Source organism: Flavobacterium rhizosphaerae, assembly GCF_046000445.1.
Taxonomy (GTDB): Bacteria; Bacteroidota; Bacteroidia; order Flavobacteriales; family Flavobacteriaceae; genus Flavobacterium; species Flavobacterium rhizosphaerae.
In genome coordinates this window covers 1-57,671 of the sequence record NZ_JBELPZ010000019.1, presented here as the reverse complement: position 1 = coordinate 57,671, position 57,671 = coordinate 1, and the positions used below count along the sequence as shown (strand labels likewise).

The window sequence follows — 57,671 nt, the reverse complement described above, 5'->3', positions numbered from 1 at the left end:
CCAGGCTTTTTATCGTTTAAAAGCGCTAGAGCTGCTCTATTTGCTTTTCAGTAATTTATTGCAACGAGAAAAAACAGCGCATCACGAACTGAGCAATACTGAAATTGAAACTGTGTACTTAGTTCGAAACGCAATAGCATCTTCGCTGGATAAGATGCTTTCTAAAGATGAGCTGGTAAAGCTTAGCGGCCTGAACGAAGTAAAGCTTCGAAGAATTTTTACACAGGTATTTGGTAAAGGTTTGTATACGTATTACAATCATTTGAGGGTCCAGGAAGCTGCAAGGCTTTTGAAGCATGATGAACTTTCTGTTTCAGAAGTAGGTTATCAACTGGGCTTTAGCAATTTGAGCTATTTCGGAAGGCTGTTTGAAAAGTATTTTGGCTTAAAACCAAAAAAATGGCAGAATGAAAATAGGACTAAAATTAGATAATGTTATGGTAATTGGTACGAATAATAGCTCAGGAAATACTGACAAGGACAGGAAAGCATTTTTTAACACCGGCAATAGCATATGAATTATTTATAAATCAGCTTACGGATAAATACTAACCCTTTGTCGTTCAAATCCCACTGCAACACTTCTGCGTCTACAATTTCTTTGTGCTTTTCGAGAATATCACGCAGTGAATTCCCTATTGACTTCCTAAGATAGACGCTTGTGGTATTTTTGTTGCTGCTAATCAGTGTGACCGCCACTGCAGGGTTTTCCCGAAAGTAATCTCTGCCGGTCCAAATGCGCAAGCCTTCAGTCACAGCTCTCTTCACGTTAGTATTTTCATGGTCTATCCAACACTTGATTTTAGGCAAGGCATTTTTATAGCCTACCGTCCTGCAATAATCGTCAAAGGCTTTTGCCAGCATTTCCTGCACACGCCAGTTTTCATCATTCGAAATGCCTTCTTCAAGAAGATAAAGTGCTTCAGGGTTATGTGCTGCTATTATCCCCAAAAGATACGTGCCCAACATGCGGATTTGATACGGCTGGTGAGGTATTATAAAAGACTTTGCCAGTTCCATCGGCTGTTGAGATGAATCACTAAGGATTGTATTTCCTGCATCTGTAATGTGCTTAAATCCGTGTTCTATACCCGTAATTCGTTCTAATAATTCTTTCATAGCTGGTTGCGCGGTACTTTAAAGTGTATCGCTGTAACAAAAATAGCATTTCGTTTAGATGTAGCGTGTACTTAAATTGACAAATCAGAAACATGGAAAAAGGAAGGGGGAAATAAGAAATAATAACGCCAAAAATTACCTGTCAGGTCCGCTGACTGCAACTGTAGCAATTCTTCCCTAGCACGCTAATAAATTGAAACCGCAATAATAAAACCAACATTATGCAGGGAGAAGATGATATCAGGGGGCTTGCCAAGATCATGGCATTTATGAGGGCGGTGAGTATACTTATACTACTGATGCACTTTTACTGGTTTTGCTACAGCTGGTTTTTGGATAAAGGATGGACACTGAACCTTGTCAATAAGGTACTGTCTAATTTCCAGCGTACGGCAGGGTTGTTCTCACGCGGGCTATATACCAAGATTTTTTCAGTAATGCTTCTGGTGTTAAGCTGCCTTGGCACCAAAGGGGTAAAAAATGAAAGGGTAACCTGGACCAAAATTAACAGATTACTGGTCATTGGCTTTCTGTTCTTCTTCTGTAGTGGGTGGCTGCTTTCTTTGGATGGCGGGTGGGCTGTAACGGCATACATGGCAACTGTCGCCACCGGTTACATTTGTCTGATGGTCGGAGGTGTCTGGTTGACAAGGTTATTACGGAGTAACCTTATGGATGATGTGTTCAATACCGAAAATGAAAGTTTCCAACAGGAAACTAAACTGATGGAAAACGAGTATTCCGTGAACCTGCCCACCAAGTTTTACTACAACAAAAAGTGGCACAAGGGCTGGATTAACATCGTAAACCCGTTCAGGGCAACTATTGTACTGGGTACACCCGGCTCGGGTAAATCCTTTGCCGTGATCAACAATTATATTCGCCAGCACATTGAAAAAGGGTTTTCCATGTATATCTACGACTTCAAGTTTGATGACCTTTCAACCATAGCCTACAACCACTTATTAAAACATACCGATAACTACGAGGTCAGGCCAAAATTCTATGTCATCAACTTTGACGACCCGCGCCGCAGCCACCGCTGTAACCCCATCAACCCGGATTTTATGACCGATATTTCCGATGCTTACGAGTCGGCCTATACCATCATGCTTAACCTGAACCGCAGTTGGATACAGAAACAGGGCGACTTCTTTGTGGAGTCGCCCATAATCCTTTTGGCCGCGATTATATGGTTCTTAAAAATTTATGATAACGGACGCTACTGCACCTTTCCACACGCCATCGAACTCCTGAATAAAAAGTATGCCGATGTGTTTACGATACTGACTTCCTACCCCGAACTGGAAAATTACCTGTCGCCCTTTATGGATGCCTGGCAGGGCGGTGCACAGGACCAGCTCCAGGGGCAGATAGCCTCGGCGAAAATTCCGTTGTCGCGGATGATATCCCCGCAGCTGTATTGGGTGATGACCGGGGATGATTTCACACTGGACATCAACAATCCTAATGAACCGAAAATACTTTGCGTGGGAAACAACCCCGACCGCCAGAACATTTATTCTGCTGCGCTGGGATTGTATAATTCCCGCATTGTAAAGCTGATCAATAAGAAAGGGCAATTAAAAAGTTCCGTCATCATCGACGAGTTGCCTACCATTTACTTTCGTGGCTTGGACAACCTTATCGCGACCGCCCGTAGTAACAAAGTTGCGGTCTGCCTTGGTTTTCAGGATTACTCGCAGCTTACCCGTGATTATGGAGATAAGGAAAGCAAAGTGATCCAGAATACGGTGGGTAATATCTTTAGCGGACAGGTGGTCGGTGAAACCGCCAAAAGCCTCTCAGAACGTTTCGGAAAAGTGCTGCAAAAACGCCAGAGCATGACCATCAACCGCAACGATAAATCAACATCCATATCCACCCAGCTCGACAGCCTGATACCGGCAAGTAAAATAGCGACGCTCACACAGGGGATGTTTGTAGGGGCCGTATCGGATAATTTTGATGAGCGCATAGAACAGAAGATATTCCATGCTGAAATTGTTGTAGATGCCTCGAAAATAGCCGATGAGGAAAAAAACTATCAGAAGATACCCAACATTCGCTTGTTCTGTGATAAGGATGGGAAAGACCGGATGGCCCGGGATATCGAGGATAACTACCGCCAGATTAAACTGGATATTGTAAATATCATCGATTTGGAATTAAACCGGATTAAGAATGATCCGGATTTACAGCATTTGACGCAATGCAAGAAAACATAATTTGACAAATATTGAGTAAATAATCGGAAATATTCCGATTAAAGGCTAAAAATTAAACATACTGGATGTTCTAATATAAAGCCTATGAAGCTAATTATGAGGGCAGGTATCCATAAAGTGTAAGTAGTTACTATAGGATAAAATAAAGCAGGGTTTTGATACGTAATATAATAATGCCTATTATAAATGACGGCCTGCCGATATCTAAAGTGAAAAATATTTTGTGGATATCATTCGGAAATTAAATTCCGGTAAAACAGGTGTCATAAAAATAGTATTTTTGCCCCTCACTAAAAATCCTAACATGAAAGAACTAATCGAAAAAATCGGTGCAGAGTTTGAAGCATTCAAAGCTGATGCCGAACTACAACTGGAGAAAAGCAACAAAGCGGCCGGTACAAGGGCACGTAAATCTTCACTTGACCTTGAGAAATTGCTAAAAGAATTTCGTAAAGTTTCACTGGAAGAATCTAAGAAGTAAAAAAATGGCTTGCCTTATCCCGGCAAGCCATTTTTTATACTAAGAGAAATCAAACACAACTTCTGCTTTTTCATTTACAACCAGGCGGGCAGCAAAGGTTTTCCCGGACTTACTCCGTAGCCCTTTTAAAAGCGAAGTTGATTTGTTTACAATAAGGTTCTCCACCTCCCGGGCAACAAGCTGTACTCCACATACCCTGCGCCATTGCATCCAGCCACAGCGGGCATCGGTGCACCTGAGAAGATTTTCATTTACCTCTAAAGTGTGGGCGGTGCATTTGGGACAGGTGAGCTCCGGAATTTCTTCTCTTATTCCCGTAACCGAAAGCAATTCCTCTGTAATAACAGCCGTATATTTTTCGATTTCTTTTTCAAAACGCTCAGCGGAATAGCTGCCTTCCTCAATACAGGACAGTCTGTGTTCCCATGCTGCGGTCATCGCAACAGAGGCAATCTTTTTATCACGGACTATCTCATACACGGTAAGCCCTTTATCCGTAGGCTGTAATGCTTTGCCTTTTCGCTCCATATAGCCTCTTTGAAATAAGGTCTCTATGATTCCTGCCCTTGTTGCAGGGGTTCCAAGCCCTTTGGCCTGTATTGCCTCTTTTAAATCAGCTTCTTCCAGGATATTTCCCGCGCTTTCCATCGCACCCAAAAGGCTGGCTTCTGTATACAGCTGTGGTGGCCTGGTTTCCTTTTCAACAAGCTGCACTTCCTTTATGGGGATTTCATCGCCTTCACGCATCTCAGGCAGCAGGTCCGTGGTGACACTATCGCTGAAATCAGACCTGGCCGCTCGCCAGCCCGGCTCCAGTACCTGCGATGATGTTGCGGTAAACGTATAATGCCGTACCTGGAGTAGAATGGTTGTTACTTCACGTACACAGGACGGGGCAACAGCTTCCACAAGGCGCAGGGCAATGAGCTGGTAAACCAAGTTTTCCTGTGCCGTCAGCGCAGTCGGCAGCCTGCCGGTTACCAGGAGCCCGTGGTGGTCGGTTACCCGGGCAGCATTTACAATATGACGGTTCAGTTCCGAAAACTTGAGCGTTTTAACCGGCTGTTGAAAATCCTGATGGGCAGTAAGCCCCCTGAGTAACCCCGGGATTTCCGGCCAAAGGTCTTCCGTAATGTATTTGCTGCCGGTCCTTGGATAAGTGATGAATTTCTGCTCGTACAGCCGTTGTGCAATTTCCAGCGTCTCTGCTGCTGACAGCCCATATCTGGCGTTGGCGGCTTTCTGAAGCCCCGTAAGGTCAAACAGCAGCGGAGCCGGCTCCGTTTCTTTCTTGGTGGTGACACTGGTCACGGTTGCGACTTTTCGCCTGGATACGGATTCAAATGCTTGCTCTGCGTCAGCGCTTACCTCCCATGTGTTTTCGCCATGGCTCACAAATTCCCTAAAGCCTTTGCTGTGGGTCAGCGCGATAGTCCAGTATTTACTTACACTAAAGTTACAATGCTCCAAAAAGCGTTGGCAGACCAATGCCAGTGTGGGTGTCTGTACCCTGCCCAGGGAATAAATCCCGTAACCTGCGGCCAGGGTGAGTGCCTGGGTGGCGTTGATGCCCACCAGCCAATCGGCATGGCTACGGGCACGGGCAGCGTAATAAAGAGTATCAAAGTGCCCCCCGTCAGATAAATTCTTAAAACCTTTTTGTAATGCGGATTCGGTTAGCGAGCTTATCCACAACCTCCTAAAGGGCTTGCGGCACTTCAGGTAATCATAGATGTAGCGGAAGATAAGCTCACCCTCGCGCCCGGCGTCGGTAGCGACAATGATACTGCTACATTTATCAAACAATTTTTTGATTACCGTTAACTGTCGTGAGCGAGCATCGTTGCTCTTTGAAGCAGTTCCGTTTTTTTCAGCCAATCGGAATGGTTTGGGCAGTATGGGCAGGGCATCTCTATGAAACCCGGAACATCCGTACGCCTCCGGCAATGCAAGGCTGACCAGGTGGCCCAGCGCCCACGTTATAGTATAACCGTTACCTTCAAGGTAGCCATTTTTTTTATCTGTTGCGCCCAGGAGCGCAGCCAGTTCACGGGCCACGCTCGGTTTTTCTGCTAGTACTGTAATCATGCTGCATCGTGTTTGGTTACATTTTCATGCCTCGTCTCTTGGCAGGTGCCTGTTGCTGCTCCTTGGCACCATCGGGTTGTTCCTGCCTTTCTTTTCTCGCCTTACCCTTCGTGGTCGCTTCTGCAGCGGGGGCTTCTTTAGTAGCGGTTTGGGTATTTTTAGTTTCCGGCATGGCCTCTTCTTTGGATTTAGAAGGGTTGTTAAACGAAAAGCCTACCTTACCGCTTTCTTTATTATAGGTAATGTAACCCTGGTATTCCTTATCGTTTTTATCGACAAGCCCGCTGATATAGACCGTTAGGCCGTCCTTTAACTTGTCATATTGTTCGTCAGTAAGGTCTTTACCCCTGAAGGTCCTCGGTGCTTCATCGTACAGTTTCTGTGCAGGTTTTTGGTCACGGTCGAACAGGAATTCGACATAACGTTTGTCGGCATTGAACTGTACCGTAGCATCAAAGGCATCGCCCTTTTTTGAAATCATACCTTCCAGGTGTAGCGGCCTGCCCTCCTGAAGTGTCTGTTTCTGCTGCTCATTCAGCTTAATGCCCTTGATTTCGTCAGGTATCTGCATCCATTCGGCCTTGTAGGCGACAAGCTCGTTCGTTTTTCGGTCAACACTGATAACCGACGGGATAAATTCACTGGTCTTTTGGTTGAACAGATCAACGACCCTTCCCATATTGCCGGTATTCAGGAGGTTTTCCTTATCCTCCTTTGTAAATTCATGCCCAAAGAAAGGATAGTTGAGGTTCGGTTCTTTACGGATGCCATGCATCGCAATCACTACCTGTCCCGCATCGTTCTGTTGGAGGGAAAGCCTCGCATCGAGCTTGGCTACCGCATCGCCCATGGTCAGGGTAAGCGGTATCAGGTTGTCGGTTTTATAACCTTTCAGAAGCGGTTCTATAGCGCCAATTTTTTCCAGGCGTTCTTTGCTAATTCCCAGGTTGGCCAACGATTCCCAATTGACCTGTTCGGGCTGAAAACGGTACTCGTCCGTTTTCCCGTTTGATTCTTGTGTGTCCATACGATTATGATTTATATGTTGATATTCTGAATTAAGCGCGTACTTCGACAGCAGCCGCTGCGCTGCTTTGCCCAAATGGTTGAGGTGCTGCTGGAGTTCCGTGGCGACCTGCCTGCCTTGGACGGAAGGGACACAGAAGAAGTCGAACCGTGTGGGGTCTTTCATCTGGCGCAGGAAATTGGAAAACAGGTTGGTGAAAAAGTCCCCGCTACGGTCGATACGCATAAACTGCGCTTCGCCTTTTTCATCAGGCGGTACTGTTTCAAGCCGTCCGTCTTTCCCCAGCTTTTTTACCACGCTGACCTTGTTGTTCTGCTTGTCCAGTACCAGCAGCATCTCATTCATTTCAGGCTGATGTTCCATGGCATACTGTTTTGGTAACCCTAAACTAAGCAAGTGTATTTCGCAATGCTTACGTTGTCAGTTCCAGGCTGCCTTTGTCACTTCGCGTCGCGCGGTAGCCGCACAGGACTGTGAAAACTCTCGCGGATAAACTGGTGGATGTCGGAGAGCTTGTAATAAAGCTTTCCGCTGATGGTGTAATAGGCGAGTTTGCCTGCTGAGCGGTAGCGCTGCAGCGAACGCGGGCTGATCTTCAGCATCTGTAATACATCCTGGTTGTCCAGCAACTCCTCGCCGTCAATGCTGCTGTGTCGCTGTTCGTTATCCCGGATCCTTTGTGTCAGTAAATCGAAACGTTGCATTACACGTTCCATCCAGGCATTAAATTCCATTCGGTCGATGTTCATAGCTTTACATTTTAAGATTAATACTGTTTCAAAGTTTAGCATTAGTGCGGACCTTCCGTGCCAAGTCCTGCCAATGGGTATATCCTTTTTAACTATTATTAAAAAAAAGCAGCGCCTGTGAGCGCTGCTTGGGTTACAATATCCAACCATTAAAGGTCTTTGTCCATGTAGTGTTCTAGGGAATCTTTAAGTTGCTCCAGGAAAAGTGTCCGGCTTCCGGCACGGTCCTTCATACGGTGGAATGCATGATGGATATCACCCAGCGAGGTTTTGAACAACCACTGGAACACCGTAGTAATCTTTCTGACCCCGATTTTACCGTTGGAAATAACTCCGGTGACGTACAGGGCATAAATAAGTTCAATAAGCGCATTTTTAGTCCCGGTCCATTGAAATTCATCCGGAAAGTCGTTACAACCTTCAGGCAATGTATATTGTGGCTCGATGCGGGTAAGCAGGTAGGCATACAGCAGATCATGCGCGATGATACGTGAGAGCAGGTTGTCGTAATATGTGGAGAACGCGGGGTCAGCTTCAAAATAAGAGCTGTCAATGCCGGTAAAATTTCTCAATTGGCCGCGGGTAAAGAATTCCATGTCGCGGTCGGTACGTCCCGACCGGTAATATCGGAAAAAATCAGGGTCGGAATAGGCCTTATGGTTTCGCTTTAAAAACTTGATTTGCGAGGACAAATATTTGCGGTACATTTTCCCCCCGGATACCGGGCAGGTAGTTTCAATACGGTACACTTCATTGTAAAAGATCAGTTTGCCCAGGACCTGTGGTTTCACAAACTTAAAGAACTCGATCTCTTCAGTAGTAGTAATCTGATCAGTGTTGAGCAGGTGTTCCCTGAGTTTCATTAATATCCCCTGCAAAAGCCCGATCATAACAGCAGCCTGCCCGATAAGGTCACCTGTTATCCTATCGGCTTCATTTTCCTTTGCAGCAATCTCCGCAAGCAGCTTTTTATAAATAGCAGTCTTTACCATGCCTAACAAGATTTACGTTTCTCCCTACTACTTATTGAACAAAAGTACCACGTATATCAGCCAAAGTTTTCCATGCGGTAGGCAGTCGGGCTTACCGATACCTGCTTCTTGAAAAAGCGGCTAAAGCTCCCTGCTGAAGAAAAACCCAGCTGCTCGCTGATTGCCTCTATAGAAAGATCTTCTTTAATCAGCATATATTTGGCTTCGCTAATCAAAATTTCCGATATGCATTGCCCTGCCGTTTTACCGGTAACTTCCTTTACCGATTTGTTCAGGTAACCCTCTGTGACACAAAGAATCCCTGCGTAGAAACCCACCCGGTGCTCTTTTTTATAGTGCTTTAGCAACAGTGTTACAAAACCTTTGGTCAGGGCTTCTTTTCGGGTATAGGCAATATTGGTGCTTTCTGAATTGCCGTACTGCCAACCAGCCTGAAATACAAGCAGGCTGGCTGCGGTAGTAAAAGATGCCAGGGAAAAGCGGACCGGGTTCGTCCTTGCCTGGTAGTAATAAACCAGTAACTTAATAATGTGTACCAGCACCTTGCGGTCGTACTCATCGGGAAACAGCCTTGAGGGGCTCCTGCTTACAAAGGCTTCCAGGAAATGATAGAACATCTTGGTTTCCACGATGAACTGCTGCTGTACTTTCACAAAATAGCAGGATACTTTTTTGGACTTCAAAACCTGGTAGTATTCCCTGCTTACCGCCACAAATAGTTCGCCTGATGTGGAGAGCACTTTCTGGCCATCAACCACGATGCGGAAAATGCCTGACCGCACTAAGAAAATAAGGAAAAAACCGGGGGAGCTGACCCTCGGGCCATTTTCAATAGTCCCTTTAAAAACATAAACCTCTGCCGGAAGCTGTTGTGAAGAAAATGCCATATGGATGATTTGTAGGGTTTATAAATAAGCCCGGCAATATGTACCGGGCTAGAAGGGATTTACAATTGGATTTTTTCAAGTCCTGCAATACTGGTTACTAAAGCACAGGTTACCCCGTCCGCATTGTTTTCAAGCGTTCCGGCCAGCGCGGCAACAATATTGCCGACCGATTTCTCCCAGTCGGTATCTTCACAACAGGAGTGGTACAATGCATAACGTGTTACCGACGTGAGCGACAATAGGACACGCCGGTCGTAAGCGGGCAGGGCCGGGTTGGAAAGCACTCCACTTTCTAGGACGGTGATTTCGTTAAAAGTAGTATCAAAAGGCTGGGCACTTAATCGGTCATAGTCTTCGATTAATCCGGATACTATATTCCTTGCGGCCGTGGACAGTTCTGAGCTGCTCATTATAGAATTGGCGGCAACTTCGGGGTTGTTTACGATAGTTGTAAGGGTGCCCTGCAACGTTGCGGATACAGGCCTACCGGTAAGTATTGTAACAATCTTTATCACAGCGCCATAATCCTTTGGGGCATAGTTGCCGGATTTATAGCTGATAAGAAGGTCTTTATAAGTCTGGCCTACGTCATCATAAGGATTTGCGGCATTGCCGACAGCAAAGCCAGACACTTTCGAATAAGTTGCATCTTGTGCAACAGCATTTAAATGATCGGGTTCATGAGTACATGATGATAAAACAACCGACAAGATACTCATCGGAATTAAGTTTACGCTTTTCATTGGTTTCGTGTTTAAATGTGACTGATTTCTTTTAATCAGTTCATTCATCCGGATGACAAACTGGTCGGGTTGCGGGCAACCCATTTGCTTGTGAATTCAAAAACAAAGCTATGGGCATCGCCAATCCGCAGCAAGCGTATCAGGTTGAGGATTCTGAATATTAACTGTGTAATTTCTGAAATTCCACAGTCTTAAAATGTGTTAAATCATAAACGCATACTGGTATATTGGCTACATTTGACTACCTCAAAACGCTATGTAATTTTACTGCTGCTATTTTCTAAAATGATTGCTGAAAATTAAATTACCGCTGCAAGAAATGGCATTTCATCGCATACCTATTCTATTACTATACTGTGCTATAATCCTTACCTGTCCGGAATCTTATGGGATGTCCGTGCAGGATTCGTTACACTATAAAGACTTCAGGTACCTGTTCTCCGGTATAAGGCGTTCCAAAGAAGAACCTGCCCTGCAGAAAATATACCTGGAGGCATTCCTTGCTAAGGCCAAAGCAGAAAAGGACTGGGAACTCATCGTCAATGGCTATAAGAACTTTGCGGATTATGCCGATGAAAAAATGGCTATCGCTTATGCCGATAGTATGGTGTATGCCGCTAAGCAATCTCAAGATGACAAATTAATAGGATCATCCTATCTTTCAAAAGGGATAGCCTACTATGCCCTTAAAAGGCATGAACTGGCTCTGGAAAATTACCTTTTAGCCAAACCTTATATTGAAAAGTCCGAAGATGAATATTTACAACACAAGCTTAAATACAATATCGCACACGAAAAATATTATCTGGGTAAAAATGAAGAGGCGATCCAGTTGTTTACTTCCTGCCTGCAATACTTTAAGGATACGAATCCCCGTGCATACCTGAATACCCTGCATTCACTGGGATTAGTTTATAATAAGGCTGGTGACTATGGAAAATCCATGGAAATGGTCAACCTGGGCAATAGAGCGGCGGAAACTTTTGGCAACCATAGTATGGACATTTATTTCCTTCACCTTAAAGGCTTAAATGAATATTTCAGGGGAAATTATGCTTCTGCCATAAAATACCTAAAAGAAGCGATTCCGGAAATCAGGGCTAATAATGACCATGGTAATGTTACAGTGGCTAATTTTTATATCGGTAAGAGCCTTTGGGATTTAAAGCGGTACAGGGAAAGCCTGCCGTATCTAAAACAAGTGGATCAGGCACTAATCGATAACAATTATATCCGGCCTGATCTCAGGGAAAGTTTCGAGTTATTAATCGGCTATTATAAAGATAAGAGGGAGCTGAAGAAAGTACTGTATTATGTAGACCAATTACTGGTCGCTGACAGTATCTTAACGATTACCCACGATAAACTGTATGACAATATCCATGTCAATTACGATACAGCGGAACTCCGGCAGGAGAAAGAAAATATTGAGAAGCAACTCAGCCAGGAACTGGCAGATAAGCGACTATTAATTTTAGGTTCTGTGTGCCTGGCTATTATTATTGTTGTACTTTCCGTAACATTGTACAGGCATCGTAGGCGTAACCGTATTTTCCGCGAATTGATGGAAAATAAAAAACCGATTGCTAAACCTGTAAACGACGCACATAAAGAACTACTCATTCCAAAAGAAACAGTAGATAAAATACTTTCCCGGCTGGAAAAATGGAAACAGGCACAGCGGTTTCTGGAACCCAACATTACGCGCGCTTCAATGGCGGTGCATCTGGAAACAAACGTACATTATGTATCCGATGTGATTTTACACTATTACGGTAAAAGCTTTACAGAATATATAAACGACCTGAAGATAGATTATATTATTGAGCAGCTAAAAACCGATAAGCATAAGCGTATGTTTACCCATGACGCATTGGCTAAAGAAGCAGGCTTTAGAACTACGCAAAGTTTTGTTACCGCTTTTAAGGCGAGGGCAGGCATTTCGCCGAATTTCTTTAGTGCGAAGATCAGGAAGGAGATGAATGAAAATGGAAATCTTTAAGCCATGGTACAGTACTATTAAGATAGTGTCCTCAAATTCAACCGTTTCATTTCTTTAAAAGATTCCTCTGAAGTATACTTTTCATTAACATAACAAGCTACATTCAAGGCAATTATAATCCAATCACTTTTTATTAATAGACGGCAACTTTACACCCAGCTTATATACTTTGTAATAGGCTGGTATTTCTTTCAGGTTGCCTGTAATGTTATCAAATGACAAATTATCAATTCCATATTCCATGTCAGGATAGATAATGAGACAATCAATATTTGTATCATTTTTCTTATTGAGATGTAATTGCTTTCTCACCTTATTCAAACGTGCATATCCTGCCACCTGTCGGATGTCGTTATGTATTTGCCCTGTTTTGTAATGGAGCTTGTACTTAGCGTCAACTACCATGTGAAAATTAGATTTTGACACCAAAATATCCAAAGCATTCCCGTAGGTTTTAAATTGGAAATGGATTTCATTTTTATCTGCTGGATTGGCTTCAATCATTTTGCTATAAACATACAATTCAAATAACCGTGGCATATCAATCCAGAATGGTGGTGTTGCAATTTGTTTATTGCTAGTCTCGGTAATATTGTAGGCAAAGCGTTTCAAAATATGACGGCCCGTTTGCAAGGCTTCAGTATAGTCTTTATAAAACGGGTTGTACTTTATCTGTTTCAAGTCATAATCGTTAACCTCATTTGAAATTAACTCAAAAGCGGGACGGCAATAGTCTATAGTATGTTGTATATCCGAATAAATGGTTCCAAAAATAGCTGTATTGTTTTCCACATAGGCCGTCACAAATTGCAGTATCTTTTTTAAAAAGCGGTTTTCTGCATGGTCATAACCAAATTCCTGGTATTCACAATAAGTAGCTGTGAATCGGTTTTTAAATACGTTTTGCTTAATATGCTGCCCAATCAATATTTTACCTTTAACCCTGTTGGTTAGGTTTTGCTGTACCTTATAGTAATTTTTCTTTAATCCTTTGCGGACAATATTTTTAAGTGTCTGTAAAAATCGTACAATCAGGAAAGGGGTAAGCCTGTCGTCCTTCTGTTCAATTTTAATGGTCTTGGCAAGCCAGTCAATCTTAACCAGATCCTTAATTTCTAAGTTACTCTCTTCAACTGACGTTACCTGCAATAACATGCTTAGGTAATCCAGTTCAAATATAGAACTACCAACTTCTTCAGACTTTTTTTGCTTTGCGCTATCATCGGGATCATGTTCGCTTTTTTTATCAAACAGTTTAGCGTACTTGCTGTTTATCTTGGGTTCTACATACATGTACCTGCCTGTTTTTCCAAGCCAGTCAAGCCCGATACAGTAGTCTGCTTTCAGCTCATAATCTGATCCTTTCTTCTTATAAAGAAAGCAATGACTGCTATCGTTGAAAGACTTGGAAACTACTGATTCAAACAGTTTAAGTTTAGAAGTATTAATTATTACTTCGCTTTCCTCTTTAGGTTGTGACTCTTCATCATCTGCAAAGCGAATGTATAGGCTTTTATGTTCGGATAAGCGGATACCCATTAAATTGATGAATTTAATTCTTCAATTGTTTGTTTAATATTTTCTCCAACTAAAACGCCATCTTTTACATATTCAAGTAAGATCGGCTTGATTTCGTATTCAAGGCGGAATTTAAAATCGATAGGTTTAGTTTTATCTTCATTGCCATTAGCATCTTTCTCATAATGCTGAATAAAATAAGAATGTCCTAAGGCGACATCTTTGGGCTCAAATTCTCTCGATAAATTATTTGAATGTGTTTTATAATCATCAGTTGTAAATAGGTCTTTTACCGCATGGAACAAATCACCATCAAATTTAATTGTACTATCATTAGTTAAGTCCTGTGGTAGGACATCTACAAATGCAAAGCGCCTGCGGATGGCATAATCAATATGTCCCACAGAACGGTCAGCTGTATTCATTGTACCAATAATATAAAGGTTAGGGGGCAAAATAAGTTTGTTTTTACTTTCGTTTTCAATAGCATACATACTCTCTACGGCCTCTCCTCGATATTCCAGCGCATAGATGAGCTCTCCTAAAACAGATGAAAGGTTAGCCCGGTTAATTTCGTCGACTATAATCACATAGGGCTTTTCTGATATCCTTATCATGTTAGAATTTTCATCGAAAGAGAAATTATTTACTTTCAGGAAGCTATCAAACTTTTCGATTAGGTTTTGATACAAATAATACATTCCGCTGCGAGCTGATTTCGAAAGAATGGTATTTTCTTTAATCTTAACTGCCGGATTTGAAAAATGCAAGCCTATATATCCGTTGATGATATCGGAATCTTTTATTAATACTGAATCGTTTTCATCGCTATACCGATTCACTCGTATAGCATCTATTTCTATTGCAATAATTTTGGGCGTATTGCCTTCCTTTATTAAAACTTCTTGATTCTCTAAATCAGTTTCAACTTTATCTTTAAAGATTTGATATTTTTCTCTTATCCAACTCTCCTTAGACACAACTTCAGGCGCTTTTTGAGCATCCAAAAAATTCTTTAAAGCTTTATCAGCGAAATCACCCAAAACTTTATTCTCAGCAATATATAGCATTCCTGCCCCTTCAGGATTAGGCCTAGCAACAATTCCTCGTACAAAATCTTCATAGGTATAACTAGGGTGAAACTGAACAAGTTTGAACTGTTCTATATCTTTTAAATCACCTACATCATTTAATCCTAAGATTTCTTTAGCAATTAATTTGGCTTCTCTAGTTTTTCCTGTTCCTGGTGGACCCTGTAGTATAATTTGCTTTTTATAATTTAAGAGTTTCATAAGAGGTAGCAATTTAGCTTGTAATTCTTTATTTGTAATATACTCAGAAAGAGCTTTAAAAGCATCTGGGATTTTTTGTTGGAGTGTAACTAAAGTGTTATGTAAGCCAAAACTATATTGATCAATATCTGCAAAAGTTGTTGGATTATTATGTGTCTCTAAATCGTGAGATGACGGATGCAATTGTTTAAATATATATTCTATCTCTATACAAGGCTTAATGCCACCATTACTGAAGGTAATTTTTGGACCATTTAAATCATACTTAGATTTTGCTATTGCAACACCATTAAAGTAATTTTTGCCCATTATAAAAATTAAATCGCCTACTTTTAAATTATTTACCCAAGCGTTTATTGACCTTTTACCATCTAACTTATTTATGTCCACTTTAGAATAATCAATTTTACTTTCCAAGTAGTTGATTGATAATAAGTTTGAATTATATAGTATTCCCCATTCATTTGAATCAGCACATCTCCAGATTTTTTTGAAATTTTTCTGAATTAAAAATTGTAATTCTTTAGCTGTCATACTAGATTACCATATAATTTAACTTCTCCTCGCCCTCACCCACAGTAACCTGCCCGTTCATTAACATAGGCAATAACCAATCGCGCAATTGAGCGAGTTCATGGTTTTGTTTAAGGTTTTGCTGCCTTTTTTTTTCAAACAACGAAAGCTTATTATTAAAGTCTTTAATCACTTTTGGAGTTGGTTTTACAATCATGTATGCATTGGTAAAATTTTCAAAAAGCAAGTTTTTAATACCACTTGTCTTACCTTCAAATCCAAATAGTACGTTGTTATCATATGCTTTATTCCAAGCAGATAAAAAGTACATTACCTCATCTTCATCCTTTAGGGAAACGGCTTTACAAAAGTTTGAACAAATAAGAGGGTTTTTAAATCTACTTAAAACTTCTTTGGTAATACATGTTATCCTTCCAGTTGATTGTACTGGACTTCCTCCAGAAATTTCAACAACAAAATCATTAGCAGATAATAATTTATGCTTGTTTTTTTCCAAGATATAGCGAACAGGTGCTTTAATATCGCCTTTGCCATTAATTCCATTAATATCAGCCCCTCTGATACATTCAACCTTAACTGTATAGTTACCTTGCTTTTCCTCTTTACCCCAATCTCCGCTTTTGTCTGAATTAATAAATGATGCTAATGTTTTAACCTCCCACCCCTCAGGAATACCCCTCTTCAACGCTTCATTCCAAACCATTTTACCGCCGGAAGATTTATAAGGCTTGCCGGTAGCATCAGGGAAATCAAACTGTACAAACCAGTAATCATACAGCGTTTTGGCCATCGCCTCAAGCTCTGCATTGATTTTATTGTTCAATTCTATTTTATCATCTAAAGCAGATAAGACTGAAGCTACTTTTTGTTGATTCTTGTCGATTCTTATTTCTAAATTCTCAACAGCTTCTTTAGTTAAAGCATTTCTTGTTCCTCCAACACGACTAATAGTTTCTAAATATTTTTTCTTATAAATCAGATAATATAAAAGAAAATCGGGATCCAAATTCTTTTTAGTCCTCAAGATTGAAACATGCTGGTTAACCCTTGCAGGAAGGATCTCACTTGGCACTTTACATACCCTGGCTATCGAATCTCCGGTAATATTTAATAAAATATCATTTTCAAAGACTTCAACATTTTTTAATTTATTTGCCTGTTCATCATCAATAAAAGCCAAACCATTCTTAGAAAAAGACATATCCAGGACATTTTGACTCCTTATTAATGCGGTTCCGAATTCTTTGTATGACGCCTGACCTCCAGTTGGGGTGGCTCCACTTCCAATTTTCGTAGTTAAATTCTTTAATAAGTCAAATTTTAGCTTACTCATACCTCAAACTCTTTAGCTGTTCCTGAATTTCCTCGTCTAAGGCATTACCTTCTGCAAAAAGTTTTTGGAGACGGCTTTCGAAACCGTTCATTATCTCGGCAAATTCTTCAGCAGTAATATCAACATACTCAATTTTAACCTCAAAATATTGCCCGGCACTAAAGCTGTAGTTTTTTTCTATTACTTGTTCTTTGGTAACCACTACAGCGAGGTCGGGTACAGCCTGTTTGGCATTAAAGGTTTCAATAATGCGGTTTTCCTCTGTAGGAGTTAAAACGGTACGCTGGTTTTTACCTTCCTTAACCGTTTCCCCGAGTTTAGATGCATCCATCAGTACAATATGTTCACTATCGGCTTTCTTGTCTAAAAACAACACCGAAACGTTGGTGCCTGTACTGGCAAAAATATTACTGGGCATACTTACTACACCACGCAACCAGCCGTTGGTTATAAGGCGCTCCCGGATTTTCTTTTCAATACCGCTTTGAGCCGTAATAAAACCGGTTGGCACTACAATAGCTGCCTTTCCGGTATCACTTAACGAGAACATAATGTGTTGGATAAAAAGCAAATAAATAGCCATCGACTCTTTCTTGCTCTTCGGGATGTTTGGGATGCCCGCAAAAAAGCGTTTTTTAAAAGCATCTTTATCTAAATCAGCATGAAAATCAGAGAAATCCAATTTAAATGGTGGATTGGAAACTATAAAATCAAACTTTGTATCTAGATAAGTGGGCTGTGCTATGGTATTGGTCTTGATAATATTTGGTATAGAATGAGTAAGGTTATTCAATACCAGATTCAAACGCAGCATATTGCTCGATTTCTGCGAAATATCTTCCGAATATATGGTACAGTTTTCCTCGCCGATCTCGTGGGCTATACTCATTAATAACGTTCCCGATCCCGCCGATGGATCATATACTTTTGCACTCTTTACTGGCTCAGGCACCATAATCTGCGCCATGATACGGGCAACCGCATGAGGCGTGTAATATTCGGCATACTTCCCGCCACTGTCAGTGTTGTAATCTTTGATCAGATATTCAAAAATGGTAGCAAAGAAATCATATTTCTGCTCAAACATTTCCTCAAAACTAAACTCAAACAGTTTGTTAATTAGTGCTTTGGCAAATGCATCGCGCTGGGAGGAATCTGAAATAAACTGCGTTAAATCGTCAAACAAACTGTCTTTAGCGCCTGAAAAGGATTTAACTGAAAATACTTCGGCGTTTTCAACCGAAACCTGTCTTAGCGTGTCGTCAAACGTTTTACCAAAATCAGAATCATTCTGAATGGTAAACAAATGTGAGATGAGGTGTTGTGGCCTTAACCGGGGAATATTAGGATCTAACGAAGCTACTAAAAATTGATATTCGTCTTCGCTAAGATTGTGTAAGGCCTCTGAGAAATTCTCAGCATCATTTAAAGCTGGCATTTCCTGCTTTACAGCATACCTGAATTTATCATTTAAAAATTTATACAGGAATACCTGGGTAATAATCTTAAATTCGTTTCCATCATTTCCTAAGCCATAGTTAGCACAGACACTTTTTAGGTTATCTATAAGTGCCTTGGTTTTGGTCATGAAGTTAATGTCCTGGGTCATGTGTACTATCTGTATTGATATTGTTGTAAATACTCGTTTACAATTAAGTTGTTAATCGATTCGGTAGTGGGGAAATCCAACGGTATATTTTCTTTCTTTTTAAATTCCTGCACCACCAGTTGCAACAGGTAACGCTTAAAAAAGGCTTCATTTTTCAGCACGTCTTCCTGGCCTTCAAGCTTGGTATCTACCAAGTGCTTCACCTGCATCAACGCTTTATGCAATTGCATTTCCTTAGCGTTTAGCGTTCCTTTTTCAGTAAGCCGTTTATGTATCCGTGCATATTTATCGTCATTTTCATATTTGGCTTTTAGTAAAGCATTTTTACGGTTAAGTTCCTTGGCTCGGTCATAAATCTTTTGCAGTAAATGCATGTTTTCAACCATATCGGCTTGGGAAACCTCGCTTAAATTTTTCTTCTTAAAAATACGCTCCAGTTCTTCGCGCAAACTTACGAATTGCGGATCAATCTGGTCAAAATTATGCTGCAAGGATTCTCTTGTTTTGCGTAAAATATTTTTAAACTCATCAGCTAGCACAAGTTCGCTCTCATCTACTTTGATAAACTGAAAAACGATATCCTCCAAAGCTGTATTGAGCAAATTTGCAGAGGCTTCCTCATTTCCAATACTCTCTAAGAAATTAAGGTTATCCAAACGGTTTTGCGCTTCGGACAACAGCCGGTTCCATATTTCAAAATCAGACACGCCATCCAGCGCTTCGTAACCATTTATGGCTATTATATTTTTGAGTTCTTTTGCTGTACGCAATGCTTTTATTAAGCGTAGTAACTCGTTCTTATCCGTAAGTTGTGCGATTTGCTGTGAAAACAGCTCCCGGTTCTGCGTATCGTAATGAAATAAAGTCTCTTTAATTTCTTGTATTTCCTTCTGGATTTCTTCCTCGGTTTTAAACAGATGGGAATACATCTCCATTTCGTCCCCTAACTGCTCCTGTAACTCATCGAAATAGAGTTTATTGGTACGGTCAAATGCTTTGGAGATATCGGCAAAATCAACCACATATCCGTACTGGTATTTTTTATATGGGCGGTTCACACGGGTTAGCGTCTGTAATAAATTATGGTCCTGAATCACACGCGCTAAGTATAATTTCTTCAATCGCTTTGCATCAAAACCTGTAAGCAGCATATTGTACACAAACAATATATCTACCTTAGCTTTTTTATAGGCTTTAATTAATTCTTTACGGATAGCTTTGTCATTTTCATCATGCAGAATTAAGGCTGCGGTTAACATTGGCTCTTCATGTAAACCGTATTTAGCGGGAGGTTCTGCTGTCATCAAAATGCTGGCATCAGTTTCCTGCACACCATATTTTTCCTGAAATAAACGGAAAAGCTCTTTAGCCTGGTCAGCCGAATCGCAAACTACCATACCACCTAAAGAGGTATCCTGCTGATCTCTTCGAAACTTTATCAGATCATTTGTAATATAATCCAACAGCGGGGCAGCAAATTTAGGGTGCGCATAAATTTGTCGCGTGGTAATATCACCTTGCAGCACTTTGATTTGGTTCATCACTTCTTTCATCTCAATTTTGAAGTTACCTTCAATTTGCTCACGGATAAGCCGAAGGGTGTACCCATCAGCAATGGACATATTGTAATAGTACTTATGGATGTAATTGCCAAATAGCAATTTTGAATCGTAATCTTTAGCTACTTCCTTAAGTAGTGGCGTCCCGGTTAAGGCAATCATAACAGCCGAACGATCAGAATTAATAAGATGCCCCAAATAGCTCCCTTTAGGATTATAGCTTCGGTGGGCTTCGTCTAGAAAATAAACCCGTTGTACATTAATATCGTAATTCAAATCTTTAGCTGAAACCGCATCTTCTGAGAACTTTTGTATATTGACGACAGTGATTTCAGGTTCTCCCGAATCGTTATGTAACGCCCCTACAATCTGCAAGTCTTTAATAAATTCGTCTTTAGAATTTACCTGCTTTACTCTTAATCCACGATTGGCAAATTCCCCGGAAGCCTGGATTAACAAATCCAGCCGGTCTACTATAAAGTAGAATTTAGGGATGACCTGCTTCTTAGCATAATAATCAGTTAGGTATTTTACATTGTAATAAGCCAATGCCGTTTTACCGGAGCCTTGGGTGTGCCAGATGATACCCTTGTTTTGGCCGGACTCTAGTTTCGCTTCGATAGCCTGGGTGGCAAACAACTGCGGGTAGCGCATAATGTGCTTTTGATATGCAACTTTACCATCGGTATCTTCCTGCACATATGCAATAGCATACTTTAATAAAAATTGCAGGCGTACTTTACTAAAAAGCGAAGTTAGGATACGATTCGTTGGAGTATTCTCCTGCTTGTTTGTCAGGTATTCAGGGCTGTTTTTGATAACAATCAGGTTGTTATCTTTCAGCAATTCAATCTCTGTTTTCTCATCAATTGAAAGCAGCTTTTGCTTCACAGGATAATCTTCATCTTCCCTGAAGAAATTGAAATGAACCTGATCGTAAGACGGGGTTCCGTAGAATGCCCCAAAAACTGGGTCAACAATCCCGTCTTCATATTCCATATTGTTTGAGAACACCAGCAACTGAGTGATATTTGCAAAACGGCGGAAGTGCTTATTGGCAAAACGTGTATTGATGCGGTTCCGTTCAGCGATAACACCTTCTTTATTGTGCGGTTTTTTAACCTCAATAAACGCTAAAGGCATTCCATTGATTAAAACGGTAATATCAGGGCGGAACTCTTCATCACCCGTTTTACAGGTTAATTCTGTAGTAACATGAAATTCATTATTGGAAAAATTTGCAAAATCAATTAGTTTGAGGCCTGAGGTAGCTACCAAACGCTCATAAAACTTTTTACCTAGATCTTCGTAATCCAGCTCCAGGTTAATTTCATCTAGTAAGCGCTGCGCTTCTTGCTCCGAAATGCTATTTAGGGCAGCGATTTTCGGAATGAATATAGATGAAAAAATATTATTCTCTTCAGTTCTAATCTGCTGCTTAAAGGGTATATATTTATATCCCAGGCGCATTAAATGCAACAAAGCAGGAATTTTTACCCGGGAATCTTCATTAAACTTCATATAATGAGGGGTTGATTTCCTGTAAAAATAAGGATTTATTGCGTGAAATCATTAACGGAAAATTGGGAGTTGAAAAGGGTAAGTATACAACTACTTTCGAATCAATCAATAAACTTTAAAATTAGACGCGCTACGGAACTGACACAGTCTCTGCAAAACTCTGCAAGCCATTTTTCAGACTGGTTGTCAAAATGCGATTCACTAAATTCATTCCTGGCATTTGAAACGCCATTGGTTATAGTAGGTATTAAGTTAAGTATCTGCTCCGGATATGCTCTATTCTCATCGTTAAGCCGCGTCTTAAGATGATCTCTTACAAGTGTTGATAAGGAATTTAATTTATCTACACATTTATGCTCTGGCAAGTGTTGTTGTACATACGCTTTAAAAATTCCTTCAAGGCAAGTATATGCATAAGTGATAGTAAGATTAAACCTTTCATCAGTTATAGACTTGTCCATATCACGTACGACTTCCTCCAGCTTATTATAATTCCATACATCAGAAGGCACTATTGTTTTAGGAACCTGCTGCGAAAACCTGTATGCCAACTTTTCAAGTTCCGTAATTACCTGTGGACTTGCTCCTAATAAAAGTAGGTCTTCACGAAAATCATCTATAAAAAGATCTTCCTTTTTCCAGTCACTGTAAGTAGTTAGTAAGGTAATGAAAAACGAAAAAAAATCCTTGTAATGGTTCTGGAATATAATATTTAGCGCTATGACGATTGCCTGCTCTGAATCATAAGCTTCTACGTCCATTCCTAGACTATAAAATGTCCTGGCACCTTTTGCGTCGCGATATACAGATTGCCAAAATTCATCTATTTCAAGTTTGACACACATCCTGTGAAAATTATTTGACTTGAGGAATTCACCAAGTTCTAAAGTTTTTAAATCTTCGTGGAGTGCTCTTAGTTTTGAAATAGGTTCAGTCATTTTAATGGTGTATTTTAAAGAAATTTATTTACTGTAAGTGGTAAAAATATTTCCTTATCATTTTCCTGTAGCTCTTTGCCAACCTGGCAGTCTATATCTAAAAAAAATAACTCATTGGCAAATTTTACAATTGTCCTACCTTCAGTATTCCTTTGGACAAGCTTGTTAAAAGCCTCCTCTGGTATTTTACCCTTAAGCTGTAGAAGATTGTCCTTATGAAAATCAAATGTAACAACATAGGAACTGCCTCCATATTCAAGGCCGGAAGACATGCTATACTTATCATTGTCTAATTGGCCTATATGAAATGAAGGTACATTGGGGAAAATTAAGCTCGGGAAATCATCAAAACCGAGTCTTTTAAGGTGAAGTCCGAAATCTTTGCGGATGTTATTTTCTGCATTCGTAAAAACATTATCAGGAAGTAGAAATTCCTTTAACTGGCTCCAGTAGCCAGGTAAGGCGCGGGTAGGGAAATGTAGAAGTGGTTTATCATTATTTATACTGTATAAGGTAAAATAGACACCATTACACAGTACAAAATAGCTTACACGAACTTCACTATGTATTGCGTAAGAATAAGCCTGTTCTACATGAACCGAATTAACTGTTGATTCTGATGGAGATTTTGCATCCATTATCCAGGCAGGCTTCCCGTTGACTTCAAAAAGGTAATCAGGTATAATGTAAATATTCTTACGTTGTGAACCTATAGACACATAGGGATGCAGCAGTTTTCTGCTCCTGATAATCTGATTAGGCAACCCTGCAGAATAGCCTAATCCTTTAATTATAGGTACAATGATTTCTTCCCGTACGGAATCCTCTTTAAATTCTGGATGATTTAATAAATCAAAATCAAATTCCTCCAGTATATTGTCCAGTTTATGTGTCTTCATTTAACTAATATCAGTAGTATTTTAGATTTCTACTTTTAATTTAAAATGTTATAAAAGTCAATGAGTCTTGCCATCTTAGTCATAGTAAGAAGTATTAGTTAAGGAGCAATTATCGATAATATTTTTGATTAAATAATTTTTTAGCATGCATTAATTCCTTTTCGATTTCATCCAGTGGTGGATATAATAATTCATTTGGCATAGGTAGAAAATATTCATCCCAAAAATCTCCATTTGTATTATCCACAAAAAACTTTGCTACCATTCTATTTGCTAAATTATCATCATTACTTTTAGTTGGAAGAACTGGATACTTTCCAACTAAATAGCCCTCCTGATATCTTGGCCTAAGAGCATTAACTGGAACAACATTCTGTAGTTTTATCAATACCATACCCAAATCAACAAAATAAGATATACTTTGAGAAGGATAAGGCAATCCAAATACATATACGTAACCTGTTTCTGAATTGTTTAACGCAAAAGTTGCAGCAACGCGAAGGGATTGAGTAATATCTATAAACGGAGTAGGTAAAATATCATAATGTTGAAACAATGAGTAATAATGTTCATTAAAAAAATGCTTTTTTTTCTTTGTAACTAATGCAACCATATTAGCTAAATCATCATAACGCTTTTGTACCTGAGTTTGCTTAATAGAATGCTTCAATGTGCCATCACTTTTTCTTTCTGGACGGCATATACTCGGATAAATAATGCTTTTTGGAACACGATCTTGATAATAAGCTGCCTGGTTACTTTTATAATCCTTTGTTTGCCCCCTGTAATACATTTCGTAATTTTTATTGCTGAGTGTCACATGAGCTACTTCATCAATCAGTTCCCGAAAAGACTTCACAGGAAAACCTTCACTTGCTCTGACACGGTTAACCGTAGCATCCATTCTCTCCCACGTTAGTCTTGGCTCCATTGTAAAACCAAAAAAACCGCCTTCTGATGGTTTGGGTCGGTAAATCGTTTTCTGGAACGGCGAAAAAAGTTTTCCTTCTATTGGTCGCATAATAAACTATTCCATCTCTTTAAGTTCATCCAAATTTGCAATGCCCAGCTTAGCCAGAATTTCTTTCCGATGTCCATCGAGTTGAACCATTTCAAAACTTTCTTGTTTTCCGTCGAGCTCTACTATAGCATCATTACCAATTATGGTATGATCTTTAATTTTGTAAATAGAACACTCCCCTGCAACATAAAGCCCAAGTTTTTTAGTAGCTTCAGGTGTAATTGCAATATTAAACCCTTGACCTTGCACTCTTACACTTGGGTAAAATATTCCATCGTAACCTCGTTTCACTGCTATTTCCGAAAATATTGCAGAAATCATGTAATCATAATCTCCATTAATTTCTTCTTTAGAAAATTCGTCAGCTAAATAGGTTTGTATAGTTAACGATTTTTCTAATAAATCCGTTGGAACAGACTGACTTGCTTTATTAAATGCTTCTACTAATTCCCGTGTAAAACTGTTAGCGTGATAGTACGAATCTTTATGGATAATTGCCAGCAAATTCAAATCTTCATGTACAATCCATCTACCAAAAGAAATCTTTTTGTAACCCGACTTCTGTTTGTCACGGAGCATTGGTATTGTTTCGGCTACACCTATAACTCTCATATTGTCAAGCTCACCTTGATTCAGTTTTTCGGGTACAGCTGTGGCATAAAACATCGTCTGATAAGGTGTACTTGCTCTTTGGTAAGTTTTATTGTATTCCTGAGGTTTAAAAGAAAAATCTGCTTTCTTTGAATAACGTACATCCTCATTTTCATTAGGCCTTGCTCGCATCAAAGACTTACCTCTATGAAAAGTGATTGACATCGAAGCCATTAAACCAATATTATTAAGTAATCCTCTAATTTCTTGTTCAGGATACGTACTTAGATCCACCTCCTTCAGACCTTTAATAACTTCTTGAATATTCATAATTAATATGTAGTATATAAATGACTGACACAGGTGCCACAAACTGATCTGCCCAGTTCTGCTGCTTTTGCCCGCGCTTGATCTTCATTTAAACATGCCTTTATTTGGCTTATGTTCTCCTCTTTTCTGTTTAGTTTTTCGCAAATTGATACTGCTTTAGCAGTACATGTTTCAGGAGTAAAGTGCCCTGTGAATATATGAGTTTCTTCCGTATCGTTGTATTTAAAAAAAGAATACGCCACTTCTTCGTTATTTCTTTGAATTGCCATAATATAAAATATTTTAGCTTAAAAGTAAGAAACTATTTATATCATAAACACGTAAAAATACCTGTTTTCTCACAACAAGTAATTTCATAAACAAAAAAAGATGCTTTCGCATCCTCTAATAGTCAAAGAAAAACTTTATTTTTTCAGGTGTTTTTGTAATGTTACCTTGCGACTAATTTCATCATTAATTTCCTTTTGAGAAACAGTATTGACAAGTTTGAAAAAATCCTCAATGCTTATATTGAAATAATCACAAATTAAAAATAAATTTTCCAATGTGGTGTTAGGCATAGACTCTTCTCTCCCCGAATTCCAAGACTTACTATATTTTAATGAAATTTCATTATTAAGATACTGTTGAGTCATAGGTTTCCCAGCAATAAGAACTTGAACTCTCAATCTCTTGAAAATTATTCCTACTGCTATTCTATATCTTATATTTTTAATTTGAAAATTCACATAGTAAAATAATTTATAAATTTTAACCAACACAACGACGTATATGTCGTTAAAAATTATTACGTTTGTTTTATTCCTTTCTTAGGAAATTGTAATTTTGCGATACTTCACAATATAAAATGAAGCATTCGCTTTGAATCTCGTTCTCGAAAACTGGTACTTTAAGAACATGCGAGATGATAGGTGTAAATGCTCACGCCATACGGCGTGGGCTCACTTATTCGCATGTAGGTATACCAGTACCTCGAGAACGATAAGTTGAGTTTAAACCCACGCCTCCTTTTTAGGAGTTTCTTCTACACTCTCAGCTTGTATTCTTAGCGCACTTCTTATTTTTTTACTGGGTTTCGCAAACGTTGTAGTGTAACCTTTAACCCGTTTTGCGTATGGTTTAATTTTTTTCATAGTTAAGCAGGCCCGGCCCGTACTGGTATTCCTTTATCTGAGTTAGTTCGAGGAAAGGCCGGGTTTCTTTTTTTACCGGTATACATAAAAATAACCCTCAGACGTCGGCAAACTAACCTGAGGGCTATAGACCAATAAAACCCAAGTTTCATTTAATCTTAACCAATGTTATGAAAATTTTTTCAGTTAACAATGGGCTAAGGGCGCTATTCTATACTGTTATTCTGGCAGCCCTTCCAATCAGTTCCTTAGCCCGGGCACATGCTTCACCAATTTCCGGAGCCTATTTTCAGCAAACTATTTCTGGAACCGTCTCCGATGGCTCAGGCCCCTTGCCGGGTGCGATAATTGTGGTCAAAGGGACAACACGCTCGGTAGCCACTGATCCTGAGGGTGACTATTCCATTGCCGCGAGTGCCGGTGATGTATTGGTATTTTCCTTTACGGGCTTTAAAACTGTTGAGGTAATTGTCGGCTCACAGAGTACGGTAAACATTACCCTTGAGGAAGATGCTTTACAGCTTGAGGAGGTAACCATTAATGCCGGGTATTATAGTGTAACCAAAAAAGAGAGCACCGGTAGCATTGCAAGGGTCACGGCAAAGGACATACAAAACCAGCCTGTGACCAACGTGCTTAGTGCCGTGCAGGGCCGCATGGCAGGTGTCAACATTACCCAGAATTCGGGAACCCCCGGCGGTGGCTATACCATAAGGATAAGGGGAACAAACAGCCTGCGGACAGATGGCAACGCGCCGCTGTATATTATCGACGGGGTGCCCATCTCAGAACAAAATGCCTCAACGCTGGCGGGAGCTATTTTGCCGGGAGGTGCCGTCAATCCGCTGAATGCCATAAACCCCAATGATATTGAAAGCATCGAGGTACTCAAAGATGCCGATGCTACGGCCATTTACGGGTCAAGGGGCGGTAACGGCGTGGTGCTTATCACCACAAAAAGAGGGAAAGCGGGCAAGACCTCCTTTAGCGTGAATTCAAGCTACGGCATAAGCAGCGTAGCTTCGCACATGGACATGATGAATACACAGCAGTATCTGTCGATACGGCGCAGTGCCTTTGCCAATGATAATATCACCGAAATTCCGGATTATGCCTACGATGTAAATGGTACATGGAGCCGGGAGCGTAACACTGACTGGCAAAAGGAACTCATTGGAAGGACCGCCACTACCTCGTCATTGCAGCTGTCCATAAATGGCGGCAACGAGAACACCGGGTTTATCGTAAGTGGCAGCCACAACGAGCAAACCACGGTTTTTTCAGATGATTTTAAGTACAGGACCAGTAACCTTTCCACCAACATACGCCATCACTCGACTGATAATAAATTCCGCATGAACCTCTCCGGGCTGTTTGCAGCACAAAGCAACAATGTGGTCAACGATGACTTTACACGCCAGGCATTATACCTGAGCCCCAACGCGCCACAGCTCTACAACGAGGATGGCTCGCTCAACTGGGAGGATAACACCTTCACCAATCCTGTAGCGGCCTTTGAAAGTAAATACGCCTATGACAGCAAAGGGTTCAATACCAACCTCAACCTGTCCTATGAACTGCTGCCAGCACTCCAGCTAAAACTTAATGGCGGGATAAATTACCTGTCGTTTTCCGAGAAGTCGCTCCGGCCAAGCACTATGTACAATCCGGCGTATGGCTTAACGCCCGCCAATTCCATGGCGTTTAAAGGCACCCAAAACAGGTTTTCCTACCTGCTGGAACCGCAATTGCAGTACGATTTGGGTATCGGGGAGCATGAAGTTGAATTCCTTATCGGGGGTACCTACCAGCAAACCACAAACGATGTGCTGAATGCGGAAGGGTATGGCTTTCAGAGCAATGCCCTGATAAGTAACCTTTCTGCCGCGACCACGCAGGTCGTATCCCAAGACAGCCGGACAGCGTATAAGTATGCCGCCGTATTTGGAAGGGTAAATTACAAATTCAGGCAGCGATACATCCTGAATATTACCGGCAGGCGGGACGGTTCGAGCCGCTTTGGTCCTGAAAATCGTTTTGCAAATTTCGGTGCTGTCGGCGCCGCATGGCTATTCTCACGGGAAGGCTTCTTTGAAGGTTCCTCCTGGCTAAGCCACGGTAAGCTCAGGGGCAGCTACGGCACCACAGGTTCCGACCAGATCGGGGACTATCAGTACCTGGACACCTACCAAGTATCCCCAAACCTCTATGGGAATTATACGGGTCTTTTGCCATCGCGCCTGTACAACCCAAATTTCAGTTGGGAGAAAACCACCAAACTGGAGGCAGCCCTGGAACTTGGCCTCTGGGAAGACCGCCTGAATCTATCGCTGGCGTGGTACCGCAACCACTCCGGCAACCAACTCGTGGGGATTCCGCTGCCGGGTACTACAGGCTTTGCAACAATACTGGCGAACCTGCCGGCAACAGTGGAAAACACGGGTTGGGAAATCGAGGCTTCCTTTGACGTATTGCGCTCCGGTGCATTTAAATGGCAGGCTTCGGTGAACCTGAGTATTCCGCGTAATAAATTGGTCGACTTCCCCGGGCTGGAAGGCTCCACCTATGCCAACCGCTATGTGATCGGGCAGCCGGTATCCATTGTTAAGCTCTATAATTTTGAAGGTATTGACCCGCAGACAGGCCTTTACCGGTTTACCGACCAAAATAGTGACGGAACAATTACCGCTCCCGATGACAACACCGTTACCGAAAATGTAGGGGTGCGCTACTTTGGCGGATTCTCCAACAACCTGTCGTATAAGGGCTGGAACCTGGCCTTCCTTTTCCAATTTGTGAAACAGAAACAGTGGAATTACAACAGTATGATGCCCACACCGGGCAGCATGAACAACCAGCCCGTCGAAGTGGGTAATGTCTGGTCCCCTGAAAACCCTTCGGGAACCTACATGCCCTACACCTCGGGTGCCGACCCCGAAAAAAACCTGCTGCACGGCTATTTTACCGAAAGTACTGCTGCGGTAAGTGACGCTTCGTTTATCCGCCTGAAGAACATACAGCTGAGTTACAGGCTGCCGGTTAAAGGTTTTGCCAGTGAGGCGCTGCTTTACCTGCAGGGCCAGAACCTGCTGACCTTTACCAAATATTTCGGGTTGGATCCCGAGTTTACGCAACTCGGATTCTTACCACCCCTAAAGACCGTTTCGTTCGGGGTACAATTAAATTTTTAAATCAGATAAAATGAAGAATAGTATAAAATTACTGATGATAAGCCTGCTGTTGGTTATTACATCGTGTGAGGAAATGGTTGAGGTGGATATGCCCAACAACCAATTGGGCACAGAGCAGGTTTTCGCAGATGCGCAGACGGCGTATGCTGCCCTTTCCGGCCCGTACAGCGACCTGCGTACGCAGTCACTGCTCTCCGGTAACAATTTTGGAACGGGTGCCTTACTGGGTTCTTATGCCGATGAGCTGGATTGTTATTTCAACGACCTTAACGGCTATGAAGCCATTGCATCCAATACGCAGTTACCCACCAATAGCGTGATACAAACAATATGGAACAATACCTACCGCCAGATATACGCAGCAAATGCGATTATCGCAGGGGCTGAAAATGCCGTTGCGTTATCACAGCCGGACCGGGATCAGGTTATTGGGGAAGCCCTTACCATACGTTCCCTGTTGTATTTTAACCTGCAGCAGCTCTTCGGTGACATTCCGTATACCCGGTCAACCGACTATGAATACAACCGCTCACTGGGTAAAACCGTTTCAGCAGCGGTACTGTCAAACCTTGAAGCCGACCTGAACCAGGCGATAGGATTGTTAAGCGATGCCTATCGTGACCCGGAACGGATCTACCCGAACAGACAGGTAGCAGCAGTGGTACTGCTTAAGGTATACCTGTCGCAACAGCGCTATAGTGAAGCCGAACAGGTAGCACTTCAGATACTGCAATCTCCCAATTATCAGTTCCAGCCGGACATCAGCCAGGTATTCAACGCTGCCGGCAGCCACATCCTCTGGCAGATAAAACCACAATACAGCGGCGACTCTACCCAGGAGGCATCCTTCTACTATTTCGATAATGCCCCGCCCTCGGCCTATGCCTTATCGGAAGGCCTTATTGCCGCCTTTGAACCCGGTGACCTCAGGCGCGACCTTTGGGTGGCGGAAGTTACCGTAGGCGGGCAGCAGTATTACCGACCCTTTAAATACAAGAGCCTCTCCGGCAGCAACACTACCGAATATTCCGTTGTCTTCCGGCTGGAAGAAGTGTACCTGCTGCTCGCGGAAACCCTGGCCATGCAAAACCGGATCAGTGACGCGCTTCCCTACCTGAACGCCACAAGGCTACGCGCAGGGCTTCCAGCGTTGGAGCCTACAAGCCAAACAGCACTGCTCGATGTGATATTGCAGGAGAAACGGTGTGAATTCTTTACCGAACAGGGTATCCGCTTTACCGATCTCAAAAGGAACGGCAGGCTTAGCCAACTCAGTGTGGTAAAGCCGAACTGGGAACCCTACAATAGGGTATGGCCGTATCCCCAGAATGAATTGCTACTTAACCCAAACCTTGCCCCACAAAATGAAAACTATTGATAGCATAAGAATACTACTGATAGCTGCGGCTCTTGTCCTTTTCAGCGGACAGGGTATGGTGGCCCAGGAACGTTATCAGGATATGATAGCGCTTTCGGAAAAGTTCAACTGGTTTGAATCGCTTCAGATGAGCCCTGACGGGGAGCATTGTGCTGTACGGATTGCCTACGAACAAAACCACGACACGCTGGTAGTATTTGGTGCCGGCAGTAAGGCACTTGCGAAAAAAGTGGTCTTCGGGCAATACTATTTTTTGGGACAAGGCCGTATGTTGCTGCCACCTACAGGCGGTAAGGCAGAGTTGTGGGATATGAAGAGGCATCGCAGCCTTTATTTTGATAACACAAGTGAAGTAAAAGCGTTAGGTAAGGACGAAATGTTCGTCATCCGGTACAATAAGGAAAAGCAGGACAGGCTGGAACTCTATGACCGTAACGGGAACGTGTTGGGGTTTGTCGATCACGTGATACAATACGATGTATCCGAAGACAAAGTTGTAGTGGTCAGTAAAGCGGATAGCGATACGGTCTCCAATATCTTCCTGCTGGATCGCAAGGGCGCGGTTCGGGTGCATACGACAAAAAATACGATACAATACGTGTTACCGGGATATGAGGCTTCGGAAGTCCTGATTTTTGAACACGACAGCCGCGGCCTGCCTTTGTTATACTGTATTGCGCAGGGCAAGCAATACCTACTTGGCGATAGCACGCCGGTAACTTTCGATGCCGCTTATGTGCAAAAGACAGGGGTTGACGGCACGTATTTCCTCAAGCTATGGTCAAAGGAAGAAAAAGCTGAAGAGCTTGTCGATATCTGGTACACCAATGACCGGGATCTTGAAAATAAATACGAACATCGCGGCACCGAGCGCTATTACCTTTGGGAACCCCGGAAAAAGGTGGTAAAAGAACTGCCCGGCGGTGAAGGGTGTACGGTACTGAATACCGGAAGCACATATAATATACTTACCTTTGATCGCTTCCGATTTAACAACTATATTGCCAATGTACCTGATATAGAACTCACTATATGCCAAAACGATACATGCAGGCCTATTGACACCTTTGCTCCGGAAATTTATGTATCAGGAAAAGGAAATTATGTGTTGGCGCCTAGGGACGGGCAATGGACACTTTATGATCTGACCGGTGACAAAAGAACAACTTTTGGGAATCAGTCCCTGAAAGCACCTTTCTTCTCAGATGATGAAAGCACCATCTATTTTGGCGGCGAAGGCGGCCTATGGTCCTACGAGATCAAAAAAGCTGTGCTCTCAAAGCTGATTAGTAAAGAAGGGCTGACAGTAGCAATTGTAAACGGAAAAAGCGCCTGGCTCACCAATTATAATTTTTACCAAACTACGCTAAGCACACAAAACGGGCTGCTTTTGAAAGTAACGGATGACAGGACTAAAGTAACCTCCTATGCAAAATACCATAACGGTAATTTGAAGGTTCTAATAGAGCCTACAGAGAACCTGATTACCGATGTACAGTATAATCCGCAGCTCAACAACATCGCTTACCTTGAACAAAATTTTAACCTCCCGCCAAGACTGGTGCATAAAAGGGAAAACAAGGCAGTAAAAGTATACCGTAATGACTGGCAGGATGCCGGGGCTGATAACTTACAACGGAAAATTGTCCGATATCCTGACAGCAAGGGCAACATGATAGAAGGTACACTGTTTTACCCTGCCGGTTATGACCCTGACCAAAGCTATCCGATGGTCGTGTTTATTTATCAGTTACAGGGCTACCGTAAACACAACTACCTGTCACTGTCCTTTAGCGATACAGAAGGGTTTAACACGCGTGCGCTTATCGAGAACGGATACTTTGTTTTCTTTCCGGATATTACTCCCGGAAATGACGGGGCGGGATTTGCGGCGCTGCAGTGTGTGAACAATGCAATGGATGCGCTGGAACCGGTTGCTGCAATAAACAAGCACAAAATCGGGTTGATGGGACACTCTTTCGGTGGGTATGAAACGAACTTCATTGCCACCGAGTCCAAACGGTTCGCGGCCTATGTTTCCGGGTGTGGCAATATTGACATCATACACAACTATCATACCTTTAACATCAACTTTGTACGGCCGTCCTACTGGCGGTATGAAACCCACCAGTTTTACATGAACGGGGCTTTCACTGAAAATAAAGAAGTGTACTATAAAAATAATCCCATCTATAAAGTGGATAAAATAACAGCGCCTATACTCCTGTGGACAGGTCTTGAAGATGAGAATGTAAAATGGGAAGAAACCCGTACCTTCTACAATGCCCTGCGGAGAAACGGCAAAAAAGCAATAGCGCTTTTTTATCCGGGTGAAGGCCATGCATTATTAAGTCCTAAGGCTAATTTTGACTTATCGATACGTATCCTGGAATGGTTTGACTACCATCTGAAAGAAAAGCAGGATATCGAATGGATCAGAAAGGAAATGGAAAAGGGAGCCTAGCTCCCTTTTTTTAATTAATCCTGTAAAGCGATAAGCCGCAGGTCGCATCATTCACCTTTTGCTGAAGGTTATGACTCACATTGTTGGCATCCTTCCATGTGCAAAGTTGAGTGCCCGAAGTCTCGCACTGAACCGAAGTTGCGATACATTTGACTGTCGGGGCAGCATTATTAAAATAGTAACCTTGCATTGGTACCGCTGCTGTATTAACAGGTTTGCTGGTGGCGAAGGCCGCGCCCACGCCTGCTGTAATAACTACAGCCGGTAAAAGAAATCCTCTTAGCGTTTTCATGATCGTAAAAATTAATTGTTTTGCCTACTCTGTTGGTTTTTCGGCTTCCCCCTGTGAAATACCCCGATAGCGTTGCGCAACCGGTAGCGGAGTAGTTCAGTGCCGGACAGCGCATAAAAATACCGGTCCGTCAAAAGCATCTGGGTCATTTTATTTTTACCGCGGTCATTTATAAAAAAACTACCCAAATAGCGTTGTTCATCCGTAGCATAGATATCCACTACGGAAGCGTTATCCCATATTTCACGGGATTCATACTTACCCATAAGGTTGGAGTGGATCAGTAAAACTCCATTATATACCGTCATGTCTTTATTCACCTCTAAAGGCGGCGCCCCCATCTTATAAGTGCCGTCAGGCAATTGGCTTACCTTGACCTGTGCCCGGGAGACCGTATCAATCGTATGAAGCCTGCGTATAAGCTTCAGGTTCCGGTCCATTACCAGGAATTCATTCCGGTAGAAGTAACCGTAAATCAATTCATCGGTGCCACTATCGTGCAACAACAGTCCGTCGGTATCGAAAATCCCGTTAACCTGTTTCTCCAAAAGGTCGTAATGAAGTGACACATTAGGCACCTCTTTTAGAGCTACCGTTCCCAGTATGTTGGTTTTTTCACGGGTGCTGAGTGTTTTGAAAGTGAAGTAATCCGGTGTAATGATTTCCAGTTGGCTAAAGTAAGTATCCATGGCTGTCTTTTTTGCTTCCATAGTATCCAGCAGGCCTTTAAAGATTGCGGGTACGCTGCCGTCATATACAAAGAAGTAAGGGTAATCTACTTTTATTTTAGGGGAACGGAACGGTTGCCGGGGGATATCAAGCCTGATGGTCCTGCTTTGTGCAAGGGAAAAGGAACTGTCAATAATAGTAAGGATATTCGGGGCCGTATAATTACCAAGGTAGATAGTTCCCTCATGGCTTCCCGCAAAATAGTACGAGTTAAATTTCAGGGCATAGGTTTTATCCTCCAGTACCGGATGCTGCAAAAATCGGCGGGTAAAATTGTTTTGGTGTTTAATGATATGCTCCGAAGAAAGGAACAATACAACGACCAAAATGGTACCTGTCAGGATGCTTAATAAAGGAAACAATACAGTCCCCGGCAATTGCTTACGTCCTGGCGGACGGCTTAGTAGCAGGGCAGTAAGCGCCAACAGTACAAAAACGATGTTGAATATAAGATGCTCGGCCCACCCCATTTTCTCCAATATCCCTCCGCAGGAACAGGGAATAAAGTCGCTATAATTCAGTATGAGGTAAATGTAAACGGTGAATGCGCTCATCAGCCCCAGCGCCATGTAAAGCCCCAAGTTCCTAAGGGCAGGTTTCCATAGCAGGAAGACAATGCCATACTCAATCCCTATGACAGCCGGTGCAATAACCCCGGCATAGGCGCTTAATAAGGGGGATTGGGCGATCTGTACCCGGAAATTACTGAAGTCCAGTAATTTTGATGTGGCCGCATAAATGAAGAGGAGGGCGTACAGCAGACAAACGGCAAGTATCGTATTTTGTTTAAGTGAAGTTTTCATCTCCCTGGCATATTTTGTTATATGCAAGGTAGGTGCTGTTACAGTAAAAATACTGAGCTAAACCAAGCCAATATTACTCAAATACAGTTATTTAAGAATTAAAGTTGGTATGGCATTATAGCAGGAGTTATAGGAGTGTTACCATCCCCGACAGTGCTTCCTGGCTTAAAAATGAAGAGATAAAAGTAATGGTATCTTCCTTTTTTATGGAAAGCGTGGTAAAATAATGAATATAAAAATCTTCCCCATCATCATCGAAATGGATGATATCGGTAAAAGACTGTGCAATGAGGCTTCCTGTAAGCCTGCGTATTTTTCGTTCGGTAGCCGCATCAATATCTTTCGGTACCCTGAGGCGTATAGTGATAGTCATCAATTGGTCTATTGTAAATGCTTCAACGCTTTTATCTCATTACGGAGGCTGTTAAACATATCGCGGATGCTTTGCGGTTCAAGGCTGTCCGGCTCAAATTCGTTGGTAGCAATGCTACAGGCATACTCCCAAATTTCCAGGACTTCCGAAGCCCTTACCGAGTACGGCTCATAAAAGGAGTTGTCGGAACTCAGTACCAGGCTGTTCCTGCCGTTCTTATTCAGGCGTTTGTATACGATTCCCTCGTTTTTGGTCAACAGGATATAGGTCCTGCCGTCGCGTACTTCCCCAAGGCTCTCCACATACCTGCCGATAATAAAGGAGCCGTCCCTGTGGGGCGGCATAGAGTCACCGGACACGGGAAAAGCCCTGAACTTTCCGTTTTTAAGGAAAGGCAATGAAATTTGTTGCAGGCCTTCGATGAATTCGGGGTCACTATAGCCATTAAGATACCCGGCTTTTGCTTTTTGAGGGATGATCTCTATCGTATTTTCACCGCCAGCGTCTATCGTGATGGGCAATAATATGCGGTTGTCCTCCAGTTGCAGCAGCCCATCCATATCGATCTTGCGCAGGTCGACATTCAGCAGCAGGTCGATGCTTACGTGGTAAAACTTAGATATTCGTTTCAGTATATCATAGGGCGCTTCAGACGTCCCGGACTCATACTTTACATAGCGTGCACGCGCGATTAGCAGCGCTGTGGCAAGCTTTTCCTGGGAAATGTTCTTTTGGATTCTCAGGAACCTGATGTTGTCGGAAAATAAAGACATAGACGATTTGTTGCTATTTGGAACAACAAATATATATAATTTTGTTCTAATCTGGTCTAATTTTGTTCGGTACTAAATGCTATGATTATGGAACGCTCGGTGGTACATATGGACCTTGATACATTTTTTGTTTCCTGTGTAAGGCTGCAAAACAGCGCCTTAGAAGGTATTCCCCTGATTGTCGGCGGTGGTGACCGCGGCGTGGTGGCTTCCTGTTCCTATGAAGCCCGGAAGTTTGGCGTACATTCCGCAATGCCGATAAAAATGGCATTGAGGCTGTGCCCTGAGGCGAAAATCGTAAAGGGCGATATGGAATTGTTTTCCCGCTATTCCAATACCGTTTCAGAAATTATAGAGCAGCGGGCACCGGTCATGGAAAAAGCCTCTATCGATGAATTTTACCTCGATATCACCGGCATGGATAAGTTTCATGGCTCCTATAAATGGACTAATGAACTTTCCGCTACCATCACCCGTGAAACCGGCCTGCCGATCAGCTTTGCCCTGTCGGTAAATAAAACGGTATCCAAAATTGCAACCGGGGAAGGCAAACCCAAAGGCAACCTGGAAATACCACAGCCCATGGTACAGCAGTTTTTAAATCCCTTATCGATCCGGAAAATACCGATGGTCGGTGATGCGACCTTTAAATTACTGTCCCGTATCGCCATCCGCAACATACAGACCCTGGCCGAAATGCCCGTAAATGTGCTGCAGGAGATGATTGGGAAGAACGGTATTGAATTGTGGAAGAAAGCCAACGGTATCGACAATACACCGGTGGAGCCGTATCGGGAACGTAAATCCCTATCAACCGAAGATACCTTTCATCAGGATACTACCGATATGGTCTTCCTGCGGTCCGTGCTTTGCACCATGGTGGAAAAATTAGCCTATCAGCTCCGTAGCGAGGGATGGCTTACCTCAAATGTTACCGTAAAGATCCGGTATTCCAATTTCGATACCGAGACGCGGCAGGTCACCCTTGCGTATACCTCGTCCGACCATACGCTCACTAAAGCCGTACTCGAAGCTTTCGGGAAACTCTACCAGCGCCGTATGAGCCTGCGCCTTGTAGGGGTACGCTTCAGCAAACTGGTGCGTGGCTCCTACCAGATCAACCTGTTTGAGGATACCCAGGAAATGATGTCCCTATATCAGGCGATGGATAAGATCAAAAACCGTTTTGGTGCTAACGCGGTAATGCGTGGCAGCGGTATCTTTCAATCAAAAGTGCTATAAGTATGTACCTTAACTGCCATTCTTTTCACAGCCTGCGTTATGGTACCATTCCGGTCAGCGAGCTGGTAGCCCAGGGAAAAAGACTTGGTGTTACGGCTATGGCGCTTACGGACATCAACACGGTGACCGGGATTTACGAGTTTTACAAAGCCTGTAAGGATGCGGATATAAAGCCCCTGGTCGGTATGGAATTCCGGGAGGGGCACAAACTGCTGTATGTCGCCCTTGCAAAGAGCCGTCCCGGGATTGGGGAGGTCAACCGATATCGCACCAAATACAACCTGGAAGGTTTGCCCATGCCTTCCATTGCACCCGGTTTTAAGGAGGTAGTTGTGATTTATCCTGTTGAGAAGGTACCCGATACGCTGAGAGAGTTTGAATTTATAGGCATCCGCCCTGAAAACCTCTCGCTCCTGATCCGCCCCGAATGGAAAAACAGGCTTTCTAAAATGGTGGTGCTGCAACCGGTAACCTTTCGCAGCAAAACCGAATACAACCTGCACCGGATATTGCGGGCTATTGACCTCAACACGCTGGGAAGCAAACTAACCCCTTCTGACTATTGCGGTGCGGATGAGCAGATGGCGCCCCCGGAAGAGATCATGGTACGTTACAGCCAATACCCGCAGATAATAGAAAATACGTTTGCCCTTATCAACAACTGCCATTTTGAGTACCAGTTCGGCGTGCCCAGGAATAAAAAACACTACACAGCCAACCGTGACACCGACCTCGAATTACTGACCAGCCTGGCACATCAGGGGCTGGCAAAACGCTATGGCACCGGTAATACTGCAGCGCGGGTACGGGTGGAAAAAGAGTTGGCGGTAATCCATCAACTGGAATTCAGCGGTTATTTTCTGATTACATGGGATATTATCCGCTACAGCAATTCGATGGGATTCCTGCATATCGGACGTGGCAGCGGAGCCAATAGCATTATAGCCTACTGCCTCGGTGTTACCGATATCTGCCCCCTGGAACTGGATCTGTATTTTGAGCGCTTTTTGAACCTGAACCGTAAAAGCGCGCCGGATTTTGATATTGACTGGTCCTGGAAGGAGCGCGATGTGATACTGGACTACATCTTCAGGCGCTATGGTGCCGACCATGTTGCCTTTTGCGGCACGAATGTCGAATTCAAATACAAATCCATTTTCCGGGAAGTAGGTAAAGTCTTCGGCCTCCAGAAAGAGGAATTGGATGCCTTATCGGGTACGGCCATGGACCAGCACGATAAAAATGAGGTGGTCCGGCTGGTGCACCGCTATGGGATGATGATGGAGAAATACCCAAATCAGCGCTCAATGCACTCCTGTGGCATCCTGATTTCTGAAGACCCGATAACGGATTTCACGGCCTTGGAAATGCCGCCTAAGGGCCTCCCAATAGTACAGTTTGATATGCATGTGGCGGAAGAGATCGGCTTTGATAAGTTCGACATCCTCTCCCAAAGGGGGATTGGGCATATTGATGATGCGGTGAAGCTCATCAAAAAAAACCGTGGCATTGCCGTGGATATCAGGGATACTTCCCTTTCAAAAGACGAAGCGGCGTGCAATGAGTACCTGGGCCGAGGAAAAACGATTGGGTGCTTCTATATTGAAAGCCCTGCCATGCGGGGGCTTTTGCGGCGATTGAAATGCAACAATTATAAAGTATTGGTAGCCGCTTCGTCGATTATCCGCCCCGGCGTGGCCCAAAGCGGGATGATGAAGGAGTATATCTTCCGCCATAATTATCCAGACAAGTTTGAATACTTCCATCCGGTTTTCCAGGAGCAGCTGGGTGAAACCTATGGTATTATGGTCTATCAGGAGGATGTGATCAAGATCGCCTTGCATTACGGCGGGCTGGCAGCAACCGATGGGGATATCCTGCGCAGGGCCATGAGCGGCAAGGGACGTTCCAAAGCAGCCCTGCAACGGGTTAAGGACAACTTTTTCGCTTCCTGCGCGGCTAAAGGGCATCCCGAGCAATTAAGTATAGAGATTTATCGCCAGATCGAATCCTTTGCAGGGTACTCGTTCTGTAAGGCACATTCGGCATCCTATGCCGTGGAAAGTTACCAGAGCCTGTACCTCAAAGTGCATTATCCTATTGAATTCATGGTCGCGGTTATCAACAACCAGGGGGGATTTTACCGTACCGAAGTGTATGTCCATGAGGCGCGGATGTCAGGTGCTGCGATCCATAATCCCTGCGTAAACAAGAGCGAGGTAGAAACTACGTTGTACGGCAGGGATATTTATTTGGGCTTCATGCACCTACAGGGGTTGCAGGGGGAGGTTGCAAAGTGTATTGTGGAGGAACGCCTGGCTAACGGGCAATACGCTTCGTTGGAAGATTTCATCAAGCGTGTGCCTATCGGGATCGAAGGGTTGCAACTGCTTATTTATATCGGGGCATTCCGCTCTACAGGTAAAAATAAAAATGAGCTTTTGGTTACTGCCCGCCGCATCATGATGAGCTTTAAGCCGGAGCACCGCCAGCCACAGCTGCTTCCTGAGCCTGTACGGGACTATAAACTGCCGGAACTGAAACGCTCCCCTTTTGAAGATGCTTTTGATGAGATTGAACTCTTAGGCTTTCCGGTATCGGTTACGCCCTTCAATCTCTTAAAGACCAGTTACCGTGGTGATGTTATGGCATGCGATTTGGTGCACTACCATAAGAAGCAGGTAAAGATGCTGGCGTACCTGGTATCCCGCAAGCATGTACCTACCAAAATGGGCGCCATGTATTTCGGCACATGGATTGATGCTAACGGGGAATTTTTTGATACAGCCCATTTTACAGGTAGCCTGAAGGAATATCCTTTTAAGGGTGGTGGCTGTTATTTATTGTTGGGTACCGTGGAAGTGGATTATCATTTTCCGACCATTACCATATCTAAAATGGAAAAGATGCCTTTTATTGCCGATCCGCGCTACAGGGAGACCGATGCCGAAAGTACGCGTACACAGGAAAAATTAAGAGAGGATGTTTCCATGACACACCGTGCCCCATACCCGCAGGAACAGGAGATAGGTTTGCCGAGGCATAAAATGAATCCCGCACAAGAGAAAAAAGCAGGATGAAAGAGAAAGCTGGTAAAAGGAAATATGGACTTCAGACCTGGAGCGACTACAACCACTGAAAATAACAGCTACGCCATTCTTTAGCGATGCTAATCTTTCTAACCTCTCCAATATTATGATATTAAAGAATTGCCTTTTCTAATTCTTCTCTATTTTCTTCACCCCATTGTGCCGTCGATTTTATAATAGGAATCAATGACTCACCTAGTTTAGTTAAGCCATATTCGACTTTAGGAGGTTTCACCTCGTAAATTTTCTTTGTAAGGATTCCGTGCTTTAACAGTTGATTTAACTGCGTCTCTAATACTCTTCTGGATGCATCTGGTATTTTTCTCTGTAGTTCGCTTGGCCGGACACTCCCATTATAAATATTCCAGATCAAACTGATTTTCCATTTTCCGCTTAAAATCTCAATAAATAAATGAAGCCCGCACGCTACAGTCACCGGTGTTTTTCTTTCATACATAGCAAATGATTTACATACAAATATAACAATAATGATACGGACAAATTTCTCCGTACTTGACTTAAAGTCCTAATGCCTGTATTTTTGAAAAAATAAAAATATTACTATGAAATATAAATTATTTGGTTCAAAAACAGGCCTGTACTCCAGTGAGATTATCTTGGGAGCTGCAAATTTTGGAACCCGTAAAGGCTATGGGGCAAGTCCTGAGGAATCCAAACAAATACTTACTGCCTATAAAGAAGCAGGAGGGAATTTTATCGATATTTCGGATTTGTACCAATTTGGTGAAGCAGAGGAAATAGTAGGAGAATTTTTAAAAGGTCAGCGAACCAATTTTATCGTCTGCTCGAAGTATACAAAAAGCAGTGAAATAAATCCTGCAAGAAGTAATTATGGGAATCATCGTAAATCTATGAAGCAGGCTGTTGAAGCAAGCTTGAAGCGGTTAAGAACTGATTACATTGATATTTATATGCCTCACTTTGATGATGGGGTCACACCATTAGACGAAATTATAAGAGGCTTAGAAGATTTAGTGAAAGAAGGAAAAATTATATACACCGGGTTGACCAATTTTCCTGCTTGGAAAGCATCATCTATTGCAAGCGCAACAAAATTAACGGCACTTCAGATCGAATACAACCTATTGGAGCGAACGCCCGATCGTGAATTGATTCCTATGGCACAGGAGTTCGGATTGGGAATCATGATGTATTCGCCAATGGCAGGTGGCTTGCTTACCGGCAAATACAGAAATGGAGAACCAGGACGTATTACCATGGGCCAAAAATCTAATTACAAAGAAGATGAAAAAACAGGGGCAATAATTGATGAATTGATCTTAATTTCTAAAGATGTTGACGCAACGCCGGGCCAAGTGGCATTTGCCTGGGTCTTATCAAAAGATGCGTTTCCTCTAATTGGTGCACGTAAACTTTCGCATTTTGAGGATAGCTTAAAGGCAACAGCAGTACAGCTAACCGGGGAACACCTTTCTAGGCTGGATAAATTAAGTGCCATAGCATTGGGGTATCCTCATGATTTGCTGGCGACAGTGAGAGGATCAATCTAGGAATAGAGGAAATACCTTTTGAATTATTCAGGCGATGAGCTATATTTACCGTTCAGGACACGCAGTATAACAAAGCAATAGCGGCAATCGCCCTGAAATACGTATCGCTCTTATACTTCACCGTTAGTGCAATGGTAAAGAGACCTAACCGACAAAACAACGACAGAAATTGAATAGTAACCAGATCAGATACCAATGTGTAATGCCCGACAAACCACTACTTGACTTTGTAGATAGTTTTTGGATGTTACACAATCCAGATGACAGCGACAAGCAAGTCGTAATTTTACCAGATGGCAGAGTAGATGTGTTTTTTTCGGAATCTGCCACTGAATCTTTCCACGTTACCGTTTTAGGGATAGGGACAACTCCAGAGCAAGCTACCATTAAGGCTGACCGGAAAACTTTTGCTATAAGCTTTAAACCACTTGCGACAGAATACATCTTAAAGATGAGTGTTTCAGATTTATTAAATAAAGGAGCAAACCTGCCAAAAAATTTTTGGGGGTTTAGCACAATAGATTTGGAGGATTTTGATTTATTCTGCAAAAAAGCGACCCGGCATATTAAAGCACTTTTGCCAAAAGAACCTGACTGCAGGAAACAAAAACTTTTTGACTTACTATTCAGCTCAAACGGAGCGCTTTCCGTTGGTGAACTTGCCGAAAAAGTATCTTGGAGTAGCAGGCAAATCAACCGTTATTTCAATCGTCACTATGGTATTTCCTTAAAAGCTTATTGCAATATTCTTCGGTTTAGAGCATCCTTTCAGCAAATTAAAGATGGCAGGCTTTTCCCTGAGCAAAACTTTGCTGACCAGGCCCATTTTATTAAAGAAGTAAAACGGCTGGCAGGTGTGAACCCTAAGCAACTGGCACAAAATCAAAACGACCGATTTATACAATTTTCAACCCTGCATAACCAATAATTTTGAACCGTAATTAAAATTTTACGGTAATGAATATTAAAGAGAAAAAAATTGCGATTGTTGGTGGTGGCCCAGGCGGCTTAACATTGGCAAGGCTTTTACAACAGGAGGGGCTCAACATAACAGTGTACGAAAGGGATGTAAATAAAGATGCAAGAGTACAAGGTGCCAATCTGGACTTACACGAAGAATCGGGCTTAGCAGCACTTAAAAAAGCAAATCTTTTAGATGCCTTTTACGCTAATTACCTGCCTGATGCCGGAAAACTGAGGATTATGGACAACAGGGGAAAGATTTATTTGGATGATCATACAGAGGAGCATATTGCTGAACATCGGCCGGAGATTGACAGAGGGCCTTTAAGGAAGATTTTATTGGAATCATTACAACCGGAAACTGTAATCTGGGACAGTCAATTCATTTCGATGGAACATAAAAATGACGGCTGGGAACTACATTTCAGGAACGGTAAAAAGTATTATGCCGACATTGTAATTGGAGCAGATGGAGCCAATTCGAAAATACGGCCCTATTTAAGTGACATAAAACCGATTTATTCAGGTGTCACTATTATTGAAGGCAATATTTATGAGGCACAGAAAAATGCACCTAATCTTTTCAACCTGCTCAAAGGCGGAAAAATATTTGCATTTGGAAATGAGCAATCCATAATTTTAAGCTCAAAAGGTGACGGAAGTATTGCCTTTTATACCGGCGAAAAAGTAGATTCCAATTGGGTGAAGGAAAGCGGAATTGATTTTGAAAATCTGGCAGATGTCAAAAAGTGGTTCGAAACTAATTTTTCAGATTGGGATAGCATCTATCATGAACTATTTGCAACCGATAAGATGAGTATTGTGCCACGACCGCTATTCCATTATACGCCTGACCAATATTGGACAACGCTAAACAATTTAACTATTATTGGAGATGCAGCCCATCGAATGCCCCCGTATGCCGGCGAAGGTGTAAATATGGCTATGCTTGATGCCTTGGAGTTAAGCGAAGAGCTTCTACGCAACGAAAATATAAAATTAGCTATAGCAAATTATGAAAGCAAAATGTTTGAAAGATTAAAAGAAGTTACAGCGATGACTATGCAAAATACAGTTGAATTCCACCAACAAGACAGCTTGCAATACATTCTTGATATGTTTAACAATTTTAATTAATGAAGGATTGAACCTCAACAAATATAGCGTGGAATAATGTGCAGGGTGGAAATGGGTATATTCCCCCGCCGTACTAATAATATTTACAATAACCGGTTTCAGACTATTAAGGAATAAGAAGTTATTAAACATTTGAGATCTTGTTGATAATCCCCGTACTACTCAGCATTGTAAAGATCGCACTTGTCATTGCGCCCTATTGCACCTATGTGGTACGGGTAATATGGTTAGCAGGAATAGGAACGATCGTGTAGTTCGTAATTCCACTTTATCATAAATTACTTAGCAATAATTTGTATTGCCTTCCAACGGGAAGCTGCCTGCCGGAATAAATGTCGACAGAATTTAGGTTCACTTTCTTGACATATTTTCTATTCAGAATGTAAGTGCGGTGAATACGGATAAGGTCCGGACTCTTAACTTCATCCAGGACATTCACCAATGTACCATGAAGCACAACAGGTCTTTTTGATTTTATTGTGTACATTTTCAGGTAATTGCCGTAACTCTCAAAGTAGAGGATATCATCAACAGGGATCTGTAGTCTCTCGCCATTGACCCTGCAGTTGAAGAACCTTTCTTTTTCAGCACTTACAGCTTTTTTAGAATAGTCATAAAGAGCCCTGGCTTTCTCCATCGCTTTTGCAAACTTTTCGAATGAAATTGGCTTTAGCAAATAATCCACCACATCATTGTCATAGCCGTTCATGGCATAATCAGAATGGGCAGTAGTAATTATTGTAAGAGGCCGGACCGGTTGCATATCCATTAACTCAATTCCCGAAATCAAAGGCATGTTAATATCCAGAAATATTATGTCAAAATGGTTTTCACTGAGTAGCTTTAAGGCTTCTTTCCCACTATAAGCACTGGCAGTATGCTCGAGGTCCGTGAACTTAGAAAGGTGTGAAGCGATAGCCTTATGAGCAGGTGTTTCGTCATCTACAATCAGGCAGCGGTAGATAGTCCCCATATAGTTAAATTAACTGAATATACATTATTTTCCTGTCGGCATGATAATTTATGCCGCAGGCCATAGACCCCCAGGCGGCGCTTAACATTTTCTATTCCCATTCCTGTGCCGTGAAGGCGCGAGCCTGTAAGCAAGTAATTATTCTGTATAGAAAAAACTACTTTCCCCTTGTTTACCGTGAGTTGCAGGTTTATGGCAGGATCAGTCGTTTCTGATGAAAATTTAACGGCATTTTCTACCAAAGGCAGGTAAAACAGGGGCGGAATAAAGACCAGATGCCAATTGCCAAGATACTCCTGCTCTACCTTTAACCGCTCATTGCTGAAGGTGCAATAATCAATGTACCGCCGGATAAACTCTATTTCTTCCTCTAAAGCAACCGTATTCTTTTTTGTTGCTTCGATCTGATAACGGAGTAAATCAGATAAATTAAGGATTCTCGCAGGCACCTTTTCAAGATCAGAAAGGGATTCTCCATATAAATTATTCATTGCATTCAATAAAAAATGAGGATTGAGCTGTTGCTTTAAAAAAGACAATTCAGACTCAGCACTGATAATATCAATCCTTCCCTGTATGATGTTCTTTAACAGATAGAGGTGCAGAAAATAAATCGCGGTTCCAAGTGAGACTAAAGTTACGGTTTTCAGAGGGTCTATAATGCCAAAGCCCATTAGCGCAAAATAATATTGGAGAAGCTGGTGTGCACACAGCCAATAACCAATAAATGCTATAATAAATATCCCGTACCGCTTTGAGAGGAACAAACCACGAACTAAGAAAATATTGCTTACGGCAGTAATAGCGTGCATCGGCAGGATAGCCAAAGTAATGCGCGCAATCAAATTTAAGGCTCTAGGCTGCGGATTTTTTGAATAGCTACTAAAATCCAGGTAGGTACAGAAGAAGATTACAATAGCAAAGAATACCAATACCGAAAGATTCCGTATAATAAAATTGCGGTATAAGCTAAACATTTTCATATCCACAAAAGTATCTAAAAAAGTGTTAATCAATCTACAAATTATATGAACGCCACTGGTGTAAATCAAATGGCGTTCGTGTAATAATTGCACCATCTGTAACGTAGACAATATAGTTTTGTATAGCAAACTTTAAGCAGGCTATTATAACGTTAGAAAAATGGAAATCAAAAAAGTGCACATAATTATATTGCTTAGTAGCATAGGTGCGATGTCGCAGGGTAAAGATAGCACAGCAATCAGCGCAGGTGCGGTGATAACTGAGAAATTCCCTGCCACAAGGATATTTGATGTGCAGTACCAACAATTGGGCAAAGCAAATTATAAAAGCAAAGTTTTCGGTGAAGATGCCGAAAAAACCCAGGTCAAAAACCATTCAAGGCTAAAGGTGACCGCTAACCTCCCTATATATCAATCAAAATCAAGGCGGTTTTTCATTACAAATACATTGCGTTATAAATTCGAAGCCTACGATTACGGCACTACTTACAGTATTCCATCACAGACCTATCTGTCAAGACCAAACCAGCAGTACCACTATTTTGCCGGCTCGTTAAGCGGAACTTATTTTTCTTCCTTATTTAAAAAGCCGGTGCTATATAATGCTACAGTTACCGTCGATGGTAATCAAAAAGATGTACAGCGGGTGAAGGGCTTTGTTTCCGCTACTGCGGTGCTGAGAAAAAATGAGCACACGACCATGACCGTTGGCGTAGTGGCTTTAGTAGACCCATCATCAATTATACCGTTCTCGCCTACATTTTCATACGAACACAGGTTTAAAGATTTGCCATGGAAACTGGATATAATCCTTCCCCAACGGGTTTTATTGACAAGATCCCTGCTGGAAAACGGGCGCATTTCCATAGGTACTGAACTGAACAATGAGAACTACTATCTCACAATTAATGATACGGGGTTCAACGGAGTGTATGAATTTAACCAACTGGAATTACGAAACGGGATAACATACGAATACATTTTTTTAAAAAATTGTATAGCTACCTTCAGGGGTGGCATCACTAATGTTATTACCGCTAGAATAACAGAAAGAGGTGCGAAAACCAGTAAGTATGTGGCGGAAAATAAGCAGGATGCGCAGCCCTTCTTTCTTTTAGGCCTTTCCTATAATCCCTTCTGATAAAATATAACATCCTCCCTTGCCGGCAAGCTATGCAATCTGTCCATGAGCCGCTGGCCCTTCAATAACCTGAGGCCGGCAGGGAGGTAATATACTCTAAATTCTGTCTACTGGTAGACTTATGACTATCTAAATGTTTATTATGAGTTGGATCCTTTTCATAAGCGTTGTTTGGTTAGTGTGGCCTGCGGGGCAATCCGCAGGCTTTTAATTCGGCGGCAATTTGTACCAGTATAATATTTTCAATTTATTAACTAACTTATGAGAAACGTCTTTGCAGCCCTTATTGCCTTTTTCGCAGTACATGCTTCAGCACAGGATAAATGGACCCTTAAAACATGCATTGAGTATGGGTTAAAGTATAACCGTAACAATACAATATATGCGAACCATAAGCGTGCAGCTGATGCCAGGGCAAAGGAAGCTTTAGCAGATTACCTGCCAAAAATAAAACTTACAACCACTTTAGACGATAACCTGAAAGTACAGGAGTCAGTTATACCGGCCGGTATATTTAGCGACCAGGAAATTCGAGTGGCATTCACCCAAAAGTTCCAGTCTAATGGAACCGCGCAGCTCGATCAGGTACTGTACGATCAGTCCCTGCTCACAGGCCTTAAGGCTACTAAATATTATAAACAGCAAGCCGACCTGGACATACGTCAAAGCCAGGAGGCTATTATATACAATATAAGTACTGCTTACTTCCAGATCAGCGTGTATAGGGAACAGCTTGCGTTACTGCAATCAAATAAAGAAACACTTAGCAGGCAGATGGAAATTTATCAGCTTCAGGTCAGTAAAGGTGTAACGTTACAAAAAGACCTTGATAAGGTTACAGTAAACTACAACAACACGATCTCGCAGATAAGGGTGGCAGAAACTAACCTGCAGTTGGCAGAAAATGAGCTGAAATATGAAATGGGATACCCTGTTGATGATTTCCTTGCTGTTGATACTGCATCAACAGATGCTATCCCGCGGATCTTGGAGTGGGAATCGGCAACCGATTTTAATGTATCCTCTAAAACCGAATTCCAGTTAAGTGAAGTTAAGGTCAAACTACTGGAAATTGAAGAAAGCCGTATACGCGCAGGCGCATTGCCGAAGTTGACCGCTTATGCACGATATGGTGCTGTTGGTTTTGGCGACAGCGTAAATGAAGTATACAGTGATTTATCTACTTTTTCTGCCATAGGCTTAAAGCTAAATATCCCGATTTTCGATTTCTACAGGCGCAGCGCGCAATACAGTCAGGCTGAGATAGACAGGGCCAACGCGCAAGAGCAGCTGAAGCTGGATAAGGAAAGATACAAGGTAGACTTTCAAAACGCTAACGCCCAGGTTGTAAAAGCGATGGCTAATGTAGAAAATGATAAAAGGAATGTCGCACTGGCAGAGTCCGTGCTCAGGATAACCGACCTGCAATTTCAAAAAGGTGTTACGGACCTGACCGACTGGCTAACCACGCAAAATTCCTTAAAGGAAGCTCAAAACAGCTATCTCAATTCGCTGTTCAATTTATATCTGGCCAGGATTGATCGTGAAAAAGCAGCCGGAACATTAAAATCTTTCTATAACGCATTATAAAATACTATGAAAAAGAAACACATCATAATTATTATAATAGTCGCCATCATCGGCCTGATAGTTATTACTTTGATTTCGAACAAAAATGAACTTGACCACAATAAGGAAAAAACGAAAGCGGAGGCTATTCACATTCCCGTGACTGCGGTACCGGTTAAAGAACAGGAACGGGAAATCAGTATCCTAAAAACAGGGGCTTTGGCGCCCTTCAAAGAAGCAAAGGTTATTTCAGTTGCCAGTGGCAACGTACAGCGGCTTAGCTTTAACCTTGGGGATAATGTGGAGGAAGGCCAGATTCTTGCTGTAATTGATACCAAGTTGCTCCAGCTGGACTTACAGCGCTCGGAATCAAATGTAGCCAAGCTTCGCCGCGACCTGCAGACGTATACTGAGCTTCTCGAAGGCAACGCAGCTACGCAGGAGAAAGTAAATGAGATCAGGCAAAACTACCAGGTTGCCGTTAACGAAGCACAGCAGATCCGTAGGCAAATTACTGACGCGAGCATCAAAGCACCAACGACAGGCGTTGTAGGTTCTAAGCTTGTAGAAGAAGGTGTTTATGTTACCGCAGGGAGTGAAATTGCAAGTGTTGTCAACCTCTCTCAATTAAAGGTACAGGTTAATTTAACTGAAAGCGAAGTCTATCAGGTGGCGGTGGGCCAGCAAGTAAAGCTTACTACCGACGTTTACCCGGGAAAAGAATTTAGCGGTACCATTTATTACATCAGCCCGCAAGCCGACCAGAGTCATAATTATCGTGTTGAGATCATAGCTGCCAACGTTAAGGATGCACCCTTGCGCTCAGGTACCTTTATTAATGCAGATTTTTCCAGGAAAACTCATCAAAACATATTGCTAATTCCGCGTGAGGCTCTCACAGAAAGTGCACGCGATGCTTCTGTTTATGTTGTTAGTGGAAATAAGGCGGTGCTGCGCCAAATTACAACCGGCGCAGATTATGGCAACTCTATTCAGGTACTTAAGGGCCTGGAAAAGGGAGAGGTAGTTATTACCTCCGGACAGATCAACCTGCGGGACGGGGCATTAATAAGCATTTCAAAATAATACACTATGTCTTTAACAGAATTAGCTATTAAGAGGCCGCTGCTTCTTATCGTAATATTTACAGTCTTATTCCTTTTCGGCGCAGTTTCATATACTACGCTAAACTACAATCTGCTTCCTAAAATCGAAGTGCCTACGGTATCGGTCACTACAATCTATCCCGGTGCGGCAGCTGCAGAAATACAGACATCTGTAACTAAAGAGCTTGAAGATGCCTTTTCTTCTATTGAGGGACTCGATGAAATCTCATCCACTTCCCAGGAAGGCTTTTCCCAGGTGGTAATACAGTTTAAGAGTGAAACGGACATTGACAAGGCGGAACAGGACGTACAGCGCAAAGCTGACCAGGCTGTTAATGAACTCCCTGATGATGCGGAGCGCCCGCAGGTCAGTAAGGTAAATCTTGAAGAAACGCCCGTAGTTAAAGCAGGTGTTACCGCTTCCCTTGCCCCTCGCGAATTATATGATTTAGTGGATAGCGAGTTAAGGCCAATCCTGCAAAACGTGGAAGGAGTAGGCCAGGTTACAATTATAGGCGGAGATGAGCGCGAAATACAGGTTAATGTAAACCAGGACCGGCTGAGGGCGTATGGGCTGTCCATTCCGGTAGTTACCAACGCCGTTAATAATGCAAACCTTTCGTTTCCTGCCGGTAGTATTGAAACTACAACCCAGCAATTGTCTATCCGTTACGATGCAAACGTCGGTTCTTTAGAGCAACTGCGGGAGATAATCGTTAGCCAGGTTTCGGGACAGGGACCGGTTTACCTTAAAGATATCGCAGAAATTGTGGATGCAACTGCTAAGACAACAGCCATTAATCATATTAACGGGCTGCCTTCTATCGGGGTACAGATCATTAAGCAGTCTGATGCAAATGCGGTAGATGTAAGCGAACAGGTAAAAGAGGCCTTTAAGGAAGTTGAGGCACAATATAAATCAAAAAAGCTGCAGTTCAACATCTCATCTGACCAAAGTATTTATACCCTGAAATCTGCTGATGCAGTAATGGAAGACCTGGTACTCGCTATTCTTATTGTTGGTATTGTGATGCTTGCTTTCCTCCACAGTTTCAGGAGCTCCATGTTTGTTCTAGTGGCACTGCCCTCATCAATAATCCCCACGTTTATTGCCATGTATTTCTTTGGGTTCAGCCTGAACCTTATGACCCTTATGGCGATGTCTCTGGTAGTGGGAATCCTTGTGGATGACTCGATTGTAGTGTTGGAAAACATCTACAGGCACCTCGAAATGGGAGCTGACAAGCGCACCGCGGCACTTGAAGGAAGAAACGAGATCGGGTTTACAGCACTGGCAATAACCTTAGTGGATGTGGTAGTTTTCCTGCCGCTGGCTTTTTCAGGTGGTATCATAGGTTCACTTTTGCGTGAATTTTCATTGGTTGTTGTTATCTCAACCCTGATGAGTCTTTTTGTATCTTTTACCATTACGCCACTTTTAGCGAGCCGTTTTGGCAAGCTCGAGGAACTGAATAACAAAACATTGTGGGGCAGGATAAACCTTGGATTTGAAAATTTCCTCGATGCTTTAAAAAAAGACTACGGAAAAATGCTAAGGGTGGTATTGCGGAATAAAAGATGGCTATTAAGCGGGGTCCTAGTCCTTATAATCAGCTCGGTTGCATTACTGCCTGCCGGATTTATCGGGACAGCATTTATTCCATCGGCCGACCAGGGGGAACTTGTTATAAATCTGGAGCTGGAATCCTCCGCGGCTATTTATAAAACCAACATGCTTACACAAAAGGCAGAAAAAATTATTATGGAAGATCCCGCTGTGAAAAACACATTCTCAAGTATAGGCTTTGTCACAGGAAACGTCGCAGGAACATCGAGTAACGCTAACCTTGCTGAAATTACAGTTACGCTTATAGATAAAAAAGAACGGGATTTTTCAGCTGAAGATTTTGGTATTGTGATGCAGCGGAAGCTGAGTAAAGCTATACCGGGGGTCAAATTTACAGCATCTCCTACTTCAATAACAGGCGGAGGAAGTTCAGCACCTATTCAGATTGCCATTAAAGGAGTGGACCTCAAAAATGTACGCAAGGTTGCTGAAGAATACAAAAAGCTCGTAGCAACGGTACCGGGGACGCAATTTGTTGAACTGTCGGTTAAAGATCCTAAACCTGAAGTCGAGGTCAAGCTAAACCGGGAGAAAATGGCTCTTTTGGGCCTCAATGCCAGCCAGGTCGGCGCTGCGCTGCAAAATTCTTTCAGCGGCAATGACCAGAGCCAATTTAAGGACAGTGATAACGAATATGACATCTTGATAAGGCTGGATGAGTTCAACCGCAATAATATAACTAGTGTGAGGAACCTCCCTTTTACAAATAATGAAGGGCAGACATTCATTTTAAGCCAATTTGCGGATGTGGAAGAATCTGTTGGTGAGAGCACGCTGCAACGCCGGGACCGGCTTGGAAGTATAACGGTAGAATCCAATGTGGCCGGGCGTCCTTCAGGAACCATTGTAGAGGAGATCAGGCAGAAGTCAAAATCAGTTGCTATACCTGAAGGGGTTACCATTGAGTACCTTGGTGATGCCAAAAACCAGGGCGATGCCTTCGGCAGCCTCGGGCTTGCACTTATAATAGCTATCGTATTGGTATACCTTATTATGGTTGCGTTATACGAAAATGCAGTTTATCCATTTGTGGTTTTATTTTCAATCCCGGTCGCACTTATCGGGGCGCTGCTAGCACTGGCACTTTCCATGCAAACATTAAATATATTCTCCATTATCGGCATCATTATGCTTTTAGGGCTGGTTTCTAAAAATGCAATTCTAATAGTAGATTTTACAAATCACTTGAAATCAGAAGGCAAAAGTATTACTGAAGCCCTTATCGAAGCGGGTGAAGAGCGTCTTCGCCCTATCCTAATGACCACCCTTGCGATGATATTGGGTATGCTTCCAATAGCCATTGCAAGCGGGTCCGGGGCTGAAATTAAAAATGGGATGGCATGGGTAATCATCGGCGGCCTTACAAGCTCCATGATACTAACGTTATTTGTTGTCCCGTCAATGTATCTGATAATCGAGAGCCTCTTGGTCCGTTTTTCAAGGAAGAATACAAGTGATTAATTTATCGAATCTATATAGATTTTAGTAACTTATATAAAGCCGAAGATAGTTGGTATGGAAAGGATTAAATGTTATTGAGGATATAGTAAGTATATAATAGTATCACAACGGCCTTGAAAGCAAATGGAATTGTATATCAATCTGATTTAGAACTGAAGAATAGGGCCCATCGTATTTATGCAGCCAGCAATAGCCTACAATTTAAATGAACTCCTGAATTGAATTGGTGATTGCTGGGTTTTACTCTTAAAGAGTTTATTAAAGGATTGCGGATGTTCAAATCCCAATTCATAAGCGATTTCGCTTACTGAAAGATCCGTTGTTGAAAGCATATTCTTTGCCTTATCAATAATTTTATCGTGAATAAACTGCTGAGTGCTTTGTCCTGTCAGCCCTTTTAACACCCGGCTTAAATAGTTTGGTGAAAGGCTAAGCTGTTGTGCTATTATTTGCACTGATGGTAAGCCCTCTGTCGATATTGAATCGCCATTAAAGTAGTTAACAAGCAGGCTCTCCAGACGTTCCAGTATTTGATGGTTAGTTATCTGTCTGGTGATAAATTGCCTTTCATAGAATCTCTCAGAATAATTCAGCAGTGTTTCTATATGCGAAATAATTATATTTTGGCTAAACCTGTCAATATTGCCATGATATTCATCCCGGAGGCTTTGCAATACTAAATCAATAGTTCTTTCTTCCTTATCAGAAAGAAATAAGGCCTCGTTGACACTGTAACTGAAGAAATCATATCGGCTAATTGTTTTAGCAAGGCTTGTCCTCCATAGGAAGTCCGGATGAATCAGAAGCATCCATCCGGATCTTTCCCCGGAAGCTGTAATGGCAGATTCTATTCTAAAAACCTGATTAGGTGAAATAAAAAACATTATGCCCTCGTCAAAGTCGTATTGCTGCTGACCATATCGTATCTTACCGCCTATTCCCCTCTTAAGCGAAATTTGATAGAAATCCAGTATCCACTGAACATCATGAAAATTTTCAGGGCGTACAATATCTTTATAGTCGACTATACTGATAAGTGGGTGCTCCGGTTTGGGCAGTCCTCTTAATTGGTGAAATTCGCTTATAGTTTTAATCCTACTGGTGTGCAGCTTTGTCATAGATACAAATTTAGTCAATAACGCTACCGGTTTAATGCCAAAACCCTTTTGATTTAATTTGGACAGGCGAGATTCCGTGTGCTTTTATTGACCGCCTCAGTCTCACAACCATTTCAGAATTCCCTACAATATAAAAGACTAATTCGTCATAATTGAACCGGTTTTTATTTAAAAAATTCTCCGTTTCTTCATACAGGGACTCATAGCCTATAGATGTTGTCAAGGGAAGCCACGCACAGTTGTCTAAAAAGGCATCTGCCGTCCTCTGATCATTAAAAGTTATAATACCGCTTATCTGTGTCTGAACAGCGGCTAGCTGCTTTAAAGCACAAAAATGGCCGATTGCAGTTTGATCACCCAAAAAAACAAGGTGGTTTCCCAAAGGAATATGTTTTTCATCTTCTATCTTCAGGTAATGAACGATATTTCCTTCCTGTTGCAATTTAGCCCAATTACTTCCCTGTCCGGAGTGGCTGGTGTCAATATATAATGTACAGGTTTTCTCCTCGCTATTCCAGATAGCGGGTGTGTAGTCTGTATAGTGAAGATTACCGACTCTGCACTTAATCGATTTAACTTTACTCCACTTCCCGAAATCGACCTTTGGCAATTGGACATCAATTTCGTACATATTGCCGCCGTCCCATCTGCGTACATCTATAATCTCTCCAGACTTAATGAAGAGTTTCTCCAATATGGCAACTTCACTTTTCATCATTAAACATCTAATGCCATATTATTTATTATATACTTGTGCAAAGTCTTGTGCAAAGTCTTGTATTTTAATTTTCCCAAGTTGCGGTTTAGCGCGATAATAGTCCCTATATAAACTACCATCTCCCTGGCTTTTCTGCAACTCTATAAAGCCATTGGCAACCTGAGGGTTTAAGCCAATTTCAAGCCAACTGGCTAGCAGCTGTTCATCCGAAATAACTTCCCATTTTAAATCAGGCATTGCTATTGCTTCGCCAATTGCTTTTGCGATTTCGTTAGGAGAAACCTCGTCGCTGGCAACATATCGGACCGTCCGACCCATGAAAGGCAGATCCATCTCTTCAGCAATTGCGTTTGCTACATCCAGCGGAGACACCCAAGGCTCTTTCTGATCTCCGCCATAGTTGGATATAATAGCACTTTTAGATTTAATAGTGGGAATGAAGGAGAACAAATTAATATAAAAGCCTACAGGCCTGATGAATTTTATGGAAACATCTGACGGCAGTTCTCTTAAGATTGATTCCACTTTGTAGTGGAAGAGAAGGATGCCTATGCACTGGTCAGTATGGGCTCCTATACTGCTTAGGTGTATTACCTTTTTAACTCCCGATTTTTCAATCGCAGTTCTGTAATTTTGACCAATCTGCACAATAGTCCCTATGAAATCCACTTCTTTATCAAACATATCCCCGGCAGCTTCCATAGTTTCCATAAGATAAACAATGTCTGCGCCTTTAAAGGCATCCGTTAAGAAGTCACTATCAAACATACTTCCTATTAATGGTTTCGCTCCCAATGCCTCGATTGCCGCCCTTCTTTCAGCACTGCTGCTTATTACTGCTACTGAGTGTCCTTTTCCCACAAGCTCCGCCGCAAGTGGTTTTCCAATGTTGCCTAATGATCCTGTTAAAACTATTCTCATGATTATGTAAATTTATTACAGCAAAATTCAGGACAATCTATCAGAACAAAGTATCCGAATCTTTCCATATATAAGCCGAATCTGCACTATTGGAGAAGTTAACCCGACTGTTAACGCCCTTCAATCTCTTGAAAACTGCTTACCGTGGCGACGTAATGGCATGTGATTTGGTGTATCATCATAAGAAACAGGTAAAGATGCTGGCATACCTGGTCTCCCGCAAGTACGTAACTACTAAAATGGGCGCTATATATTCGGAACTTGGATCGATGCTGACAGGGAGTTTTTGGCACAGCACATTTTCCAGGTAGCCTGAAGGATTACCTTTTAAAGACGGAAGCTGTTAATTACTGTTGGGTACCGTGGAAGTGGATTACCATTTTCCGACCATTACCATATTCAAAATGGAGATAATGCCCTTTATTGCCAACCCTCGCTATAGGGAAACCGATGGCGAAAGCGCGTGTACACAGGAACGGCTTTGTGAAGACGCTTCCATGATACAACGTGCCCCAGACCCTCCGGAACAGGAGATTAACCTGCCAAGGCACGACACAGGAGAAAAAAGCAGGATGAAAAAGACAGCTAATATTAGGAGATATTGACTTCTGGCCTGGAGAGACTACAACCACTGAAAATAACAACTATGATACTATTTAACGATACGGATCTTTTTACAGGGGGCACCAGCCCTAAGAAATATTATAACCTGCCGGACTTGGAAATTATGCAGTATGACGGCTTTATCCCTAAAGAGGAAGCTGACCGCTATTATATAGCTTTGCTTCACAACACGCCGTGGCACCAGTACCAAATGCCAATGTATGACAAAGTAGTAACCGCGCCCCGTATGATTGCCTGGTATGGCGAGCAGGAAGAAGCCGGCGAGGATATGCAGTCCTTTACACCCGCGCTTTTGGAACTTCGCCGAAAAGTAGAACAGGAAACGGGACTTAAATTTAACGCAGTGCTGCTGAATTTATACCGAGACGGCAATGATAGTGTGGCCTGGCATTCAGATAAAGAACATAATATAGGCAGCAATCCTAATATAGCCTCACTGACCTTTGGGCAGACCCGGCCATTCCGGTTTCGTCATAAGAACAATAAGGAGATTGAGCGGATTGAAATACCACTACATCACGGCACACTGCTTTTAATGTCAGGTACTACCAATACGTTTTGGGAACATCATATACCGAAAACATCTAAAGAGATGTTGCCAAGGATTAACCTTACTTTCAGGCAAGTTAAAACAGGTCTGACAGGCACTACTATATAAAAAGGCTACAACAATCAATAATTTGACTACATAGGCTGAGGTAAAGTTGATGAACTTTGCAGTATAAAAATTTAAGTAGTATGTCATCACCGAGTAAAATTGCCATTGTTACAGGAGGTAGCCGTGGTTTGGGCAGGGATATGGTTATCAACCTGGCTAAAAAAGGTAATAATATTATTTTTACCTATCACAGTAATAAAGTTGAAGCTGAT

The 57,671-nt window shown here is 42.2% G+C and carries 47 protein-coding genes (1 of these 47 running past the window's edge); 19 read left to right on the top strand and 28 right to left on the bottom strand.

The window, feature by feature from the left end; all coding sequences use genetic code 11:
• Positions 1–433: the end of a helix-turn-helix domain-containing protein gene (locus ABS766_RS14510; RefSeq protein WP_408085915.1), read on the top strand. 509 nt of this gene lie to the left of the window's left edge; 433 of the gene's 942 nt are visible here — the last part of the coding sequence; its start codon lies beyond the left edge, outside the window; its stop codon occupies positions 431–433.
• Between the two features lie 86 nt (positions 434–519).
• Here ABS766_RS14510 and ABS766_RS14505 read toward each other — a convergent pair whose 3' ends face one another.
• Positions 520–1,119: a HEAT repeat domain-containing protein gene (locus ABS766_RS14505; protein ID WP_408085914.1), complete on the bottom strand. Its 600-nt coding sequence runs from the start codon at positions 1,117–1,119 to the stop codon at positions 520–522.
• Positions 1,120–1,340: 221 nt separating this feature from the next.
• Between ABS766_RS14505 and mobC the strand changes: the two genes are divergently transcribed.
• On the top strand, positions 1,341–3,347 hold the full coding sequence (mobC, locus tag ABS766_RS14500) for a conjugal transfer protein MobC (RefSeq protein ID WP_408085913.1): 2,007 nt from the start codon (positions 1,341–1,343) through the stop codon (positions 3,345–3,347).
• Between the two features lie 304 nt (positions 3,348–3,651).
• The gene (locus ABS766_RS14495; RefSeq protein WP_116787845.1) at positions 3,652–3,828 is read left to right on the top strand and encodes a histone H1; all 177 of its coding nucleotides are present in this window, start codon (positions 3,652–3,654) and stop codon (positions 3,826–3,828) included.
• Positions 3,829–3,867: 39 nt separating this feature from the next.
• Here the strand turns inward: ABS766_RS14495 and topB are convergent, their stop codons facing one another.
• The 6 genes from topB to ABS766_RS14465 form a co-directional block, all read right to left on the bottom strand.
• Positions 3,868–5,916 (bottom strand): type IA DNA topoisomerase, encoded by a 2,049-nt coding sequence (gene topB / locus ABS766_RS14490; RefSeq protein WP_408085912.1) that lies wholly within the window; start codon positions 5,914–5,916, stop codon positions 3,868–3,870.
• A 16-nt stretch (positions 5,917–5,932) separates the two neighbouring features.
• On the bottom strand, positions 5,933–7,306 hold the full coding sequence (locus ABS766_RS14485) for a DUF3945 domain-containing protein (RefSeq protein ID WP_408085911.1): 1,374 nt from the start codon (positions 7,304–7,306) through the stop codon (positions 5,933–5,935).
• A gap of 77 nt (positions 7,307–7,383) precedes the next feature.
• Complete coding sequence (locus tag ABS766_RS14480) at positions 7,384–7,692, bottom strand: helix-turn-helix domain-containing protein (RefSeq protein WP_408085910.1); 309 nt, start codon at positions 7,690–7,692, stop codon at positions 7,384–7,386.
• A gap of 149 nt (positions 7,693–7,841) precedes the next feature.
• Positions 7,842–8,684, bottom strand: coding sequence for an RteC domain-containing protein (locus tag ABS766_RS14475; RefSeq protein WP_408085909.1), 843 nt, complete (start codon positions 8,682–8,684; stop codon positions 7,842–7,844).
• Between the two features lie 56 nt (positions 8,685–8,740).
• Positions 8,741–9,571 (bottom strand): helix-turn-helix domain-containing protein, encoded by an 831-nt coding sequence (locus ABS766_RS14470; protein WP_408085908.1) that lies wholly within the window; start codon positions 9,569–9,571, stop codon positions 8,741–8,743.
• 59 nt (positions 9,572–9,630) lie between these two features.
• Positions 9,631–10,314 carry a hypothetical protein gene (locus ABS766_RS14465; RefSeq protein ID WP_408085907.1) on the bottom strand — a complete coding sequence of 228 codons (684 nt, stop codon included), beginning with the start codon at positions 10,312–10,314 and terminating at the stop codon, positions 9,631–9,633.
• Between the two features lie 319 nt (positions 10,315–10,633).
• On the opposite strand from ABS766_RS14465, the gene ABS766_RS14460 reads away from it, so the two are divergent.
• Positions 10,634–12,316, top strand: coding sequence for an AraC family transcriptional regulator (locus ABS766_RS14460; protein WP_408085906.1), 1,683 nt, complete (start codon positions 10,634–10,636; stop codon positions 12,314–12,316).
• 123 nt (positions 12,317–12,439) lie between these two features.
• On the opposite strand, the gene ABS766_RS14455 is transcribed toward ABS766_RS14460, so the two are convergent.
• The 11 genes from ABS766_RS14455 to ABS766_RS14405 form a co-directional block, all read right to left on the bottom strand.
• Positions 12,440–13,855: a 5-methylcytosine restriction system specificity protein McrC gene (locus ABS766_RS14455; protein ID WP_408085905.1), complete on the bottom strand. Its 1,416-nt coding sequence runs from the start codon at positions 13,853–13,855 to the stop codon at positions 12,440–12,442.
• Complete coding sequence (locus ABS766_RS14450; protein WP_408085904.1) at positions 13,855–15,660, bottom strand: AAA family ATPase; 1,806 nt, start codon at positions 15,658–15,660, stop codon at positions 13,855–13,857. Before ABS766_RS14450 ends, ABS766_RS14455 begins: the two co-directional genes overlap by 1 nt.
• A 1-nt stretch (position 15,661) precedes the next feature.
• On the bottom strand, positions 15,662–16,993 hold the full coding sequence (locus ABS766_RS14445; protein ID WP_408085903.1) for a restriction endonuclease subunit S: 1,332 nt from the start codon (positions 16,991–16,993) through the stop codon (positions 15,662–15,664).
• Entirely contained in the window at positions 16,986–18,602 is a 1,617-nt protein-coding gene (locus ABS766_RS14440) for an HsdM family class I SAM-dependent methyltransferase (RefSeq protein WP_408085902.1), read from the bottom strand. The genes ABS766_RS14445 and ABS766_RS14440 overlap by 8 nt, the downstream gene beginning before the upstream one ends.
• 5 nt (positions 18,603–18,607) lie before the next feature.
• A complete protein-coding gene (locus ABS766_RS14435; protein ID WP_408085901.1) occupies positions 18,608–21,682 on the bottom strand; it encodes a type I restriction endonuclease in 3,075 nt (1,024 codons plus the stop codon).
• Between the two features lie 101 nt (positions 21,683–21,783).
• Entirely contained in the window at positions 21,784–22,443 is a 660-nt protein-coding gene (locus tag ABS766_RS14430) for a hypothetical protein (RefSeq protein WP_408085900.1), read from the bottom strand.
• A gap of 191 nt (positions 22,444–22,634) precedes the next feature.
• A complete protein-coding gene (locus ABS766_RS14425) occupies positions 22,635–23,519 on the bottom strand; it encodes a restriction endonuclease (protein WP_408085899.1) in 885 nt (294 codons plus the stop codon).
• A 109-nt stretch (positions 23,520–23,628) separates the two neighbouring features.
• A complete protein-coding gene (locus ABS766_RS14420; protein WP_408085898.1) occupies positions 23,629–24,540 on the bottom strand; it encodes an FRG domain-containing protein in 912 nt (303 codons plus the stop codon).
• Positions 24,541–24,546: 6 nt separating this feature from the next.
• Entirely contained in the window at positions 24,547–25,461 is a 915-nt protein-coding gene (locus ABS766_RS14415; protein WP_408085897.1) for a hypothetical protein, read from the bottom strand.
• A gap of 2 nt (positions 25,462–25,463) precedes the next feature.
• Complete coding sequence (locus tag ABS766_RS14410; RefSeq protein ID WP_408085896.1) at positions 25,464–25,730, bottom strand: hypothetical protein; 267 nt, start codon at positions 25,728–25,730, stop codon at positions 25,464–25,466.
• A gap of 135 nt (positions 25,731–25,865) precedes the next feature.
• On the bottom strand, positions 25,866–26,189 hold the full coding sequence (locus ABS766_RS14405) for a hypothetical protein (RefSeq protein WP_408085895.1): 324 nt from the start codon (positions 26,187–26,189) through the stop codon (positions 25,866–25,868).
• Positions 26,190–26,764: 575 nt separating this feature from the next.
• Here ABS766_RS14405 and ABS766_RS14400 point away from each other — a divergent pair.
• From ABS766_RS14400 to ABS766_RS14390, 3 genes are read left to right on the top strand one after another with little or no spacing between them, the layout of a single operon-like run.
• Entirely contained in the window at positions 26,765–29,785 is a 3,021-nt protein-coding gene (locus tag ABS766_RS14400; protein ID WP_408085894.1) for a SusC/RagA family TonB-linked outer membrane protein, read from the top strand.
• Positions 29,786–29,795: 10 nt separating this feature from the next.
• The gene (locus tag ABS766_RS14395) at positions 29,796–31,163 is read left to right on the top strand and encodes a RagB/SusD family nutrient uptake outer membrane protein (RefSeq protein ID WP_408085893.1); all 1,368 of its coding nucleotides are present in this window, start codon (positions 29,796–29,798) and stop codon (positions 31,161–31,163) included.
• Positions 31,150–33,627, top strand: a complete 2,478-nt coding sequence (locus ABS766_RS14390; RefSeq protein ID WP_408085892.1) for an alpha/beta hydrolase family protein — start codon at positions 31,150–31,152, stop codon at positions 33,625–33,627. Before ABS766_RS14395 ends, ABS766_RS14390 begins: the two co-directional genes overlap by 14 nt.
• A gap of 10 nt (positions 33,628–33,637) precedes the next feature.
• On the opposite strand, the gene ABS766_RS14385 is transcribed toward ABS766_RS14390, so the two are convergent.
• From ABS766_RS14385 to ABS766_RS14370, 4 genes are all read right to left on the bottom strand, one after another.
• On the bottom strand, positions 33,638–33,919 hold the full coding sequence (locus tag ABS766_RS14385) for a DUF6520 family protein (RefSeq protein WP_408085891.1): 282 nt from the start codon (positions 33,917–33,919) through the stop codon (positions 33,638–33,640).
• Between the two features lie 11 nt (positions 33,920–33,930).
• The gene (locus ABS766_RS14380; protein WP_408085890.1) at positions 33,931–35,451 is read right to left on the bottom strand and encodes a MauE/DoxX family redox-associated membrane protein; all 1,521 of its coding nucleotides are present in this window, start codon (positions 35,449–35,451) and stop codon (positions 33,931–33,933) included.
• A gap of 127 nt (positions 35,452–35,578) precedes the next feature.
• On the bottom strand, positions 35,579–35,824 hold the full coding sequence (locus ABS766_RS14375; RefSeq protein WP_408085889.1) for a hypothetical protein: 246 nt from the start codon (positions 35,822–35,824) through the stop codon (positions 35,579–35,581).
• An 8-nt stretch (positions 35,825–35,832) separates the two neighbouring features.
• A complete protein-coding gene (locus ABS766_RS14370; RefSeq protein WP_408085888.1) occupies positions 35,833–36,597 on the bottom strand; it encodes an XRE family transcriptional regulator in 765 nt (254 codons plus the stop codon).
• An 87-nt stretch (positions 36,598–36,684) separates the two neighbouring features.
• On the opposite strand from ABS766_RS14370, the gene dinB reads away from it, so the two are divergent.
• Positions 36,685–37,839, top strand: coding sequence for a DNA polymerase IV (gene dinB / locus ABS766_RS14365; protein WP_408085887.1), 1,155 nt, complete (start codon positions 36,685–36,687; stop codon positions 37,837–37,839).
• A 2-nt stretch (positions 37,840–37,841) separates the two neighbouring features.
• The gene (locus tag ABS766_RS14360) at positions 37,842–40,919 is read left to right on the top strand and encodes a DNA polymerase III subunit alpha (RefSeq protein ID WP_408085886.1); all 3,078 of its coding nucleotides are present in this window, start codon (positions 37,842–37,844) and stop codon (positions 40,917–40,919) included.
• A 121-nt stretch (positions 40,920–41,040) separates the two neighbouring features.
• Here ABS766_RS14360 and ABS766_RS14355 read toward each other — a convergent pair whose 3' ends face one another.
• Positions 41,041–41,385, bottom strand: coding sequence for a winged helix-turn-helix transcriptional regulator (locus ABS766_RS14355; protein WP_408085885.1), 345 nt, complete (start codon positions 41,383–41,385; stop codon positions 41,041–41,043).
• 106 nt (positions 41,386–41,491) lie between these two features.
• Here ABS766_RS14355 and ABS766_RS14350 point away from each other — a divergent pair, with 106 nt between their 5' ends.
• From ABS766_RS14350 to ABS766_RS14340, 3 genes are all read left to right on the top strand, one after another.
• Positions 41,492–42,460 (top strand): aldo/keto reductase, encoded by a 969-nt coding sequence (locus ABS766_RS14350; RefSeq protein WP_408085884.1) that lies wholly within the window; start codon positions 41,492–41,494, stop codon positions 42,458–42,460.
• 202 nt (positions 42,461–42,662) lie between these two features.
• Positions 42,663–43,388, top strand: coding sequence for a DUF6597 domain-containing transcriptional factor (locus tag ABS766_RS14345; RefSeq protein ID WP_408085883.1), 726 nt, complete (start codon positions 42,663–42,665; stop codon positions 43,386–43,388).
• 29 nt (positions 43,389–43,417) lie between these two features.
• On the top strand, positions 43,418–44,560 hold the full coding sequence (locus ABS766_RS14340; RefSeq protein ID WP_408085882.1) for an FAD-dependent oxidoreductase: 1,143 nt from the start codon (positions 43,418–43,420) through the stop codon (positions 44,558–44,560).
• 271 nt (positions 44,561–44,831) lie between these two features.
• On the opposite strand, the gene ABS766_RS14335 is transcribed toward ABS766_RS14340, so the two are convergent.
• Both ABS766_RS14335 and ABS766_RS14330 read right to left on the bottom strand, forming a co-directional pair.
• Positions 44,832–45,533: a LytR/AlgR family response regulator transcription factor gene (locus ABS766_RS14335; RefSeq protein ID WP_408085881.1), complete on the bottom strand. Its 702-nt coding sequence runs from the start codon at positions 45,531–45,533 to the stop codon at positions 44,832–44,834.
• On the bottom strand, positions 45,509–46,516 hold the full coding sequence (locus ABS766_RS14330) for a sensor histidine kinase (protein WP_408085880.1): 1,008 nt from the start codon (positions 46,514–46,516) through the stop codon (positions 45,509–45,511). Before ABS766_RS14330 ends, ABS766_RS14335 begins: the two co-directional genes overlap by 25 nt.
• Before the next feature lie 175 nt (positions 46,517–46,691).
• Between ABS766_RS14330 and ABS766_RS14325 the strand changes: the two genes are divergently transcribed.
• The 4 genes from ABS766_RS14325 to ABS766_RS14310 all read left to right on the top strand — a co-directional run bounded on the left by ABS766_RS14325 (position 46,692) and on the right by ABS766_RS14310 (position 53,420).
• The gene (locus ABS766_RS14325; RefSeq protein WP_408085879.1) at positions 46,692–47,657 is read left to right on the top strand and encodes a hypothetical protein; all 966 of its coding nucleotides are present in this window, start codon (positions 46,692–46,694) and stop codon (positions 47,655–47,657) included.
• A 261-nt stretch (positions 47,658–47,918) separates the two neighbouring features.
• Entirely contained in the window at positions 47,919–49,247 is a 1,329-nt protein-coding gene (locus tag ABS766_RS14320; protein WP_408085878.1) for a TolC family protein, read from the top strand.
• Positions 49,248–49,385: 138 nt separating this feature from the next.
• Positions 49,386–50,312 carry an efflux RND transporter periplasmic adaptor subunit gene (locus tag ABS766_RS14315; RefSeq protein ID WP_408085877.1) on the top strand — a complete coding sequence of 309 codons (927 nt, stop codon included), beginning with the start codon at positions 49,386–49,388 and terminating at the stop codon, positions 50,310–50,312.
• A 6-nt stretch (positions 50,313–50,318) separates the two neighbouring features.
• Entirely contained in the window at positions 50,319–53,420 is a 3,102-nt protein-coding gene (locus ABS766_RS14310) for an efflux RND transporter permease subunit (RefSeq protein ID WP_408085876.1), read from the top strand.
• A 194-nt stretch (positions 53,421–53,614) separates the two neighbouring features.
• Here the strand turns inward: ABS766_RS14310 and ABS766_RS14305 are convergent, their stop codons facing one another.
• Genes ABS766_RS14305 through ABS766_RS14295 form a run of 3 tightly spaced genes read right to left on the bottom strand, consistent with a single transcriptional unit; the run spans position 53,615 to position 56,177 of the window.
• Positions 53,615–54,538, bottom strand: coding sequence for a helix-turn-helix domain-containing protein (locus tag ABS766_RS14305; RefSeq protein ID WP_408085875.1), 924 nt, complete (start codon positions 54,536–54,538; stop codon positions 53,615–53,617).
• 31 nt (positions 54,539–54,569) lie between these two features.
• Positions 54,570–55,256: a ferredoxin reductase domain-containing protein gene (locus ABS766_RS14300; protein ID WP_408085874.1), complete on the bottom strand. Its 687-nt coding sequence runs from the start codon at positions 55,254–55,256 to the stop codon at positions 54,570–54,572.
• 18 nt (positions 55,257–55,274) lie between these two features.
• Positions 55,275–56,177 carry an SDR family oxidoreductase gene (locus ABS766_RS14295; protein WP_408085873.1) on the bottom strand — a complete coding sequence of 301 codons (903 nt, stop codon included), beginning with the start codon at positions 56,175–56,177 and terminating at the stop codon, positions 55,275–55,277.
• 404 nt (positions 56,178–56,581) lie between these two features.
• On the opposite strand from ABS766_RS14295, the gene ABS766_RS14290 reads away from it, so the two are divergent.
• From ABS766_RS14290 to ABS766_RS14280, 3 genes are all read left to right on the top strand, one after another.
• Positions 56,582–56,782, top strand: coding sequence for a hypothetical protein (locus ABS766_RS14290; RefSeq protein ID WP_408085872.1), 201 nt, complete (start codon positions 56,582–56,584; stop codon positions 56,780–56,782).
• A gap of 41 nt (positions 56,783–56,823) precedes the next feature.
• A complete protein-coding gene (locus ABS766_RS14285) occupies positions 56,824–57,459 on the top strand; it encodes an alpha-ketoglutarate-dependent dioxygenase AlkB family protein (protein ID WP_408085871.1) in 636 nt (211 codons plus the stop codon).
• A gap of 80 nt (positions 57,460–57,539) precedes the next feature.
• Positions 57,540–57,671: SDR family NAD(P)-dependent oxidoreductase (locus tag ABS766_RS14280; RefSeq protein WP_408085928.1), on the top strand; the 132-nt coding region annotated here is incomplete at its 3' end.

Coding starts and splice junctions, on each gene's coding strand:
- ABS766_RS14390 (WP_408085892.1), top strand. CDS start 31,150: ATGAAAACTATTGATAGCATAAGAATACTACTGATAGCTGCGGCTCTT.
- topB (WP_408085912.1), bottom strand. CDS start 5,916: ATGATTACAGTACTAGCAGAAAAACCGAGCGTGGCCCGTGAACTGGCT.
- ABS766_RS14445 (WP_408085903.1), bottom strand. CDS start 16,993: ATGAGTAAGCTAAAATTTGACTTATTAAAGAATTTAACTACGAAAATT.
- ABS766_RS14385 (WP_408085891.1), bottom strand. CDS start 33,919: ATGAAAACGCTAAGAGGATTTCTTTTACCGGCTGTAGTTATTACAGCA.
- ABS766_RS14420 (WP_408085898.1), bottom strand. CDS start 24,540: ATGCGACCAATAGAAGGAAAACTTTTTTCGCCGTTCCAGAAAACGATT.
- ABS766_RS14290 (WP_408085872.1), top strand. CDS start 56,582: ATGGAGATAATGCCCTTTATTGCCAACCCTCGCTATAGGGAAACCGAT.
- ABS766_RS14350 (WP_408085884.1), top strand. CDS start 41,492: ATGAAATATAAATTATTTGGTTCAAAAACAGGCCTGTACTCCAGTGAG.
- ABS766_RS14335 (WP_408085881.1), bottom strand. CDS start 45,533: ATGGGGACTATCTACCGCTGCCTGATTGTAGATGACGAAACACCTGCT.
- ABS766_RS14430 (WP_408085900.1), bottom strand. CDS start 22,443: ATGGACGTAGAAGCTTATGATTCAGAGCAGGCAATCGTCATAGCGCTA.
- ABS766_RS14400 (WP_408085894.1), top strand. CDS start 26,765: ATGAAAATTTTTTCAGTTAACAATGGGCTAAGGGCGCTATTCTATACT.
- ABS766_RS14410 (WP_408085896.1), bottom strand. CDS start 25,730: ATGGCAATTCAAAGAAATAACGAAGAAGTGGCGTATTCTTTTTTTAAA.
- dinB (WP_408085887.1), top strand. CDS start 36,685: ATGGAACGCTCGGTGGTACATATGGACCTTGATACATTTTTTGTTTCC.
- ABS766_RS14440 (WP_408085902.1), bottom strand. CDS start 18,602: ATGACCCAGGACATTAACTTCATGACCAAAACCAAGGCACTTATAGAT.
- ABS766_RS14360 (WP_408085886.1), top strand. CDS start 37,842: ATGTACCTTAACTGCCATTCTTTTCACAGCCTGCGTTATGGTACCATT.
- ABS766_RS14425 (WP_408085899.1), bottom strand. CDS start 23,519: ATGAAGACACATAAACTGGACAATATACTGGAGGAATTTGATTTTGAT.
- mobC (WP_408085913.1), top strand. CDS start 1,341: ATGCAGGGAGAAGATGATATCAGGGGGCTTGCCAAGATCATGGCATTT.
- ABS766_RS14370 (WP_408085888.1), bottom strand. CDS start 36,597: ATGTCTTTATTTTCCGACAACATCAGGTTCCTGAGAATCCAAAAGAAC.
- ABS766_RS14355 (WP_408085885.1), bottom strand. CDS start 41,385: ATGTATGAAAGAAAAACACCGGTGACTGTAGCGTGCGGGCTTCATTTA.
- ABS766_RS14285 (WP_408085871.1), top strand. CDS start 56,824: ATGATACTATTTAACGATACGGATCTTTTTACAGGGGGCACCAGCCCT.
- ABS766_RS14345 (WP_408085883.1), top strand. CDS start 42,663: ATGCCCGACAAACCACTACTTGACTTTGTAGATAGTTTTTGGATGTTA.
- ABS766_RS14475 (WP_408085909.1), bottom strand. CDS start 8,684: ATGGTAAAGACTGCTATTTATAAAAAGCTGCTTGCGGAGATTGCTGCA.
- ABS766_RS14465 (WP_408085907.1), bottom strand. CDS start 10,314: ATGAAAAGCGTAAACTTAATTCCGATGAGTATCTTGTCGGTTGTTTTA.
- ABS766_RS14375 (WP_408085889.1), bottom strand. CDS start 35,824: ATGACTATCACTATACGCCTCAGGGTACCGAAAGATATTGATGCGGCT.
- ABS766_RS14415 (WP_408085897.1), bottom strand. CDS start 25,461: ATGAATATTCAAGAAGTTATTAAAGGTCTGAAGGAGGTGGATCTAAGT.
- ABS766_RS14300 (WP_408085874.1), bottom strand. CDS start 55,256: ATGATGAAAAGTGAAGTTGCCATATTGGAGAAACTCTTCATTAAGTCT.
- ABS766_RS14470 (WP_408085908.1), bottom strand. CDS start 9,571: ATGGCATTTTCTTCACAACAGCTTCCGGCAGAGGTTTATGTTTTTAAA.
- ABS766_RS14380 (WP_408085890.1), bottom strand. CDS start 35,451: ATGAAAACTTCACTTAAACAAAATACGATACTTGCCGTTTGTCTGCTG.
- ABS766_RS14320 (WP_408085878.1), top strand. CDS start 47,919: ATGAGAAACGTCTTTGCAGCCCTTATTGCCTTTTTCGCAGTACATGCT.
- ABS766_RS14305 (WP_408085875.1), bottom strand. CDS start 54,538: ATGACAAAGCTGCACACCAGTAGGATTAAAACTATAAGCGAATTTCAC.
- ABS766_RS14435 (WP_408085901.1), bottom strand. CDS start 21,682: ATGAAGTTTAATGAAGATTCCCGGGTAAAAATTCCTGCTTTGTTGCAT.
- ABS766_RS14460 (WP_408085906.1), top strand. CDS start 10,634: ATGGCATTTCATCGCATACCTATTCTATTACTATACTGTGCTATAATC.
- ABS766_RS14340 (WP_408085882.1), top strand. CDS start 43,418: ATGAATATTAAAGAGAAAAAAATTGCGATTGTTGGTGGTGGCCCAGGC.
- ABS766_RS14295 (WP_408085873.1), bottom strand. CDS start 56,177: ATGAGAATAGTTTTAACAGGATCATTAGGCAACATTGGAAAACCACTT.
- ABS766_RS14310 (WP_408085876.1), top strand. CDS start 50,319: ATGTCTTTAACAGAATTAGCTATTAAGAGGCCGCTGCTTCTTATCGTA.
- ABS766_RS14485 (WP_408085911.1), bottom strand. CDS start 7,306: ATGGAACATCAGCCTGAAATGAATGAGATGCTGCTGGTACTGGACAAG.
- ABS766_RS14480 (WP_408085910.1), bottom strand. CDS start 7,692: ATGAACATCGACCGAATGGAATTTAATGCCTGGATGGAACGTGTAATG.
- ABS766_RS14450 (WP_408085904.1), bottom strand. CDS start 15,660: ATGACAGCTAAAGAATTACAATTTTTAATTCAGAAAAATTTCAAAAAA.
- ABS766_RS14495 (WP_116787845.1), top strand. CDS start 3,652: ATGAAAGAACTAATCGAAAAAATCGGTGCAGAGTTTGAAGCATTCAAA.
- ABS766_RS14455 (WP_408085905.1), bottom strand. CDS start 13,855: ATGGGTATCCGCTTATCCGAACATAAAAGCCTATACATTCGCTTTGCA.
- ABS766_RS14330 (WP_408085880.1), bottom strand. CDS start 46,516: ATGAAAATGTTTAGCTTATACCGCAATTTTATTATACGGAATCTTTCG.
- ABS766_RS14395 (WP_408085893.1), top strand. CDS start 29,796: ATGAAGAATAGTATAAAATTACTGATGATAAGCCTGCTGTTGGTTATT.
- ABS766_RS14505 (WP_408085914.1), bottom strand. CDS start 1,119: ATGAAAGAATTATTAGAACGAATTACGGGTATAGAACACGGATTTAAG.